At 30.0% G+C, this 57,671-nt stretch carries 49 protein-coding genes (2 of these 49 only partly in view); 43 read left to right on the forward strand and 6 right to left on the reverse strand.

Going from position 1 to position 57,671, the window contains the following annotated elements:
- Positions 1 to 407: the end of a PRK06851 family protein gene (locus ACFWTK_RS00850; RefSeq protein WP_415874266.1), read on the forward strand. It extends 700 nt beyond the left edge of the window; the window shows 407 of its 1,107 coding nt (coding positions 701-1,107); its start codon lies off the left edge, out of view; its stop codon occupies positions 405 to 407.
- A gap of 61 nt (positions 408 to 468) precedes the next feature.
- On the opposite strand, the gene ACFWTK_RS00855 is transcribed toward ACFWTK_RS00850, so the two are convergent.
- The 4 genes from ACFWTK_RS00855 to ACFWTK_RS00870 all read right to left on the reverse strand — a co-directional run bounded on the left by ACFWTK_RS00855 (position 469) and on the right by ACFWTK_RS00870 (position 7,839).
- Positions 469 to 1,845: an MATE family efflux transporter gene (locus tag ACFWTK_RS00855; protein WP_415874267.1), complete on the reverse strand. Its 1,377-nt coding sequence runs from the start codon at positions 1,843 to 1,845 to the stop codon at positions 469 to 471.
- Positions 1,846 to 2,144: 299 nt separating this feature from the next.
- Entirely contained in the window at positions 2,145 to 4,262 is a 2,118-nt protein-coding gene (locus tag ACFWTK_RS00860; RefSeq protein ID WP_415874268.1) for a HelD family protein, read from the reverse strand.
- Positions 4,263 to 4,355: 93 nt separating this feature from the next.
- Positions 4,356 to 6,278 carry an ATP-dependent zinc metalloprotease FtsH gene (gene ftsH / locus ACFWTK_RS00865; protein ID WP_415874269.1) on the reverse strand — a complete coding sequence of 641 codons (1,923 nt, stop codon included), beginning with the start codon at positions 6,276 to 6,278 and terminating at the stop codon, positions 4,356 to 4,358.
- A gap of 334 nt (positions 6,279 to 6,612) precedes the next feature.
- Positions 6,613 to 7,839, reverse strand: coding sequence for a transposase (locus ACFWTK_RS00870; RefSeq protein ID WP_415874270.1), 1,227 nt, complete (start codon positions 7,837 to 7,839; stop codon positions 6,613 to 6,615).
- Between the two features lie 101 nt (positions 7,840 to 7,940).
- On the opposite strand from ACFWTK_RS00870, the gene ACFWTK_RS00875 reads away from it, so the two are divergent.
- Both ACFWTK_RS00875 and ACFWTK_RS00880 read left to right on the forward strand, forming a co-directional pair.
- A complete protein-coding gene (locus tag ACFWTK_RS00875; protein WP_415874271.1) occupies positions 7,941 to 8,699 on the forward strand; it encodes a glycosyltransferase in 759 nt (252 codons plus the stop codon).
- A gap of 87 nt (positions 8,700 to 8,786) precedes the next feature.
- On the forward strand, positions 8,787 to 9,548 hold the full coding sequence (locus ACFWTK_RS00880) for an exodeoxyribonuclease III (RefSeq protein WP_415874272.1): 762 nt from the start codon (positions 8,787 to 8,789) through the stop codon (positions 9,546 to 9,548).
- 225 nt (positions 9,549 to 9,773) lie between these two features.
- On the opposite strand, the gene ACFWTK_RS00885 is transcribed toward ACFWTK_RS00880, so the two are convergent.
- Positions 9,774 to 10,337 (reverse strand): superoxide dismutase family protein, encoded by a 564-nt coding sequence (locus ACFWTK_RS00885; protein ID WP_415874273.1) that lies wholly within the window; start codon positions 10,335 to 10,337, stop codon positions 9,774 to 9,776.
- A 334-nt stretch (positions 10,338 to 10,671) separates the two neighbouring features.
- On the opposite strand from ACFWTK_RS00885, the gene ACFWTK_RS00890 reads away from it, so the two are divergent.
- From ACFWTK_RS00890 to spoVAE, 40 genes are all read left to right on the forward strand, one after another.
- A complete protein-coding gene (locus ACFWTK_RS00890; protein ID WP_415874274.1) occupies positions 10,672 to 12,696 on the forward strand; it encodes a methyl-accepting chemotaxis protein in 2,025 nt (674 codons plus the stop codon).
- 333 nt (positions 12,697 to 13,029) lie between these two features.
- The gene (locus ACFWTK_RS00895; RefSeq protein WP_415874275.1) at positions 13,030 to 15,399 is read left to right on the forward strand and encodes a U32 family peptidase; all 2,370 of its coding nucleotides are present in this window, start codon (positions 13,030 to 13,032) and stop codon (positions 15,397 to 15,399) included.
- Positions 15,400 to 17,757 (forward strand): endonuclease MutS2, encoded by a 2,358-nt coding sequence (locus ACFWTK_RS00900; RefSeq protein ID WP_415874276.1) that lies wholly within the window; start codon positions 15,400 to 15,402, stop codon positions 17,755 to 17,757.
- 14 nt (positions 17,758 to 17,771) lie between these two features.
- Positions 17,772 to 18,221, forward strand: coding sequence for a DUF523 domain-containing protein (locus ACFWTK_RS00905; RefSeq protein WP_415874277.1), 450 nt, complete (start codon positions 17,772 to 17,774; stop codon positions 18,219 to 18,221).
- 120 nt (positions 18,222 to 18,341) lie between these two features.
- Positions 18,342 to 19,355, forward strand: coding sequence for an alpha-hydroxy-acid oxidizing protein (locus tag ACFWTK_RS00910; RefSeq protein ID WP_415874278.1), 1,014 nt, complete (start codon positions 18,342 to 18,344; stop codon positions 19,353 to 19,355).
- Between the two features lie 80 nt (positions 19,356 to 19,435).
- On the forward strand, positions 19,436 to 20,251 hold the full coding sequence (locus ACFWTK_RS00915; protein WP_415874279.1) for a hypothetical protein: 816 nt from the start codon (positions 19,436 to 19,438) through the stop codon (positions 20,249 to 20,251).
- Between the two features lie 80 nt (positions 20,252 to 20,331).
- Positions 20,332 to 20,955 carry a 50S ribosomal protein L25 gene (locus ACFWTK_RS00920; RefSeq protein WP_415874280.1) on the forward strand — a complete coding sequence of 208 codons (624 nt, stop codon included), beginning with the start codon at positions 20,332 to 20,334 and terminating at the stop codon, positions 20,953 to 20,955.
- A 113-nt stretch (positions 20,956 to 21,068) separates the two neighbouring features.
- Positions 21,069 to 22,805: a phospho-sugar mutase gene (locus tag ACFWTK_RS00925; RefSeq protein WP_415874281.1), complete on the forward strand. Its 1,737-nt coding sequence runs from the start codon at positions 21,069 to 21,071 to the stop codon at positions 22,803 to 22,805.
- A 126-nt stretch (positions 22,806 to 22,931) separates the two neighbouring features.
- The gene (locus tag ACFWTK_RS00930; RefSeq protein WP_415874282.1) at positions 22,932 to 24,011 is read left to right on the forward strand and encodes a tetratricopeptide repeat protein; all 1,080 of its coding nucleotides are present in this window, start codon (positions 22,932 to 22,934) and stop codon (positions 24,009 to 24,011) included.
- Positions 24,012 to 24,312: 301 nt separating this feature from the next.
- Positions 24,313 to 26,157 carry a polysaccharide biosynthesis protein gene (locus ACFWTK_RS00935; protein ID WP_415874283.1) on the forward strand — a complete coding sequence of 615 codons (1,845 nt, stop codon included), beginning with the start codon at positions 24,313 to 24,315 and terminating at the stop codon, positions 26,155 to 26,157.
- A gap of 118 nt (positions 26,158 to 26,275) precedes the next feature.
- Positions 26,276 to 27,592: a nucleotide sugar dehydrogenase gene (locus tag ACFWTK_RS00940; protein ID WP_415874284.1), complete on the forward strand. Its 1,317-nt coding sequence runs from the start codon at positions 26,276 to 26,278 to the stop codon at positions 27,590 to 27,592.
- Positions 27,593 to 27,664: 72 nt separating this feature from the next.
- Positions 27,665 to 28,768, forward strand: coding sequence for a Gfo/Idh/MocA family protein (locus tag ACFWTK_RS00945; protein WP_415874285.1), 1,104 nt, complete (start codon positions 27,665 to 27,667; stop codon positions 28,766 to 28,768).
- Positions 28,769 to 28,843: 75 nt separating this feature from the next.
- Complete coding sequence (locus tag ACFWTK_RS00950; RefSeq protein WP_415874286.1) at positions 28,844 to 29,584, forward strand: DapH/DapD/GlmU-related protein; 741 nt, start codon at positions 28,844 to 28,846, stop codon at positions 29,582 to 29,584.
- Between the two features lie 105 nt (positions 29,585 to 29,689).
- The gene (locus ACFWTK_RS00955) at positions 29,690 to 30,394 is read left to right on the forward strand and encodes an acylneuraminate cytidylyltransferase family protein (protein ID WP_415874287.1); all 705 of its coding nucleotides are present in this window, start codon (positions 29,690 to 29,692) and stop codon (positions 30,392 to 30,394) included.
- Positions 30,387 to 31,433, forward strand: coding sequence for an N-acetylneuraminate synthase (neuB, locus tag ACFWTK_RS00960; RefSeq protein ID WP_415874288.1), 1,047 nt, complete (start codon positions 30,387 to 30,389; stop codon positions 31,431 to 31,433). The genes ACFWTK_RS00955 and neuB overlap by 8 nt, the downstream gene beginning before the upstream one ends.
- 18 nt (positions 31,434 to 31,451) lie before the next feature.
- Positions 31,452 to 32,600, forward strand: a complete 1,149-nt coding sequence (neuC, locus tag ACFWTK_RS00965; RefSeq protein ID WP_415874289.1) for a UDP-N-acetylglucosamine 2-epimerase — start codon at positions 31,452 to 31,454, stop codon at positions 32,598 to 32,600.
- 14 nt (positions 32,601 to 32,614) lie between these two features.
- Positions 32,615 to 33,253 carry an acetyltransferase gene (locus ACFWTK_RS00970; RefSeq protein WP_415874290.1) on the forward strand — a complete coding sequence of 213 codons (639 nt, stop codon included), beginning with the start codon at positions 32,615 to 32,617 and terminating at the stop codon, positions 33,251 to 33,253.
- 4 nt (positions 33,254 to 33,257) lie between these two features.
- Positions 33,258 to 34,307 carry a nucleotidyltransferase family protein gene (locus ACFWTK_RS00975; RefSeq protein WP_415874291.1) on the forward strand — a complete coding sequence of 350 codons (1,050 nt, stop codon included), beginning with the start codon at positions 33,258 to 33,260 and terminating at the stop codon, positions 34,305 to 34,307.
- A gap of 40 nt (positions 34,308 to 34,347) precedes the next feature.
- Positions 34,348 to 35,343, forward strand: a complete 996-nt coding sequence (locus ACFWTK_RS00980; protein ID WP_415874292.1) for an NAD-dependent 4,6-dehydratase LegB — start codon at positions 34,348 to 34,350, stop codon at positions 35,341 to 35,343.
- 281 nt (positions 35,344 to 35,624) lie between these two features.
- Positions 35,625 to 36,722 (forward strand): LegC family aminotransferase, encoded by a 1,098-nt coding sequence (locus tag ACFWTK_RS00985; RefSeq protein WP_415874293.1) that lies wholly within the window; start codon positions 35,625 to 35,627, stop codon positions 36,720 to 36,722.
- Positions 36,723 to 36,824: 102 nt separating this feature from the next.
- Positions 36,825 to 38,309, forward strand: coding sequence for a capsule biosynthesis protein (locus ACFWTK_RS00990; RefSeq protein WP_415874294.1), 1,485 nt, complete (start codon positions 36,825 to 36,827; stop codon positions 38,307 to 38,309).
- Between the two features lie 96 nt (positions 38,310 to 38,405).
- The gene (gene murJ / locus ACFWTK_RS00995; protein ID WP_415874295.1) at positions 38,406 to 39,956 is read left to right on the forward strand and encodes a murein biosynthesis integral membrane protein MurJ; all 1,551 of its coding nucleotides are present in this window, start codon (positions 38,406 to 38,408) and stop codon (positions 39,954 to 39,956) included.
- Positions 39,957 to 39,970: 14 nt separating this feature from the next.
- The gene (locus tag ACFWTK_RS01000) at positions 39,971 to 40,711 is read left to right on the forward strand and encodes a leucine-rich repeat domain-containing protein (RefSeq protein WP_415874296.1); all 741 of its coding nucleotides are present in this window, start codon (positions 39,971 to 39,973) and stop codon (positions 40,709 to 40,711) included.
- Positions 40,712 to 41,277: 566 nt separating this feature from the next.
- Positions 41,278 to 42,075: an O-antigen polysaccharide polymerase Wzy gene (wzy, locus tag ACFWTK_RS01005; RefSeq protein WP_415874297.1), complete on the forward strand. Its 798-nt coding sequence runs from the start codon at positions 41,278 to 41,280 to the stop codon at positions 42,073 to 42,075.
- Positions 42,076 to 42,100: 25 nt separating this feature from the next.
- Positions 42,101 to 43,216 (forward strand): glycosyltransferase family 4 protein, encoded by a 1,116-nt coding sequence (locus ACFWTK_RS01010; protein ID WP_415874298.1) that lies wholly within the window; start codon positions 42,101 to 42,103, stop codon positions 43,214 to 43,216.
- A gap of 24 nt (positions 43,217 to 43,240) precedes the next feature.
- Positions 43,241 to 44,275 (forward strand): glycosyltransferase family 2 protein, encoded by a 1,035-nt coding sequence (locus tag ACFWTK_RS01015; protein WP_415874299.1) that lies wholly within the window; start codon positions 43,241 to 43,243, stop codon positions 44,273 to 44,275.
- A gap of 136 nt (positions 44,276 to 44,411) precedes the next feature.
- Positions 44,412 to 45,665: an O-antigen ligase family protein gene (locus ACFWTK_RS01020; RefSeq protein ID WP_415874300.1), complete on the forward strand. Its 1,254-nt coding sequence runs from the start codon at positions 44,412 to 44,414 to the stop codon at positions 45,663 to 45,665.
- 53 nt (positions 45,666 to 45,718) lie between these two features.
- Positions 45,719 to 46,372, forward strand: a complete 654-nt coding sequence (locus ACFWTK_RS01025; RefSeq protein WP_415874301.1) for a sugar transferase — start codon at positions 45,719 to 45,721, stop codon at positions 46,370 to 46,372.
- Positions 46,373 to 46,403: 31 nt separating this feature from the next.
- Positions 46,404 to 47,114: a WecB/TagA/CpsF family glycosyltransferase gene (locus ACFWTK_RS01030; protein ID WP_415874671.1), complete on the forward strand. Its 711-nt coding sequence runs from the start codon at positions 46,404 to 46,406 to the stop codon at positions 47,112 to 47,114.
- Between the two features lie 65 nt (positions 47,115 to 47,179).
- Positions 47,180 to 48,601: a flippase gene (locus ACFWTK_RS01035; protein ID WP_415874302.1), complete on the forward strand. Its 1,422-nt coding sequence runs from the start codon at positions 47,180 to 47,182 to the stop codon at positions 48,599 to 48,601.
- A 35-nt stretch (positions 48,602 to 48,636) separates the two neighbouring features.
- Complete coding sequence (locus tag ACFWTK_RS01040) at positions 48,637 to 49,761, forward strand: glycosyltransferase family 4 protein (protein ID WP_415874303.1); 1,125 nt, start codon at positions 48,637 to 48,639, stop codon at positions 49,759 to 49,761.
- A gap of 71 nt (positions 49,762 to 49,832) precedes the next feature.
- Positions 49,833 to 50,411: a nitroreductase family protein gene (locus ACFWTK_RS01045; RefSeq protein WP_415874304.1), complete on the forward strand. Its 579-nt coding sequence runs from the start codon at positions 49,833 to 49,835 to the stop codon at positions 50,409 to 50,411.
- A gap of 113 nt (positions 50,412 to 50,524) precedes the next feature.
- Positions 50,525 to 51,163 carry a cyclodeaminase/cyclohydrolase family protein gene (locus ACFWTK_RS01050; RefSeq protein WP_415874305.1) on the forward strand — a complete coding sequence of 213 codons (639 nt, stop codon included), beginning with the start codon at positions 50,525 to 50,527 and terminating at the stop codon, positions 51,161 to 51,163.
- Between the two features lie 50 nt (positions 51,164 to 51,213).
- The gene (locus tag ACFWTK_RS01055; RefSeq protein ID WP_415874306.1) at positions 51,214 to 52,974 is read left to right on the forward strand and encodes an Eco57I restriction-modification methylase domain-containing protein; all 1,761 of its coding nucleotides are present in this window, start codon (positions 51,214 to 51,216) and stop codon (positions 52,972 to 52,974) included.
- Positions 52,975 to 53,139: 165 nt separating this feature from the next.
- Positions 53,140 to 53,475 carry an anti-sigma F factor antagonist gene (gene spoIIAA / locus ACFWTK_RS01060; RefSeq protein WP_415874307.1) on the forward strand — a complete coding sequence of 112 codons (336 nt, stop codon included), beginning with the start codon at positions 53,140 to 53,142 and terminating at the stop codon, positions 53,473 to 53,475.
- 14 nt (positions 53,476 to 53,489) lie between these two features.
- Positions 53,490 to 53,918 carry an anti-sigma F factor gene (gene spoIIAB / locus ACFWTK_RS01065; protein ID WP_415874308.1) on the forward strand — a complete coding sequence of 143 codons (429 nt, stop codon included), beginning with the start codon at positions 53,490 to 53,492 and terminating at the stop codon, positions 53,916 to 53,918.
- Positions 53,919 to 53,967: 49 nt separating this feature from the next.
- Complete coding sequence (sigF, locus tag ACFWTK_RS01070; RefSeq protein WP_415874309.1) at positions 53,968 to 54,723, forward strand: RNA polymerase sporulation sigma factor SigF; 756 nt, start codon at positions 53,968 to 53,970, stop codon at positions 54,721 to 54,723.
- 103 nt (positions 54,724 to 54,826) lie between these two features.
- Positions 54,827 to 55,282, forward strand: coding sequence for a stage V sporulation protein AC (spoVAC, locus tag ACFWTK_RS01075; RefSeq protein WP_415874310.1), 456 nt, complete (start codon positions 54,827 to 54,829; stop codon positions 55,280 to 55,282).
- A gap of 106 nt (positions 55,283 to 55,388) precedes the next feature.
- Positions 55,389 to 56,405 carry a stage V sporulation protein AD gene (gene spoVAD, locus ACFWTK_RS01080; protein ID WP_415874311.1) on the forward strand — a complete coding sequence of 339 codons (1,017 nt, stop codon included), beginning with the start codon at positions 55,389 to 55,391 and terminating at the stop codon, positions 56,403 to 56,405.
- Between the two features lies 1 nt (position 56,406).
- Positions 56,407 to 56,766, forward strand: coding sequence for a stage V sporulation protein AE (spoVAE, locus tag ACFWTK_RS01085; RefSeq protein ID WP_415874312.1), 360 nt, complete (start codon positions 56,407 to 56,409; stop codon positions 56,764 to 56,766).
- A gap of 48 nt (positions 56,767 to 56,814) precedes the next feature.
- Here the strand turns inward: spoVAE and ACFWTK_RS01090 are convergent, their stop codons facing one another.
- Positions 56,815 to 57,671, reverse strand: partial view of a transglycosylase domain-containing protein gene (locus tag ACFWTK_RS01090; RefSeq protein WP_415874313.1) — the 3' end only. The gene runs 1,723 nt beyond the window's last position; only the last 857 of its 2,580 coding nucleotides appear in the window; its start codon lies beyond the right edge, outside the window; the stop codon is at positions 56,815 to 56,817.

The following is a 57,671-nucleotide window of genomic DNA, read 5'->3' on the forward strand; positions in this document are numbered from 1 at the left end:
ATATATGCGATGAAGCTTTAAAAAGAGACCTTTCAGTAGAAGTATATCACGATCCTCTAATTCCTGAGAGGATAGAGCACTTGCTTATTCCTAACTTAAGCATAGCCTTACTTACTTCTAACGAAATAAACAATAGAAATTTTGTCGGCAGCCAAATTGATATGAAAGACTTTTTAAACAAAAGACTTCTTGACAAGTCCTCTGAGGAAATTACAGAAGCTAGAGATACATTCTATTTATTATTAAATAAAGGCTTATCTATAATTTCTAAAGCCAAAGCTCTTCACGATGAACTTGAAAAATGTTATATTCCAAATATGGATTTTGATAAGGTTGATAATAAATTTAATGAAATTATAACTAGACTTTTAAAATACGAAAAGGAATATAAATCTAATAAATTATGAAACTTAAATAAAAAATATTTTTAAAATAGTAAAAAGGAGTTCCACCATAGGGAACTCCTTTTTACATAACTACCTCTGCCTCTTTAACTGGTTGATTTTCTTCTTTTCCTAAACTTTTAATTCCTCTATATAAGAATATTGCAGTAATAATAGAAGAAATCGTATCTGCAACCGGTCCAGATATCCACACCCCATTTATTCCAAAAATTGTTGGCAAAATTAATAACATAGGTATTAATATTAGCACCTGTCTAGATAAAGATAAAAGCATAGATACTTTAGCTCTTCCTATAGCTTGGAAATAGTTAGCTCCAACTATTTGAAAGCCTATTAATGGAAGCATGCATAAAAATCTTCTTATGCCACTAACACCTATCTTTAGAAGTTCCTTATCATTACTATTAAATATTCCAATTATAGCTGCTGGGAACACTTCTACAGATATAAATCCTAAAATTCCAATCAAAACACCACCAATTATAGCTAATTTAAGTGTCTCCTTTATTCTGTCATATTGCTTAGCTCCATAGTTATATCCAATTATAGGCTGAGCTGCTTGGTTTACAGATATCATAGACATTATAATAACCATACTAACACTATTTATTATTCCCATGGCTCCAATGGCTAAATCTCCACCATAGTTTATTAATTGTTTATTTAACAATATATTTATAGCACTAGAAGCTATTTGTATAGCAAAAGGTGACATACCAATTGAAACAATTCCTATAACAATCTCTTTTTCTATTTTAAAATTTTCCTTTTTCAATTTTACCACACTATTTTTTCCTGTAAAATGAGAAATAACCCATATTGCACTTACAAACTGAGATATAATTGTAGCTAAAGCAGCTCCTTTAACTCCCATATGGAATACAAAAATAAAAACTGGGTCTAATATTATATTAAGCCCTGCTCCAATAAGCATTGTACACATAGCAATTTTAGGATTTCCCTCTGAACGAATTGTATTATTTAACCCAAAACCTGTATTTTGAAATACTGTTCCAAATAAAATTATTTCTAGATAATCATTAGCAAACTTTATTGTATTTCCACTGGCTCCAAAAGATCTAAGAAGTGGTCCTTTTATTATAAAGCATAATATACTTACAAATATAGATATGAGTATTAACATTATAAAAGCATTTCCAAGAACCTTATCTGCTTTATGCTTATCTTTTTTCCCCAAATTTATAGAAACAAGCACTGCTGTCCCCATTCCTATAAGCATACCAAATCCTTGCGCTATAATCATAATTGGGAAAGTAACACTTAATGCTGCTAGTGCTAAGGAACCAACTCCTCTTCCTATATATATTCTATCTACTATGTTATATAATGCACCAACCATTGTTCCAACTATAGCAGGAATGAAAAACTTTATCAAAAGTTTTAAAATCTTTTCTTGTCCCAATTCATTAGTTTTGTCCATACACATTTCCCCCTTTATAATATTATTTCAAACTAATATTTATCAACAAATCTATATTAAAATATAAATTTCATTTAATTCAGCCACATCCGCAACTGTATAATTATACACTATTTTTACTTTTATTTCAAGATTAAAGCTCTAAACATCAAGTTGCAAAGTTTAGCTCCTTTGCTTAATTTACGTACATTGGTGAGATACTAGAAATATTAGAACTTTTTTGGAAAAGTGAAGCTTTTATAAATGAAAATTCCATAGGTGATTTGAATATAAGAAAAATGCCAAGCATTTTTCTTATATTATATTCTGTAGACATAAAGCTGATGGAGTGCTCTCGTTGACATAACATACATTGCTTTATCTTCTGTTATGTTATTATTTTTTTCTCCTATTGCTATTACAGCATCAAACTCCAATCCTTTTGCAAAATATGAAGGTATTATTACTTCTCCTTTATTGTATACTATATCTTCCCTATCTATAATCTTTATTTTAGTATTCTTATTAATAATTGAAGCTATTGTTTTTGTCATATCAATATTTCTGCATATTATAGCTATACTTTCTAATCCTTCTTGTCTTAGATTGTGGATAGTTTTATCTATCTCATCACATAATGCATCTAAGCTAGAAAAATCCTTTTCTACAACCTCTTTTCCACTTCTAACTATAGGTAGGATTTTGTCCTCTTTTAAATACTTATTTGCATATTCCATTATTTCTTTAGTAGATCTATAACTTTTATTCAATGGGAAATATTCTACATTATCTAAGATCTCTTTAAGTCTCATCATAGGAACTTCCCCTAAGAAAGGTATAAGCCTTTGATTTCTATCTCCAACTATAGTATATCCTTTGCAATTTGTAAGTTCTTTAATTACCTTAAATTGAAGAAGGCTGTAGTCTTGAGCTTCATCTATTACAACATGCTTTATCTCATCATGTAGCTTTAATCCTTCTAATTTTATTTTTAAATATAAAATTGGAGCTAAATCATCTGCAGTTAAATCTTTATTTCTATTCAATCCATTATAAAGTTCTATACAGCTTTCATTGTTAAGCCATTCTAATGATTGCTTAGCCTTCATTACCTTCTGTATAACTTCACGTATCTTTATTTTTCTCTTAAAAATAATATTGCTTTCCTCCAAATTTCTCTGTTCTGCATTTAATTCGGATATGGCATTCCTATACCACTTTTCTATTTCTCTTATCTTTTCATCTCTTACATCTTTAATCTTAGAAAATAGTATTCTTTTTATCTTAGCACTTCTCCTAAATAAAGGCATATCCTTATAATATGCAAAAAGCTCCTCTATTGCTTCCTTTGGTACTATAATTTTCTCATCAAAGTATAAATCTTGAATTTTAAAATATTGATTATTTAAAAGACTTATAAACTTATCCAGTTCATTTATAAACTCATCTGATATTTTAAAGAGCATATCTTTTATAAATTCTTCATCCTTATTTATTATTCTTTCCATATACTCTCTAATGCTCATTACATTATCCAAATCCAATATGTCCAAAGCAAACTCTGTGAAGGTCTGTTGTTTTACTCCTATTTCTCCAAGGCTAGGTAGTACTGTTGAAATATACTCCATAAATATATCATTAGGTCCTAATATAAGAACTTTATCTTGAAGAGCCTTTCTATAATTATATAAAAGATAAGCTACTCTATGAAGAGCTATAGTTGTTTTACCACTTCCTGCAGTTCCATCTACTACAACTGTCTTATCTTTAGGCTGCCTTATTATATTGTCCTGCTCTGCCTGTATTGTCATTACTATATCTTTTAGCTTCTCTCCAGCGTTCTTGCTTAAAACTATTTGAAGGATTTCATCCTTTACCTCTAACTCTGAATCGAACATTCCAACAAGCTTTTCTTTTTTTATTATAAATTGCCTCTTTTCTTTAATGTCCACTGGAACTCTTCCAACAGGTGCTTCATAATATGCATCTCCTAGTTTCCCAGCATAAAACAAAGCTGCTACTGGTGCTCTCCAGTCTACCACCACTGGTTCATAAGAATTCTCTGGAGTAAGTCCAAATCTACCTATGTAAATTTTATCTTCTTCATCAAATTCTTTCTCCTTAAAATCAACTTTTCCAAAATACGGAGATGATTGGAGTACCGTCAACTCCTTAAATTTTCTATCTATAGTCTTAAAAGCTTCCTCTGTTACAAACCTTTCATGGTCAAAATAATCTATTAGCTTATCTTCATCATCTCTATATTCTTCCAAGGCTTTCTTTCTAGCTTCTACTAAGTATTCACTTAAACTTGTTCTCTTATCTATGTAATTTCTAATCTCTCTTTTTATTAAATCAACAGTTTCCTCTACCCTTTGTCTTTCCATTTCAAATTCAATTTCTTTTTTCACTTCAATTTCTAATTCTTTATTTTCCACTTAAATCATTCCTTTATATAAGTTTTAGATATATTATAAAATAGTACAATGCAATTTACACTGTACTATCTTATAGCCGCTAATATTTAATAATTATTCTATCTTATCTTCAGCATCATCTAAAGCAACAATTTCTTTAGCTTCTTCATCAATTTCTTCTTTAATAGTTTCTTCATTCTGTTCTTCAACAGTTTCTTCTTTACCGAAATTGTTAATCATATCCATAAACTCTTCTCCCATAAGGGTTTCTTTATCAATAAGTCTTTCCGATATAGCTGTTAATAATTCCTTATTTTCCTCTAATATTTTTATAGCCTTATCATGAGCCTCTTTTATAATCTTTAATGTTTCTTCATCAGCAAGGGCTGCTGTGTTATCACTGCAGTTTCTAATAGGTCTTCCATCAAGATATCTACTTGAAACTGATTCTAAGGCCATCATATCAAATCTATCTGTCATTCCATATATTGTAACCATGTTTCTAGCAGTTTGGGTTGCTTTTTCAATATCATTTGAAGCACCTGTAGAAATAGAATTAAACTCTACTTCCTCTGCGGCTCTTCCTCCAAGCATTACAGTTATTTGATCTATCATTTCTTCTTTGCTTACCAAATATTTTTCTTCTTCTGGAAGCTGCATAGTATACCCTAATGCTCCCATAGTTCTAGGAATTATAGTTATCTTGTGTACAGGATCTGTATGTTTTAGCAAAGCTGCAACCAAAGCATGACCTACTTCATGGAAAGCTACTATTCTCTTTTCTTTATCAGACATTATTCTGTCCTTCTTTTCTTTACCAGCAATAATTACTTCTACTGCTTCCTCTAAATCATGTTGAATTACTGCCTTTCTGCCATTTTTAACAGCAATAAGAGCAGCTTCATTTACTATGTTAGCAAGGTCAGCTCCTACTGCACCTGGTGTGGACTTTGCAATAGCATGCAAGTTTACATCATCAGACATTTTCACTTCTTTAGAGTGAACCTTTAATATGGCTTCTCTACCCTTTAAATCTGGAGTATCTACAATTACTCTTCTATCAAATCTACCTGGTCTTAAAAGAGCCTTGTCTAAAACCTCTGGTCTATTTGTTGCAGCAAGGATTACAACTCCTTTTGATGAGTCAAAGCCATCCATTTCTGCTAAAAGCTGATTTAAGGTTTGCTCTCTCTCATCATTTCCTCCACCGCTTATAGCACCATCTCTACTCTTTCCTATAGCATCAATTTCATCTATAAAAACTATACATGGAGCTTTTTCCTCTGCCTGCTTAAATAAATCTCTAACCCTAGCTGCTCCCATACCTACAAACATCTCTACAAAGCTCGAACCAGACAAAGAGAAAAATGCTACCTTTGCTTCCCCTGCTACTGCTTTTGCAAGCAAAGTTTTACCTGTTCCTGGAGGTCCTACTAAAAGTGCTCCCTTTGGAAGCTTTGCTCCTATCTCTACATATTTATCTGGATTGTGAAGAAAATCTACAATTTCAACTAATGACTCCTTAGCTTCATCTTGTCCTGCAACATCATTAAATGTTACTCCTGTTTCATTTTCTCCATAAATCTTAGCATTATTCTTTCCGAAGGACATTACTCCGCTGCCCATTCTTTTTTCCACAGAACCAAATATTATTCTTCCAATAAGCATAAACATAAATATAGGTAATATCCAGTTAATAAAGAAATTCTTTAATGGATCATTATTGCTTACAGGTCCATCATATTTTACGCCAGCGGCTTTTAATTTATCTATTAAAGGTCTTATATTAGTTTTTTCGATATTACTAGTATATTTTATTTTTTGATTAACTCCTTTTTTATCCTTTGGAACAATTATTATTTGATTATCACTTATTTGAACTTCTTCTATAGTCTTTTGCTCAACCATTTTTTCAAATTCACTATATTTTATATGCTCAGTTCTAGCACTTCTAAGCACTGAGTTTAATATAAGCAATAATATCATAACTCCAGTAATATAATATACAAGGTACTTAAATTTCTTGTTTTGGAACATTGCATGACCTCCTATCAAATCGGATGTTTCAACTAACTATATTATTATCATAAGTTGATCAATTGTTTCATTTACTGCATTTACTACTAATTCATAATGACTATTATACCTTTAATCATTGTACTCCACAAGGGTTTTATATTTATTAAAAGTCTTAACATTTAATGAATTAACTTGGCATAGATTAAATATGAGGAAATTGCACAATTAAACTTCCTCAATTATATTTAAAAATCATTACTTTTTGTTAATAATTAACTATTTTGTTCAGAAAAAGATAATAGCAAAGCTAAGGTGCTATTGCACCTGTGGATAACTTTTAAAACTAATAAATTTATCCTGCTTGCTTTAAATTTAAGTCGTTAGACTTCTGATTAACAGCAATAGTGCCTGCTACTAAAGCCATACAGTTTAGTAGAGCTACAACTTTTGCTTTTCTAATACCTGCTGAACGCAGATTATTAACATTTAGGTACTCTTTCAATCTTGAGTTACACCTCTCGATAGAGGTGCGTTGATTATAGAGTTTTTGCCAATCTTCACTGCTCCTAAGAGGATAAGAGTAATACCTATTATTCTCTTTATAGTTTACCTTTAGGCAAAATCCATAGTTTGAATTGCTACAATGCTTTGTTCCAAATGGACAATTAACCTTACCGGTTGCTTGGGGACATCTAAATTTAAGGTAGTCACCATCTTTTCCCCAGTAAGTTAATGGATATCCCATTGAGCATATGGGTTCAAACTTCTCATTAAATCCTTCTGGTGGAGCATACTGTGCCCTAGGATTGTAAGCTATAATTGGTTGTGCTTTAACATCGTGAGTAACATAATCATAAATCTTTTGAAAATCATAACCTTTATCCATAATAAAATGCTTAGGACTCAAAACTCCAGAGTACTTGGTGATGAACTTTTTTATCAGCGGAATAGCTAAATCTCCATCACTATAACTAGCGGGAGATAGCAATATGCTTAAGGGTAGTTCACTCTTGCAATCTGCCAGTATGTGAAGCTTAAATCCGAACCAACGTATTTTATTACCATCAGTATCGTTCTTAGCTCCCCAGTTTGGAGAAACAGCATCATTCTTAAGTTTGGATTTAGGTCTAGCTTTTTCAAAAGAATCAATTTTAGTAGAATCGATTGCTACATTTGAACCATCAACAATTCCTATACTAATGGCCTTTTTAACTAAACACTCGAAGTCATATTCCAATGAAGGTATTTTGGATAGCTTAGTTAAAAATCTACTAAAGGTTGATGCTGAAGGTGTTTTCTCTAAAATGTTAAAACCACAATTATACCTAAATATAGGATCAGTCTTAAGTCTATCGACTAACTTATTAAAATATTTAATTTTTTCAACTTGCATAGCAACTAAAGCATACAATAGTGCTAGCTCATTATGCCCTTTCGGGCCACGCGTAGCGTGTAGCTGGGCTAAACCATTTAATACATTTGAAAAATCTAGTTGGGCTAGAATTAATTCAAGCCTAGTTTTAGGTTGTAATTTTATTATTTCTTCAAAGGAAAATAGGCATTCTTGTCGAATATACATAAGTATTCACTCCTCTTTGTTGTGTATTTTTGGTGGTACTTAAATATTCGACATTTTGGGGTGAATTTCCTTTTTGAATAATAAAAAAGTTAGTAAAATCAATGATTATAAAATATGAAATTTACAAGTATTTAAAATACAAAAACAATATTGAAAAATTAAAACTGTGGGAAAGAAGCAACGTATATAGAAGGGAAATTCTTAAAGGAAGCAGTATTATTATAACAAATAGCCATATAGAAAGTGAAAGTATAAAGAAGGACTTTAATATAAATAAGATGTGTGAGGTCATTTATAATGGGGTAGAGGTAGAAGATGAAAACGTTCCTCTATATGGCATTAGGGAGAGATATAATTTAAATTCCTATGTTTTATGTGTAGGAAAGATACATCCTAAAAAGAATCAACTTACATTGGCAAAGGTATGCAGCAATTTAGGAATACAACTAGTTCTTATTGGAAGGATAAAAGATAAAGAATATTATAAAGAATGTATAAAGTATAAAAATGTTTTGTATCTAGGATTTATAGACAGCTATAATATTTATAATGCTTATAGATTTGCCAAACTTCATGCGCTTCCAAGTTATGTAGAAACCCCAGGATTTTCTTCGCTGGAAGCAGCAGCTAGTGGATGTAATATCATGTCAACTATGGAAGGAAGCGCAAAAGAATATTTTAAAGATATGGCCTTGTACTGTGACCCATATGATGAAGAAAGCATATATAAGGCTGTAGAAGAAGGAATTAGAAAACCTAAAAGCAAAGAATTAAAAAATTTTGTAAAAGAAAATTATTCTTGGGAAAACTATATAAATAAGCTCTACGAATGTTATGAAAAGATAATTTCTAATCATTAGTGTATAACCTATCTTATATAGGGTTGAATAAATATTATAAAAGGATACAATATAATTAACAAAAGCTGAAATAAAGGGGAGAGACATGTGCGGATTTATTCTTGGAATGTTAATGGACTTAGAGCCATAGAAAAAAAGGGATTTATAGATTGGATTAAAGAAGAACAGCCAGATATTTTATGCATACAAGAGACTAAAATTCAAAAGGAACAGATAAATGATAAGTTAAATAATATAGAAGGCTACAAATCTTATTTTTCATGTGCTGAGAGAAAAGGATATAGTGGAGTTGCAATATATACAAAAGAAGAACCTATTTCCGTTTCTTATGGCATTGGCATAGAAAAGTTCGACAGTGAAGGCAGAATATTAATATGTGAATATGATAATTTTATGTTATTTAATATATACTTTCCTAATGGACAAAGCAGTGAAGAAAGACTTAGTTATAAATTAGAGTTTTATGATGCTCTGTTCAAATACTGCGATAATCTAAAAGATAAGGGCAAAAAGCTTATAATATGTGGAGATTATAATACTGCCCATAAAGAAATAGACTTAAAAAACCCTAAAGCTAACAGCAAGACATCAGGTTTCTTACCTATTGAAAGAGAATGGATAGATAATATTATAAAGAGAGGATATATAGACACATTTAGGTACTTTCACCCAGATGAAGTTAAGTATTCTTGGTGGAGTTATCGATTTAATGCAAGGAAAAACAATGCAGGATGGAGGATTGATTACCACTTTGTATCTGACAATATGAAAGATGACATCATAGATGCTGAAATTCTGAATGAAGTTACAGGCTCGGATCATTGTCCTGTAGTATTAATTCTAAAATAACTAGTGGATAATCTATAGTTACTAATCACTAGGATGTAACTTCTAAATAAAGAGCTTTAATGCCTAAGGTTCTAGGGAATGAAATAACTAAGCTTGAATTATTTCATTCCTAGAACCTTTTAACACGTTTTTTGACTTTTTGTTCTACTTTCTTCGCTTTAAATTATTCTTCTAAACTCAGCGCAGCGCCTAAACTTTTCCACCTTCTCACTGCTCTTGTTGGTTCTACACTGCTCTTATTACTCCGCATGCAAGTCTTTTTCCAGCATTTCCTGAAGGCTGACTTCTATAATCATCTGGATTTTCATGTATGATAATGGATTTTCCTATTATATCATTTACTTTAAACTTATTAGTAAAAAAGCTCATTCTAGCCACTCCATTATTAGAAAATAAAACTGGGAAATCTCCGGCATGGTTTCCATGAGGCTGATTTGTAGGATTCCAATGACCGCCAGCCGCTTTAAAAGGATCTTTTGAATTACCTACTTCGCAAGAACCATTCTCGTGAATGTGAAATCCGTGAGGCCCTACAGGTGGCTTATCTCCTTTTCCTGGTTTATATTCTGGAAGACCAGTTACATAAGCGTAAACTTCTGTTCCATTAGAAACTTCCCTGAAGTAAACTGTACCGTTAATATTAGGTGCAAGAGGTCCTCCTTTTATAATTGCAACTGCCCAGTTTTCTTGAATAGAGCTATCTTGTGAGTTTCTGAAGTATACATTATTATAGTAAGGATTAGGATGACCATAAGAGTAATAAGATGGCATTCCATAATCATAAAACATTGTTGTACCTCCATTAAATTTATAACTATAATATTTTATGTTTTATTTATATATAAGGTAACATTAACTTTCAAAGATTAAGATAAAGATTTAAGCAGAAAGTTGAGTAAATTAAGGAGGTTTACATAATAATATAAAGTATGAAAATGCACTATTTATATGTATTATCGGAAAATTTAGGATATAAGGTCATGTTATTGCTGACAAATTTAATAATTATGTGTAGTAAATTTGCAATTTTACTAAAAAAAGTGATATTATGATAACGTACCTATATTAAACCATCAAGAGTTTGCGATAATAATTAGATAATATTACAAAAGGAGAGATCATAATGAAGCGCAAATTACAATCAAAACAAGGATCTATTAAATTTAAAATATTTGTGGTTCCACTAATTACGATACTTGCAATAGTGGCATTTATATCTGTAGCTGCAATAAATTTAATTAAAGTGAGATTAACAAATCAAGTACATGAAAGTGGAATTAATCTTGCTAATCAGATAACTCAGCAAGTTGAGAAGAGCAGTAGCGCAGTAAGCGCGTTAAATGAAGTTATAGAGACTCGAATAAAGACTTTAGGAAACTTTTTGGTTAATGGTAGCAAATGGGATAATAATTACTTAGCAGCATTAGCAAAACAATTTGAGGTAGATGAAATAAATGTAACAGATCCACAGGGGAAAGTAATTTACTCTAATTTACCTACAAGTCTAGGCGCAGTTTTTGATAGTAATCATATTTCATATTCAGTCTTAAAGGGTGAAAAGTCCATATTTATGGAGAATATAAGAAAGAGTAGAGAGACTAATGATTATTATAAGTATGGATATGTAAGAAAAAAAGATGGTGGAATGGTGCAAATAGGAATACTCTCAAATAAGATTCAAGAGCTAAGTGAGAGCTTAGATATTCAAGCCTTACTTCAAGAATTAACAGAAGATAAAAGTGTAGTTTATGCAAATTTTTTAGATAAAAATTTGAGTATAACAGCTAGCACTAATAAGGAATCAATAGGAAAGACTATTGATAATGACAATATAAGGCAGTGTATATTAAATAAAAAAGTTCATTCACAGGAATTATTATTAGAAAACGGTAAAAAGGTACATAACGTAATAGTCCCGATTTATAAAGATAATACTAACATAGGAGTAATAGATATAGGACTTGATATTGATAATGTTTCAAAGACTATTACAAATATGGTATGGATGATTGTGTGTATAGGTATAATAGCATTTGTAGTAGCTTCATTTATCATGGTAAGAGTAGCTGCAAATATAATAAATCCTCTTAAGCAGCTAGTGGTAGTTTCTGAAAATATAGCGAATGGTGAATTTAATAATGAAATAAACATTAAAAACAATGATGAAATAGGATTATTAGCATCAAGTTTTAATCATATGACAAATAGCTTAAGACAAATAATTGGAGTAATAAAAGATGAAGCAACTAAAGTAAGTGATATGGCAGCACAATTAGCTGGTGATGCAGAACAAATGAATGGAATATCTAATGAAGTTGCAAGTGCAATTCAAGATGTAGCACAAGGTTCATCACAACAATCAAATGATTTAACAGAAGCAGTGGATAATATGTCCAATTTAGCTAAGGAACTTGAAAATATAAATAATAAAATTTTAAATGTTAAAAAGAGTTCAGATAAAACAAAAGAAAAGGCTATTGTAGGAAAAGAGCAAATAGATATTCTTTTAAAATCTATTGATAATATAAAAGATTCGTTTAAAATTGTAAATGAAAAAACTAACAGCTTAAATTTAAGTGTATCACAAATTGGAAGTATAGCTGATGTTATAAATAGTATATCAGAGCAGACCAATCTTTTAGCATTAAATGCAGCTATAGAAGCATCAAGAGCTGGAGAAGCAGGAAGAGGATTTGGAGTAGTTGCAGAAGAAATAAGAATTCTTGCTGAACAATCAAAAGAGTCTACACAAGAAATACAAAGATTGATTAAGACCATTAGTGATGAGACTTCTGATGTAATAACTACATCTGATAGTGTAAACAGTCTTATAGAGGAACAGGTTAATACAGTAGAAAATACAATAACATCTTTTAATAATATGTTAGAAGCTGTATCTAACATAAAACCTTTAGTAGATGATACTTATATATCATTGGAAAATACAATAAAATCTAAAGACATAGTTATGGGTAAGATAGAATCTGTAACTACTATTGCTGAAGACACCACATCTTCTTCAGAGGAAATTTCAGCATCTTCAGAAGAAATGACTGTAGCTACAGATGAAGTTGCTAGGTTTGCAGAAAAATTAAATGAGGTAGTAAAGGAACTTAATGAAGAAACAAGTAAGTTTAAGCTATCTTAATATAGTATAAAGATATTTTTATAATTATAAAATGCTAATGACAGTACTTTCTTAAAATTATGATATATAAGAATGTAGTATAACATAAAGATTTCTAAACTTAAGTCGAATTGAAAAATCGACTTAAGTTTAGAAATCTATTTATTTTATTGTGAATACAGAATTTTTATACATATATTTTTCTCATGACATCTTTATATTGTAAAGTGGCTATTTTACGCTAATACTATATATAGAGCTTATAAGTGCTAAGAGATAGACATTGTTTAAGATGATGTTTTTTTGTTATAATGTATATTTAGATGTAAAAAAAGGTCGAGGAGATGTAAATATATGAGCAAAATTGAGCTATTGGCTCCAGCAGGCAGCATGGAGAGTCTTTATGCTGCAGTGCAGAATGGCGCAGATGCAGTATATCTTGGAGGAACTAAGTTTTCAGCAAGAGCGTACGCTTCAAACTTTGATGAAGAGAATATGATTAAGGCAGTGGAATACTGTCATTTATATAATGTTAAAATATATGTTACTGTTAATATCTTATTAAAAGAGAGTGAAATTGTTGAAGCCTTAGAATATATAAAATTTTTATATGAGATAGGAGTAGATGCTTTAATAATTCAAGATACAGGTATAGCTGAGTTAGTGAAAAGAAACTTTCCAGATTTTGAGATCCATGCATCTACTCAAATGACTATACACAATGGAGAAGGAGCAATTTTGTTAAAAAAATTAGGCTTTTCAAGAATTGTTCTTTCAAGAGAATTATCTTTGGATGAAGTAAAGTATATATCTAAGGATTTAGGAATTGAAACAGAAATTTTTGTTCATGGAGCTTTATGTATATGTTATTCCGGGCAATGTCTTATGAGCAGTATGATTGGTGGAAGAAGTGGAAACAGAGGAAGATGCGCTCAACCATGTAGACTACCTTATGATATAATCAATAAGAAAACAGGAAAATCACATAAAGGATATATCTTAAGTCCAAAAGATGTTTGTACCATAGAAAATGTAAAAGAAATAATAGAAAGTGGAACAAGTTCTTTGAAAATAGAAGGAAGAATGAAAAGATCAGAGTATGTAGCAGGAGTAGTATCATCTTATAGAAAAGCAATAGATGGAGCTTATAAAGAATTAGGAATTGATGATGGGCATTTAGATAATGTTTCTATAAAAGATGAAAAGAAAAAACTTCTTCAACTGTTTAACAGAGAGGGATTTTCAAAGGCATATATGTTTGGAAATATAGGACGTGATATGATGTCTTATAATTTTCCTAAAAATACAGGAGTTTTTTTAGGAAAGGTGAATAAAGATTTAACTATTAGGTTAGAAGAAGATATAAGGCTTCAGGATGGGGTAAGATTTGGTAATGAAGGTTTTACTGTTTTTAAGATAGTTAAAAATTCTAAAGACGTAGAAGAGGCCTATAGAGGAGATGTTGTTAAATTAAAGCCTACTAAATATAAAGCAGGAGATATGCTTTATAAAACTTCTGATACTAAGATGCTCAGTGTTTTAGCTAAATCCTATGAAAATGTATATGGAAGGAAAACAGATATAGAATTAGAAGTGAAATTTAAGGTAGGAGAACCTATAGTTTTAAATACTTGTTGTAATAATAAGAAATACAAAGTTATTGGGGACGAAGTACAAAAGGCTTTGAATAAGCCTATGGACAAAGAAAAATTAAGCAAAAATCTAAGAAAAACAGGAGATACGCCTTTTGAAATTGTAAATATTGACTTTGATGAATTTGAAGAGGGATTTTTACCTGTATCATCTATAAATGCAGTTCGTAGAGAACTAATAGAAAAAATAATGGAGGATTTAAAAAAAGTAGGAAAAAGAAGCTTTGAAAAAGGCTTAGATTTTAATATAAGATTCGATAAAGAAAATATAAGCAATATAGAAGGAAATTTAGTTGTAGTTACTACAAGGGAGCAGCTTAAAGCAGCTGAGGAATGTGAAGTTGAAAACATTGCAGTAGAATTCTTTATGAGAAGTTGTGATATAAAATTAGAAGAAGTAAAATGTAAAAATCTTTATATAAAAACCTCAAGCATTGTAAAGGATGAGTTTGAAATTGTATGTAAAGTTATAGAAAAAAACTTATCTAATATAAAGGGAATAATAACTTCAAATTTAGGACTAATAAATAGATTTAGAGGAAAAACTGAAATAATTGGAGATTATAAATTAAACATTTTTAATAGCTATAGTTTAGAATTTTTCGAGAAGATGATAGATGCAGCTACTATAAGCCTAGAGTTAAACAAAAAAGAAATACAGGAATTTATAAAAAGAGCAGCTGTGCCTTGTGTTTTCTTTTTATATGGAAAGCCAGAACTTATGGTTAGTGAATATTGTCCTATAGGGAGTGTTTTTGCAAGGAAGGATAGCAGTAATGAATGCAAAGGTGAATGTGAGAAGGGCAGATTCCTGTTGAAAGACAGAAAGGGAGAAGAAATGGTAATAAACACAGATAAGTTCTGCAGAAGCCATATATATAATTCTTCTTCAATCAATTTAATACCTAATTTAGATGAAATTAAAAATATGAATATTTCTTTATTTAGGCTGGACTTTGTAGATGAGGATTATGAAAATACTATAAATATACTTAAAAGTTTTAAAAAAGGAAAATTTGAAGGAGACTTTAGAGATTACACAAGAGGTCATTTTAAAAGGGGAGTAGAATAGATGAATGATAAAGCTTTAAAGGTTTTAGAATTTGGTAAGATAAAAGAACAATTAAAAAAGCATACTACAACTTCAGCAGCAAAGGATTTGATAAATAAGCTAGAGCCTTATTCCAGTGCTTATGAAGTCAGAGAACATTTAGAGGAAACAAAAGAAGCCTTTCAGTTATTGATAAAAAAGGGGAACCCTCCTTTTGAGGGAATGTATGATGTAAGAGAAGGTATTACAAAAGCTGAAAAAGGTTTTTCTCTTCTTCCAGTACAGCTTTTAAGAATTGCTAATCTTTTAAGATGTGCTAGAAGATTTAAAGCATATATAAGTCATAAAGAAGAAGAGGAATCCTTTAGAGTTATAGAAGACATATGTGAAGGATTAATTCCTATAAAAAAACTAGAAGATGATATATATAACGCTATTTTGGGAGAAGATGAGATTTCAGATAGGGCAAGTGCAGCTTTATATAATATAAGAAGGAGTTTAAACGATAAGACTTCATCTATAAAGTCAAAGGTAAACTCTTTAGTTAGGAATTATGCCCAGTATCTCCAGGAGAGCATATATACCATAAGAGGAGAAAGATATGTACTTCCTGTGAAGGTGGAATATAAAGGAGCTGTTCCGGGACTTGTACATGATCAGAGTTCTTCAGGAGCTACTCTTTTTATAGAACCTATGAGTCTAGTTGATCTAAATAACGAAATCAAAGAATTAAGACTTAAGGAAAAGGCGGAAATAGAAAGGATACTGCAAGAATTATCAGGAAAAGTTTACGACAATATAGATATAGTAAAAAATAATGCTAACATACTTTGGGAACTAGATTTTATATTTGCAAAAGCAAAATATGCTGGAAGTATAAATGGAATTTGCCCTAAAGTCAATGAAAATGGACATTTCAATATTTTTAGAGCAAAACACCCATTAATAGACCCTAAAGTAGTAGTTGCTAATGATATTTATTTAAGAGAAGGTATAACTTCTTTGGTTATTACTGGACCTAATACAGGTGGAAAAACCGTTACTTTAAAAACTGTTGGTCTTCTTCATATAATGGCTATGAGCGGACTTATGATTCCAGCAGGTGAAGGTTCTGAAATAAGTTTCTTTAAAGAAATTTTTGCAGATATTGGAGATGAGCAAAGTATAGAGCAGAGTTTATCCACATTCTCTTCCCATATGACAAATATAGTAAGAATCATAAATAATGCAGATGAAAAATCCTTAGTTTTATTTGACGAATTGGGGGCAGGAACAGATCCAACAGAAGGAGCAGCTCTTGCAGTTTCTATATTAGAAAATTTGAGAAAAAGGGAAACAAAACTTATAGCTACCACACACTATAGTGAGCTTAAAGCTTATGCTTTAAAAACAGATGGGGTAGAAAATGCTTCTGTAGAGTTTGATGTAGAAACATTAAGGCCAACTTATAGACTTTTAATCGGAGTTCCAGGAAAATCCAATGCCTTTGAAATATCTAAAAGGCTTGGACTTCCAGATTATATTATAGATGATGCAAGGAAGGGTATATCAGAAGAAACCCTTAAGTTTGAAGATCTAATTCAATCTCTTCAGGATAAAAACATAAAAGCACAAAAGTATCAAAGAGAAGCGGAAAATGCGAGAGAAGAAGCAATAAAGCTTAAGGAAAAGTACGAGGAAAAGTTAGACAAATTTCAAAATATAAGAGAAAAAGCTATCTTGGAAGCCCAAAGAGAAGCTAAAAGAATTGTTAAAGAATCCAAAGAAGAAGCAGATAAAATTTTAAAGGATATTAGAGAACTGGAAAGAATGGGTTATTCTTCTGATGTACGCCAAAAACTAGAGGAAAATAGAAAAAAATTAAAAGAGAAACTAGAAAATGTAGAAGAAGCTATGTATAAAAGAGAAGATGAAGGACAGGGACTCGATAAAGTATATGAAGGGCAGGAAGTTTACCTTACCAAGTTTAATACTAAAGCTGTAGTTCTTACATTGCCAGACAATAAAGGTGATGTTCAAGTTCAAGCTGGAATTATGAAAATAACTGTAAATATAAAGGATTTAAGAGCATCAGGCACTAATAAGGATGAGAAGAAAAAGAATAAGAAGAAAGAAATGAATTTAAATTTAAGACAGGTATCTTCCTCTGTGGACTTAAGAGGTATGGATTCTGAAGAAGCTTTATATACAGCAGATAAATATTTAGATGATGCTTATTTAGGAGGCCTTGGAGAAGTGACTATAATTCATGGTAAAGGTTCAGGAATTTTGAGAAAGGCCATTAACGATATGTTGAAAAGACATCCTCATGTTAAGAGCTATAGACTTGGAGAATACGGAGAAGGCGGAAGTGGAGTTACGGTAGTGGAGCTTAAATAGAAAGGAAAGAAAAAATGATAGTGATCAGTGCATGTCTTTGTGGAGTTGATTGTAAATACAACGGAAAAAATAATTTTAATGAAAAGGCTGTTAAGCTTTTTAAGGAAGGAAAAGCTATATTAATATGTCCAGAGCAGCTTGGTGGGCTTACCACCCCAAGGGTTCCTCATGAGATTTATAGAGGAACTGGAGCTGATGTATTAGACAGCAAAGCAAAGGTTATAAGCAGAGATGGAAAAGATTCTACAGATAAGTTTGTAAAAGGGGCTTATGAAGCTTTAAAAATTGCAAAGAGTGTAGGTGCTAAAAAGGCTATTTTAAAATCAAAAAGCCCTTCTTGCGGCTGCGGTATAATTTATGATGGAAGCTTTAGTGGAATTTTAACAAAAGGAAATGGTGTTACTGCAGAGCTATTTCTTAGAAATGGAATAGAGGTTATTACAGAAGAAACTTTGGAAAAATAATTCGCATAGACTATTTTTATTGTTCAGTTTTGTAGTATAATAATATAGTAAAATTTATACTATTACCTAAACTTATATAAGTTTAGGTAATAAATTTATCTCGGAAAGGAAGTAGCTTATATGGATTACAAGGAAGTTTTAAAGAACGCAAGGATTAATCTTAATGGAAGCTGTAGAGTATGCCCTTCATGCAACGGAGTTGCCTGTGCAGGAGAAGTGCCTGGTATGGGAGGAAAAGGAACTGGTGAGGCGTTTAAGGCAAATTATGAGTCTTTAAATTCTTACAAGTTAAATATGAGGGTTATACACGATGCTAAAGATCCTGATACTTCAATTGAGATTTTTGGGAAAAAGATGGATATACCTGTTTTTGCGGCTCCAGTTTCAGGTACTACTTTAAACATGGGCGGAAAGTTTACAGAAGAGGAATATATATCTTGGGTAATAGGTGGATGCTTAGATGCAGGAATATATCCTATGGTAGGAGATACTGCTGTTGATTCATTCTTAATTACAAATCTTGAACAACTAGGGAAGTTTAGAGGAGAAGGAATAGTATTCATTAAGCCTTGGGAAAATGCAAACGTAATCAAGAAAATAAAAATGGCTGAAGAAGCAGGAGCCTTTGCAGTAGGAATGGATATAGATGCCTGTGGATTAATTACTCTAGCTCTTCATGGAAAACCTGTAATGCCAAAAACTGTAGAAGAAATAAGAGAAATAGTAAAAAGTACAAAACTTCCATTCATATTAAAGGGAATAATGACTCCAGATGAAGCTGAACTAGCAGTGGAAGCAGGGGTAGATGCTATAGTAGTTTCAAATCATGGAGGAAGAGTTCTTGATCAAACTCCAGGAGTAGCCGAGGTTCTTCCAGAAATAGCTGAAAGGGTTAAAGGTAAAATTACAATATTAGCTGATGGAGGAATTAGAAGTGGTGTAGATGTACTAAAAATGATAGGTCTTGGTGCAGATGCAGTTTTAATAGGAAGACCATTTGTAACAGCTTCTTTTGGTGGACAAAGGGAAGGTGTTAAGACCTATGTAGAAAGCTTAAAGGCAGAATTAAAGTCAGCTATGGTTCTTACAGGTTGTAAAGATATTAAGAGTGTGGATAAGAGAATAATATACTAGATATAATATAAATGTGTAGAATTCTAACAATGAATTTTACACATTATTTTAAAAGTGTACTTTTAGAGTAGGAGGAAAAAATGAGTATATACACACCAGCATCGGAAAATATATTAAAAAAAGTAGAAAAATATCTAGAAAGAGGAGAATCTGTAAGCGTATCAGAGGAATTTCTGTGTAAGGGAGAGAGCTATAGACAAGTTTTGATGGTTAAAAAAACTTTGAAAAAAATAGAGACGAGATTTTTATATGTAAATAAAGATGATAATGTAGTAGAAGATGAAACACTTCAAAGAGAGCTTTCTAAATTATCTTATTATTTAAATGTATTTTTTAATGATGAAAGTGAGCTAAGCATAAAGAAAGCTTTAAAAAGTGATGAAGTTAGAGAAAGAGAGATAAATGACTTAAAAGATGTGAGTGAAAGTCTGAAAGTGCTTCAACATGATGGATTAAAAGAAGCAGGTCAGGTTAGAGACATTACTGATAAACTTCAAGATATTATTAAAAAGTACAACGATAAAGTTGATGAAATAAATTTAGCAGTTGATGAGTATAAAAAAGAAGGCGTAAAATTTAGTGAAGAAATTTTATCAAAATTATATCCAATGTATGAAGAAGGATTGTTGATAAAATATGAGAAAGCTAAGCTTATATCAAAAGGTAAAGAAAGCTATGAGATAATAAAAAAATTTTGTGGTAAAAGAAAAGCTTCTAATCTTTTTAATAGAAAGAGAGTTAGAGCATATACAAAAATAATATATACTATGGAGTATTATAAAAGATTTGTTGATAATTATGAAAAAATAATCGATATGAATAAAAGAGAATATCTAAACTATATAAAAGAAAGTGAAAATGACTATATTGAAAAAAGATTTCAATTAATAAAATAAACTAAATTATAATATTTCTACTGAAATATGTATAATATTATTCCTTCTGTTAATAATAGAAAAAGATAGGAGGGATAATAATGGAAACCTTAAAAGGTATAGAAAGGACAAAAACTTCACTGCATTCTGCAAAAAGAGACAGAAGAAAAGGATTAGTTCCTGGAGTGCTTTACGGTTCAAAAACGAGGAATATGCTATTTGAAATAGGAGAATTAGAATTAAACAAGAAGATTTCTAAAATAGGAGAACATGGGGCAGTTAATTTAAAAATCAATAATGAAAATTATAACGCTTTAATAAAAGAGATACAAAAGGATGCTGTTACACAAAAGATAATTCATATTGATTTACAAGAATTAAATGAAGATAATGTTATTCAAACTGAAGTGCCTTTAGTCTTTTTAGGAGAAGGTTTGTCGAAAGATGGAGGTATAATTCAAAAAGAAAAAAGCAGCATAAAGGTTCAGGGAAAATATAATAGAATCCCTAAATCTATTCATGTAGATGTTTCTAGTATGCATATAGGTGACGTATATAGAATATCAGATTTAGAAATTTCAAATGAAATATCCTTTATGGAAGAACCTAATACCGTATTAGCTGTAGTAAGTCGCGCTAGTACAAGCGGAGATGGCAGTGATAATAATATAAATGGTAGTATTAATTCAACTACAGATAAAAAGCCGCCTGTAGAAAAAAAATAAATCTTTTGTAGGACTGGTTAAGTCAGTCCTTTTACTTTTTTTGTAAAAAATATATTGCCAATTTATTATTTTATTGTATAATTACTTTAGTAGTTGGTACAAGGAGGTATAAAATGAATTACTTAGAAAAGTATAATATGTGGTTGGATTCAGAAATAATTAATGAAAAAACCAAAGAAGAATTGAGAAATATAAATGAAGAAAAAGAATTAGAAGATAGATTTTATAAGGATTTAGAGTTCGGTACTGGAGGACTTAGAGGAATTATAGGTGCAGGTTCTAATAGAATGAACGTTTATACTGTAGGAAAAGCAACTCAAGGGTTAGCAGAATATTTACTAAATAAGTACCGTGGAGAGGATATATCTGTAAGTATTGCCTATGATTCTAGAAATATGTCCAAAGAATTTGCAGAATCTGCGGCGTTAACCTTGTGTGCAAATGGAATAAAAGTCAATTTGTTCGAATCCTTGAGACCTACGCCAGTTTTATCTTATACAGTAGGCTATTTAAAAAGTAAGGCAGGGATTGTTATAACAGCATCTCACAATCCAAAGCAATATAATGGATATAAGGTATATGGAGAAGATGGAGGACAAGTAACTGATAAGGCGGCTAAAGAAATTTTATCATTTATAAATAATATTGATGATTTTTCTAAAATTAAATCTATAGATATAGACGAAGCTAAAAAAAGTGGTCTTTTAAGGATTATAGGAGATGAAGTTGATAATACATATATAGATAAGGTAAAGAATTTAAGCATAAGAAAAGACTTGATAAAGGAAAAAGCTAAGGAATTAAAGATAATATACACTCCTCTTCATGGTACCGGAAATATACCTGTTAGGAGAGTGTTAAAAGAATTAGGTTATGAAAATGTTTTTGTTGTAAAAGAACAGGAAATGCCAAATGGGAACTTTCCTACAGCAGAGTACCCTAATCCAGAAGAACCAAAGGTATTTAATTTGGCATTAAAGATGGCAAAAGAGATTGAGCCAGATATTATATTTGGAACAGATCCTGACTGTGATAGGATAGGAGCAGTTGTTAAGGATAATAAAGGAGAATATAGAGTTTTAACAGGTAATATGATGGGAGCTCTATTAACTGAGTATATATTATCCTCTTTAAAAGAAAAAGGAAGCCTTCCTAAAAACGGGGTGTTAATAAAGACCATTGTTACTACTGATATGGCAGCTGAGATTGCAAAATCTTTTAATGTAGAAGTCATGGATGTATTGACTGGATTTAAATATATAGGTGAAAAGATAAAAGAATTCGAAAAGACTGGAGATAAGTCCTACATATTTGGATTTGAAGAAAGTTATGGATATTTAGCAGGAACCTTCGTAAGAGATAAGGATGCAGTAATAGCATCAATGCTTATATGCGAAATGGCATTATATTATAAACAAAAGGGAATGAGCCTTTATGACGGTCTTATGAATTTATATGAAAAGTACGGCTTCTTTAAAGAAGAATTAGTATCCATAAAGTTAGAAGGAAAGGATGGACAAGAAAAGATATCAAAAATACTAGAGCACCTAAGACATTCTATGAAGTCAGATTTAAATGGTATAAGAATAGTAAGAAAGCTAGATTACAAAAAAGGAATAGAAAAGGATTTAATAACACTAACAGAACATGTTATAGATTTGCCAGAATCTAACGTTCTTAAGTTTATTTTAGAAGACGGTTCATCTTTTGTAGTAAGACCTTCAGGAACAGAACCAAAGATGAAAATATATTTGTCGGTTAAAGGTAATAGCATAACAGATGCTGAAGGAAAAATGAACAATTTAAAGGAGTCTGTTATGGAGATAATTAACAACTCATGTAATGCATAAGCTTAATTAACTGCGATATTTTTCGCAGTTAATCTATTTTTATGACCTTTTGCAAATAAAGCTATTTAATATTATAATGGTACTGATAAAATACATATCATAACTAGACGAGGTTGGTGAAAAAAGATGGATGCAAAAGCTCACTTTAAGGATAAACTCTCAAATCTATTATTCTTAGAAATGAAAAAAGAAAGAGTTGAAGCTATATTTAATGCTAAATTTGAAGAAAATGAAGAAATTTATATACCAATAGCAACAGAGGATATAATAAATAAAGTAAAGGAAGGAAAAAACGTAGAAAGTATACCAATAGGATTTTTTATTGAAGGTATGATATATGTATTAGGAGCTGACGAAGATTTTAGATTTAATAATATTTATAAAAAGCTCATAAATAGTGTGCCAAAATCTTCGGAATTTATAAAGGGAAAGATAGCAGAGAAGGTAAAAAGCAAAAAATATGAAGAAGCCTATATTATGCTAAAAGGATTTCTTCAAATCAATAAAAGCAAGGAAGTTTTTGATAAGTTAATAATACTTTCAGATAACTTAAGGGCCTCTAACGATATGTATATAGAAGAGGAATTAGAGATAATTCATAAGGCTAAATCTATAGAAGATTATGCACTTCCATATTTATATGAAGCTATGTTAGAGAGAGATAAAGGAGACTATTATGGAGCTTTATTTTCTATAAATAATTATATTTCTAAAGGAGGAGAAGAAACAGCGGAAATCATCGAGTTTAAAGAATCCTTAAAGATAATAAATGAATATGATAGAGCTAAAAAGATTGTGTATGAAGAACCAAAAGAGGCACTTCAGATACTGCTTCCTATGCTGGATCAGTTAGGCGATAGTTCGGAAATCTATTATTATATAGCTATTGCATATAGAATATTAGAGAATTTTGAAAAGGCTATTTATTATCTACAAAGTTCTATTGAAATAGATAGTTCCTATCCTGAAGTTTTTAATGAAATGGGAATTAATTATGCTTCTCTTGGAGATTTTGAAACGGCAGTAAAATATTTAAGGAAAGTATTTGAAGCTACTAAGTCTATTGAGGTATGCACTAATTTAATAATGTGTTATATAAATATGGGAGATTATAAACAGGCAAGACTTCATCTTGAAATTGCAAAGAAAATAAATAAAGAAGATGAAATAGTTAAAGAACTAGAAATTATGTTGAAAAATGTATAAATATATTGAAAATGAAAGATTTAAGAAGTGAATTTAGGAAATATACTATGTTAATAAAGTATAATCTGAAATTTGTACAATTATATAAAGAAATAGATAGAAATAGATAAAAATTAACATATTTTAAAGCTCTATTTATGATATAATAAACATGTCTTACGCATAATATTATATTTTTGCGTAAAACATGTTTTTTTAATACACATAACCTAAATATTATATAAAAAACATTGAATAATTTTAAAAATGATGTAAAATGATTTAGGGTAGATAAAATAAAGAGCGTTAAGGAAGTGGTAACTTGAAGGACAATAAAAAGTTCGTAGTTTATGACATTATGCTAGTGACTATATTTTTATACTTTGCTCTGTTATTGAGATTTGACTTTAATATACCTAAAGAATATATAGTATTTTTTAAAGTGTCTATTGTCCCTGTTATTTTAATAACTTTGCTTTGTAATAGAATATTTCATCTATACGATTATATATGGAAGTATGCTTCTGTAGACGAATTAATCTCTATTGTATATTCAGTGTCTCTGTCTAATGTTATTTTTATAGTATATAGCTATTTTGTAAATTATAAATTAATAGAAAATATGTACTATAGGTTTCCAGCTACTGTGCATATTATCTTTTGGCTTTTATCTATAGGATCTTTAGGTGGAACTAGATTTATATACAGAATTGTTGGAAGAAATACCAATGGTATAGATGATAGTGATAAAAAGTCTAGGGTTTTAATAGTAGGGGCAGGAGATGCTGGCTCTATGCTTATAAAAGAAATTAAAAAGCATAAAACTTTAAATTACGATATAATAGGACTTATTGACGATGACTTGTCAAAGATAGGTCAGGTTATAAATGGAATTAGAATAATAGGAACAAGAGATGATATTCTTAGAATATGTAAAGATAGTAAAGTAGAAGAAATATTTATAGCTCTTCCTTCTGTTAGTTTTCAAGAAAGAAAAGAGATATATAATATATGCAAAAAAACAGGATGTAAGTTAAAAACTCTTCCAGGGATTTATGAAATAATCAATGGAAATGTAAATATAAGTCAACTAAGAGATGTGGATATTAACGACTTGCTAGGAAGAGCTCCAATAAAACTCAATAATGAAAATATAAATAAGTATATAAATGATAAGGTTGTATTGGTTACAGGTGGAGGAGGCTCTATCGGTTCTGAACTTTGTAGGCAAATAGTTAAATTCAATCCAAAAAAATTGATAATATTAGATATATATGAAAACAACGCATATGAGCTGGAAATGGAGCTAAAGTCTAAATATCCAGATTTAGATTTAGAGGTGGTTATAGCATCTATTAGAGATTTTAATAGATTAAAAGAGATATTTAGTAAATATAATCCTTATGTAGTATTTCATGCAGCAGCTCATAAACACGTGCCTCTTATGGAGGGTAATCCAGCAGAGGCCATAAAAAATAATATAATTGGAACCTATAATGTAGTGAAATGCAGTGACATGTATAAAGTTAAGAGATTTGTACAAATAAGTACAGATAAGGCTGTAAATCCTACAAATGTCATGGGAGCTACAAAAAGATTTTGTGAAAAAATCATTCAAGCTTTTGACAAGGAAAGTGAGACAGAATATGTAGCAGTTAGATTTGGAAATGTTCTCGGAAGCAATGGTTCTGTAATCCCTCTTTTCAAAAAGCAAATAAAAGAAGGAGGACCAGTAACTGTCACTCATCCTGAGATAAACAGATTTTTTATGACTATTCCTGAAGCAGCACAGCTTGTAATTCAAGCAGGAGCTATGGCTAAAGGAGGAGAAATATTTGTTCTTGATATGGGTGAACCAGTTAAAATAGTGGACTTAGCAAGAGATTTAATAAGATTATCAGGACTAAAGCCTGATGAGGATATAAAAATACAATATACTGGGCTAAGACCGGGAGAAAAATTATATGAGGAGCTTTTAATGGATGAAGTAGCTTTAACATCTACAGAACATGAAAAGATATTTGTAGAAAAGCCTATGGAATTTGATGTAGATTATGTAGAAAAGTCTATAAACGAGTTTAAAGAGGTTATTTATAAAGAAAAGGAAGATATAATTAAACTTCTTCAAGAAAAAGTTCCTACGTATAAAAGAAAGCAATATATGTAGGCTTAAGGAATTATAGTTTATGCATATACCTGTTAGGTATGGAAAAGACTATAAATAAAGTTATATAGATACACTGAAAGAGTAAACTTAGAAAACCTTAATATTAGGAGGAATTATAATGGCAACATTAAAAGAAGAATTATTATTAAAACTAAAAAACAAAACTGCAAAACTAGGAGTTGTAGGACTTGGATATGTAGGATTACCTCTTGCGGTAGAAAAGGCTAAAGCAGGGTATGATGTAATAGGATTTGATGTTCAGGAGAAAAAAGTACAACTAGTTAATGAAGGACATAATTATATTGGAGATATATTAGATGAAGATCTAGCTAATCTAGTAAAGGAAGGTAAGTTAAAGGCAACTACTGATTTTGCTTTTGTAAAAGATGTAGATGCAGTAGCAATAGCTGTTCCAACTCCACTTGATAAATTTAAACAGCCAGATGTATCTTATGTTGTAAATTCAACTAAAGATGTCGCAAAGTATGTCCATAGAGGAATGCTTGTAGTTTTAGAGAGTACAACTTATCCAGGAACTACAGAAGAAATAGTTAAACCTATCTTAGAAGAATCAGGTTTAAAATGTGGAGAAGATTTCTTCTTAGCTTTCTCACCAGAAAGAGTTGATCCAGGTAATAAGCAGTTTAAAACTAAGAATACTCCAAAGGTTGTTGGAGGGGTGACTCCAGACTGTACAGAAGTTGCAGCAGCTCTATACAGCAGTGTATTAGAAGGTGACATTCACAAGGTTTCATCACCAGCTGTAGCTGAAATGGAAAAAATACTTGAGAATACTTTTAGACATATAAATATAGGACTTGTAAATGAAATGGCTATACTATGCAAAAAAATGGGTATAGATATTTGGGAAGTTATAGATGCAGCAAAAACAAAACCATATGGATATATGGCATTTTATCCAGGTCCAGGTCTTGGTGGACACTGCATACCTCTAGATCCTTTCTATCTAACATACAAGGCTAGAGAATTTGATTATCATACAAGACTTATTGAAACCGCTGGAGAAATCAATGATTTTATGCCTGAGTTTGTTGTAGAAAATGCTATGAAGCTTTTAAATAAAGATAAGAAATCATTAAATGGTTCTAAGGTTCTTTTAATGGGAGTTGCTTATAAAAAGGATATTGACGATATGAGAGAATCTCCAGCATTAAAAGTTATTGAACATCTAGAAAAAAATGGAGCAGAAGTAATGTATAACGACCCATATGTTCCAACATTTAAGCATAATGGCAAGGAATATGTATCTGTAGAGTGGGAGAAAGCAATTGATGAAGCAGACATAGTTATAATAACAACTGACCACAGCTCTTATGATTATCAAGCTATAGTTGATAGAGCTAAAATATTCTATGATACAAGAAATGCTTCAAAAGAAGTTAAAAATAATAGAAAGAAAATACACAAATTATAAAAATTTACAGGATAGACCCTAAAATGAAGACTTTAGGGTTTATCCTTTATTAAAATTAAGGAGTGATAAAGCATGAAAAAATTAAAGTTTGCTATAATAGGATGTGGAAGAATATCATATAAACACGTTGAAGGACTTGTAAATAATAAAGAAGAAGCCGTTTTGGTGGCTACTTGTGATGTAAATATAAATAAAGCCATTGATAAGAAAAATGAATATATAGAAAAGATGGGAGAAAATCTTACAGTAAATACATACAGTGATTACAAGGAAATGTTAGAAAAAGAAGATATAGATGTAGTAACAATAGCTACAGAAAGTGGATATCATCCAGAAATAGCTATTTATTGCATGAAAAAAGGAAAGCATGCAGTGGTTGAAAAGCCTATGGCTTTATCAATTAAAGATGCTGACGAAATGATAAAGGTTGCTAAAGAAAATAATGTAAAATTATCAATCTGCCATCAAAATAGATTCAATAAGCCTATACAACAATTAAGAAAGGCTATAGACGAAAACAGATTTGGAAAACTTGTAAATGGTACTGCAAGAATACTATGGAATAGAAATATGGGATACTATGAACAGGCACCATGGAGAGGTACTTGGAGACAAGATGGTGGTACTTTAATGAATCAATGTATCCATAATATAGATTTGCTTCAATGGATGATGGGTGGAGAAATAGATACTGTATATGCACAGTGCGATACTTTTTTAAGAGATATAGAAGCAGAAGATTTTGGTGCAGTACTAATAAGATTCAAAAATGGTGCGATAGGGATAATTGAAGGAACTGCTTGCGTATATCCTAAAAATCTAGAAGAAACTTTAAGTATTTTTGGAGAAAATGGAACTGCTTGCATAGGAGGTCTTGCTGTAAATAGAATTGAGACTTGGAGATTTGCAGACAATAAGGATAATGAAGATGAGATATTAAAAGCTCAAGAAGAAGATCCAGATTCAGTATACGGTAAAGGACATACTCCTTTATTTAAAAATATTATAGATGCTATAAATAGTAATAGTGAGCCGCTTATAAATGGAGAAGAAGGTAAAAAGGCAATGTCAATAATTCTTGCAGCATATAAGTCAAGATTAACAGGAATGCCAGTGAAGTTCCCTATGGATGATTTTTCAACTTTAGATATGGAAAAATATTATTTAAAAAAATAAATACATTGTGTAAATTAAATATTTGAATTTACTTTGTCAAAGCTTAATCAAATAAGTACAAGAGAGGATAAACTTATGAATTATATTTCTGATAGTGCGAAGTTAGGAAGTAATGTAAAGATTGGATGCTTTGCAGTTATAGAAGATAATGTACAAATAGGAGATAACTGCATAATAGGTCATAATGTAGTCATACATGAAGGAAGCATAATTGGAAGCAATGTAAGAATAGACGACAACAGCGTAATTGGAAAAACTCCTATGAGATCTGTAAACAGCATATTTAAAGATGATAAAGAATATAAACCTTGCAGCATAGCTAATGAATGCTTAATAGGGGCAGGAGCAATTATATATTGTGGATGTGAGATTGGAGAAAAAACCCTTATTGCAGATTTAGCTACTATAAGAGAGGATGTAACTATAGGAAGTGCAACTATAATTGGAAGAGGAGCTACTATTGAAAACTTCTGTAAAGTAGGATCTAATTGTAAGATTCAAACTAATGTATATCTTACAGCTTACTCTAATGTGGAGGATAATGTATTCATTGCTCCATGTGTTGTAACTTCTAATGATAATTATGCTGCTCGTTCTAAAGAACGTTTTGGCAAGTTTAAAGGTGTGACTATAAAAAAAGGTGGCAGACTAGGAGCAGGAGTGGTAGTTCTTCCTGGAAAAACCATAAATGAAGATGGCTTTGCAGCAGCAGGCAGCGTTGTAACAAAAGATGTAGAAAAAGCTGTAATAGTTGCAGGAAATCCAGCGAAAATATTTAGAAGCGTTCCAGAAGATCAGCTTTTAAAAAATCAATAACTCAGAAAGATTATCACTTTTTTTAATTTAAAACTTTATACTTTAAACCAAGTTTTAAAAAATAATCTGATACTGGTTACTAAAATAAGAGGTGTATTGATAAGCATGTATAAAGATAAGCGGATTTTAGGTGTAATTCCTGCAAGAGGTGGTTCTAAGGGCATACCACATAAAAATATAATAAACTTTTGTGGAAAGCCGCTTATAGCACATTCTATAGAAGCAGCGAAAAAATCAAAATATATAGATTATATACTAGTATCAACAGATGATAGAGAAATAAAAGAGGTTTCCTTAAAATATGGAGCAAAAGCTCCATTTTTAAGGCCAAAAGAAATATCTGATGATAAGTCTAAATCTATAGATGTAGTTGTTCACGCTATAAATTATCTTAGAGATAATGATGAGACTTTTGATTATGTGATACTTCTTCAACCAACATCCCCTCTTAGGACAGAGAAGGATGTTGATTCTGCTATAAAAACCATAATAGAAAAGAAAGGAAGATCATTAGTAAGCCTTTGTAAGGTAGATGAAAATCCAATTTTAATGAGGACCATTGAAGGTGGAAAACTTAAGCCTATCTTAGAATTTGGTGGAGACAATCTAAGGAGGCAGGATCTTCCTCAGTTTTATATATTTAATGGAGCTATATATATAAATACAGTAGATATGTTATTAGAAGATAGAACTTTTGTAGATGAACACACTATACCTTATATTATGGAAAAATGTAAGTCTGTGGATATTGATAATATATTGGATGTAAAAATAGCAGAATATATATTAGAGGAGAATATGGATGATTAAGATAAAAGGAAAAGTCTTAGGTAGTGGCAAACCTTGCTTTATAATTGCAGAGGGCGGAGTAAATCATAATGGAGATATAAATCTTGCGAAAAAAATGGTGGATAAAGCTATTGAAGCAGGTGTAGATGCTATAAAATTTCAGACTTTTAAAAGTGAAAAATTAGTTACAAAATATGCAGCAATGGCAAGATATCAAAAGGACAATATGGGAATAGAAGACAGTCAGTTTAGTATGCTAAAAAAGCTTGAATTATCTTATGATGAATTTGCTGACCTAAAAGAGTATTGTGACATGAAAGGTATAATATTCATGTCAACTCCATTTGATTTTGAAAGCGCTGATTTTTTAAATTCTATAGGAATGGAAGCATTTAAGATAAGCTCTGGAGATTTGACTAATATACCTATGCTAGAACACATAGCTAAGTTTAATAAGCCTATTATATTATCCTCTGGAATGGCAGTTTTAGGAGAAATTGAAGACGCTGTTATGGCCTTAAGAAATTTAGGATTAGAAGATATAGCTGTACTTCACTGTACATCTAATTATCCTGCAGCTTTAGACTCAGTAAACTTAAAAGCCATGAATACTATTAAAAATACTTTTAAAGTAGTAGGAGGATATTCTGATCATACCAATGGTATAACTATTCCCATAGCTGCTGCAGCTCTAGGAGCCGATATAATAGAAAAGCATTTTACATTAGATAAGAACATGGAAGGACCAGATCATAAGGCTTCATTAGATCCTTTGGATCTAAAAAAAATGGTAGAAGAAGTTAGAAAAGTTGAAATCTCTATGGGTACTGGAATAAAGATGTTTACTAAAAGTGAAATGGATACTATGAAGGCAGCTAGAAAAAGTATAGTAGCATCAAGAGACATAAGAAGAGGACAAATAATAGACATTAAGGATTTGGATTATAAAAGACCTGGTACCGGTCTATCTCCAAAATACTATAAAGAACTTCTAGGAAAACGAGCAAGGGTAGATATAAAAAGAGACGAACAGATAAATTTAACCTTAGTAGAAGATTAGTGGAAGGATTGAATAGTTTTGAAAAGAAAAATTGCTGTAATTACAGGAACTAGAGCAGACTATGGAATATATTATTCAGTACTTAGAGCCATAGAAAATCATCCTGATTTAGATTTGAGTTTAATAGTTTGTGGAATGCATCTTTGTCCAGAGTTTGGTATGACAGTGAAGGAAATTGAAAAAGATGGATTTCATATTGAAGACAAGTTAGACACTATACTAGCCTCAGATACAGGAGCTTCTATGGCAAAATCTATAGGTATAACTCTTATAAGTTTAACTCAGAGCCTAGAAAGAATAAAACCAGACATATTGGTAGTTTTAGGAGACAGAGGAGAGATGATAGCAGGTGCTCTTGCAGCTATACATATGAATATTCCAGTGGCTCATATTCATGGTGGAGAGGTTACTGGAACTGTAGATGAATCAATAAGACATGCTATAACTAAGCTTTCCCACATACATTTCCCAGCTACAGAGGACAGTAAAGAAAGAATAGCAAAAATGGGTGAAAGAGAAGAAAACATTTATGTAGTAGGGGCACCCGGAATTGACTATATAAAAAATACTAAGTATTTGTCTAGAGAAGAAGTATTAAATAGATTTAATCTAAAAGATGATAAAATTTTCATAATGACTCAGCATCCAGTAACTACAGAGAGAGACTTAGTAGAGTGGCAGGTACGTCAGACTTTAGAAGCTGTTGTACAAACAGGAGTTCAAACAGTTATTTCTTATCCTAATAGCGATAATGGAGGAAGAGAAATAATTAAAGTTATAGAAGAGTATAGAAATAAGTATGATTTCCTTAAGGTGTTTAAAAATTTAAGTCAGGTTGAATATCTGAGCCTTTTAAATGAGGCAGATGCTATGATCGGAAACTCATCTTCAGGTATAATAGAAGCTCCTAGCTTTAAACTGCCTGTTATAAATATAGGTACTAGACAGGAAGGTAGGCTTAGAGCTGTAAATGTAATAGATGTAGGATATGAAAAGAAAGAAATACTTAAAGGTATTAAAATAGCATTATATGATGAGGAATACAGAGAAAAGCTGAAAAAATGCATTAATCCATACGGAGATGGAAGAGCAGGAGAAAGAATAGCCAATGTTCTAAGTAAAGTAGAAATTAATAGAGAACTTATTCAAAAGAGAATAACCTACTAAAAGAAGGTGTTTTAGTGGAAAGGATTGTACTTATAGGCGGCGGAGGTCACTGCAGAGTTATAATAGATATATTAAATAGCATGAAAAAATATGAAATTGTAGGGGTTACGGACAAAGGAGGGGCAGAGAAAAAAATTCTAGATATACCTGTTATAGGAGATGACAGTATATTAGAAAGTCTATATGATAGCGGAGTAAAAAATGCTTTTGTATGTATAGGAGCATTAAATAATATAGACATTAGAGATAAAATTTATTTTAAATTAAAAAATATTGGATTTAATATTCCTAAACTAATACATAATAAAGCAATAGTATCACCATATGCAGAGATTAAAGATGGAACCTGTGTTATGGCAGGAGCAGTTGTAAATCCAGGATCAGTTATTGGTGAAAATTGCATAATAAATACATCAAGTGTAATAGAACATGATTGTATAATAGGAAGAAATACTCATATTTCTCCAAGAAGCTCTATAGCAGGGGGAGTTAAAATAGGAGATAATTGTCACATAGGTATGGGAAGCTCAGTTATTCAAGGAATAACTATAGGAAATAACACAATTATAGGAGCAGGATCTGTTATTTTAAATGATATAGAAAGCAATGTAACGGTAGTAGGAGTTCCTGGAGAAATAATAAAACGTAGGTGATTTGATGAAGTTTTCATTAGATAAATACTGTATAAGTGAAAATGAAACTATTAAAGAGACAATGCAAACCATAGACAGAAATTTAATAGGTGGAGCCTTTGTTGTTGATGAAAATACCAAAGTCAAAGGAGTCGTAACAGATGGAAACATAAGAAGGGCTCTGCTAAAAGGTTATAATTTAAATGATAGCATTTATGGAATATATAGTGAAAATTATAAATATGTTAATAAATTTGTAAGTAAGAAAAAAGTAAAGGAAATGATGTTAAAATACAAAATAAGACAGGTGCCTGTTTTAGATGATTATGGACGAATTATAGATTTATACTTTTTAGATGATATATTATCTTACGATGAAAAAGATAATTATGTATTTATTCTTGCTGGTGGGCTTGGAACTAGATTAAGACCGCTTACAGAAAATATGCCTAAGCCAATGCTAAAGTTAGGAGAAAAACCTATATTAGAAAATATAATAGAGCAATTTAAAGAGTATGGATATAGGAAGTTCATTATTTCCTTAAATTATAAGGGCAACATCATAGAAGATTATTTTGGAGATGGAAAAGAGTTTGATGTGAAAATTGAATATGTAAAAGAAACCAAGAAACTAGGTACTGCAGGTTCTATTGCCCTTGCTAAGGATAAATTAACTAAGCCTTTTATTGTGATAAATGGTGATATACTTACAAGTATAGATTTTGATGCTCTTTTAAGTCATCACGTAACCAATAATTTTGATATTACTGTAGGTGCAAGGAACTACGAGATAAAGGTACCTTATGGAGTTATGGTTATAAAAGAAAATCTTATAACTTCTTTGGAGGAGAAGCCTACATATAGTTTCCATATAAATAGCGGAGTTTATGTACTAAGTGAAAGTGTTACTAAATATATTCCAGAAAATCAAATGTATAATATGACAGATCTTATAGAAGATGTTATACAAAACAATGGAAGAGCAGGGATTTATAAGATTACGGAATATTGGTCAGATATAGGACAAATAGATGACTTTAAAAAAGCAAACGAAGATATAAAGAAATTTTTCTAAATATACTATAAGACTAAGTTAACATAAGGAGTGTAAAAGCATGGCTTGGAAAGGAAAAAAAGTTTTGGTCACAGGAGCAGAAGGATTTATAGGAAGCCATTTAACTGAAAGATTAGTAGAGTTAGGTGCTAATGTTACAGCTCTTGTACAGTATAATTCTTTTAATAATTGGGGATGGATTGATACTTTTGATAAAAATGTTAAGGATAGTATAAATGTTATAACAGGAGATATAAGGGAATATGACAATGTTAAGAGAATGGTTAAAGGGCAACAAGTTGTAATGCACTTAGCTGCTTTAATAGCAATACCTTATTCATACTTATCTCCAATGGCATATGTAAGAACTAATGTAGAGGGAACTACAAATATATTAGAAGCTTGTAGAGAAGAAGATAATATTGAAAGAATAGTACATACTTCTACTAGTGAAACTTATGGAACTGCTCTTTATGTTCCAATAGATGAAAAACATCCAATGCAGGGTCAATCACCTTATTCTGCGTCAAAAATAGGTGCTGATAAGATGGCAGAAAGTTTTTATAGATCTTTTAATTTACCAATTGTAACATTAAGACCTTTTAATACTTATGGACCTAGACAATCTGCAAGAGCAGTAATTCCAACAATAATTTCTCAAGTGCTTGCTGGGAAAAAAGAAATCAAATTAGGCAGTTTAACTCCAACAAGAGATTTTAACTATGTCAAAGATACAGCTGAAGCTTTTATAAAGGTTGCAGAAAGCGATAAAACTATAGGAGAAGTTATAAATGCAGGTTCAAATTATGAAATAAGTATAGGAGACACAGTCCAAAAAATAATAGATATTATAGGGGCAGATGTTAAAATAGTCTGTGATGAAGAAAGAATAAGGCCAGAAAAGAGCGAAGTTAATAGATTATGGGCTGATAATACGAAAATTAAGCAGTTGACGAACTGGGTACCTAGGTATACTCTTGATGAGGGACTAAAGGAAACAATTGAATGGATTAAAAATAATATGCAGTACTTTAAAACAGATATTTATAATGTGTAATATAATAAAAATGCGCAGCATTTTTATTAAGTGGAGAAGTGGAAGCGCCAGTGGAGAGAAAAGCAGTTTAGAAAGTGGAGAGTGTAGGAAGTTTAGCCGCTGCGCTTAGTTTAGAAAGTTTAGAGCTTAGATCTTTTCTAAACTAAGCGCAGCGACTAAACTTAGTGCCTTGGCGCCTCCACTCTCCACTGCTGCACTGTGCCTTTAGCGCCTCCACTTTGAAATATTTTACTACGTAAAATATTTCTATTACTTTAGAAAATCTAATGGGAGTGAGTTTTATGATACCTTTATGTATACCCCAAATGGGTGGAAACGAGTGGAATTATGTTAAGGAATGTATAGATACAAACTGGGTTTCTTCTGTTGGAAGCTATGTAGATTTATTTGAAAAAAAATTTGCTGAATATGTTAAGGCAAATTCAGCGGTTGTAACAATGAATGGTACAGCAGCAATTCAATTAGCACTTATAACTTTAGGAATTGGACCCGGAGATGAAGTTATTGTACCTTCCATGACTTTTATATCTCCTGTGAATACCATAAAATATGTAGGAGCAGAACCTGTATTCTGTGATGTGTGCAGAGATACTTTTGTTATGGATGCAGATAAAGTAGAGGAACTAATAACTCCAAAAACTAAGGCTATAATGCCTGTACACATTTATGGTCATCCTGTAGATATGGATAAAATAATGGATATAGCAAAAAAGTATAATCTATATGTTATAGAAGATGCAACTGAAGCTTTAGGTTCTAAGTATAATGGAAAAATGTCAGGAACCATTGGACATATAGGAGCTTTTAGTTTTAATGGGAATAAACTTATAACAACTGGAGCTGGCGGAATGCTTGTAACTAACGATAAAAAATTTGGAGAAAGAGCTAAATTTTTATCAACTCAGACTAAGATTATTCTAGAGAATAAGGGATTTTACCATCCAGAGATAGGATATAATTTTAGAATGCCTAATCTTTTAGCAGCATTTGGAGTTGCACAACTTGAGAAGGTAGAAGAATTTTTAAAAATAAAAAGAGAAAATGCAAAATATTATAATGAACTTCTAAAAGATGTAAAAGGAATAACCCTTCCAACGGAAAAAGAATGGGCGGAAAATTCCTATTGGTTATATTCTATATTAGTTGAGGATGATTATGGAATAACAAGAGATGAACTCATAAATGTGCTTAAAGAAAAAGGAGTAGAGTCTAGACCATTCTTTATGGCTGTACATAAAATGCCTCCATATAAAGATTGTAAACATGGAGATATGAGTGTGACAGAAGAAGTAGCAGCTAAGGGATTAAATCTACCAAGCTCTGTGTCACTTACTAAAGAAAATATAGATTATATATGTTCTATAATAAAGAATTTATAGTCAAAGAACTGTTATAAGTTAATATTAAGCTTTAGTGTATAATTAGAATTAGGCAATATGAGATTATAATTTTATACTTTTATGATAAAAGGAGTATTAGTTTTGAAAATAGAAGATCCAATAAACATAATGTTAGATTTAGAAAAGAAATTTAACTTATTTAATATAAAAGTTAGGGACTTGAAAATTTGGTATTTCTGTAGGCAAGAGGTTAACTATAGAATAAGTTCTTCTATAAATTCTTCTGTGAACGGTTCTAAGAAAATTAAAAAGGGTGAAAGGCAAATTAAAGCAAATATTAAGAATAACCTCAAAAAGATTTTGCTATATATAAAGAGTTTAAGATGGGGAACTAATGATTATGAAGAGACAGATATTTTATGCTTGTCAAATAATAATATGAGAAGAGAAATTGAAGACGGTAAAGAATTCGATATTATATTTGACTATATAGGAAAGTACTTAAAAGGAACGAGTTATTCTATATTAAATACCTTTAGTGGTAAACAGTTCACAAAGAATTTCTATACTGAAAAATGCTATAATTTAACTAACTATTGTTTAAATATATACCTATATAAAAGTTACTATAATATTGTCCTTAGAAAAGAAGAAATACAGTATATTAGAGAATTTTTTCATGAGGTAGAGAAATATATTCTTGAAAAGTATAAGTTACATGTAAATATAACAGAAACAGTTTTAAGAAATACAGCTGCATTAATTAAGAGCTATAAATATGCCTATTCGGTATTAGAAAAAATAAAGCCAAAAGTGTTATATGTAGAATGTGCTTATAGTAATTTGCATTTGCCTTTTATATATGGAGCTAAAAGTATAGGTATAAAGGTTGTAGAATTTCAACATGGAGTTATAAGTAATAAGCATTTAGGTTATCTATTCAATGATGCAACTCCACAAAAGGACCCTATACCTGACTATATATGCGTATACGGAAGCTATTCAAGAAGGCTATTGGAAGATATGAATTCTAATTTAAAAATAAAACTAATAGAATATGGTTATCCATATTTAAATGAAAAAAGTATAGAGGTTCAAAATACCAGCATAAATAAGAAATATAAGTATCTAATTACTACACAAGGAAGTGTTAATTATAGATACTGGAGAAGGTTTATAAAGGATTTATTAGAAGAAGATAAAAATGCAAGGATTTTAGTCAAGCTTCATCCAAATGAGATAAATCAGTATAAAGATTATTATAGCAATTTATTAAATAATAGCAGAGTTGAATTTGCTACAGATAAAAATGTATATGAATGCTTAAAACTTAGTGAAATTCATTTATCAAGTTTTTCAACATGTCATTATGAGGCTATTTGCTGCAATATAGATACTATAGTTGTTATGTTTCCAGGTTGGGAGCATGTTAATGTCTTAAAAAAGTATGGAGTTAAGTTTGTAAATACACCATTGGAACTAATTAATTATTTAAAAAATGAAAAATGTGGCATTTTATTTAATAAGTTTAAAAAAGACTTCTTTAATATCGAAAATAGTGAATTAAACACAAATGACATTGGCAAGAAGATTTCTAATATAAATAATTACTTTTTACAAAGTTAATCTACATATAATAAGCAATACCTATAGGTCAGAGCAATATATAAAATTATAAACACTTAAAATCTATAGTGTGAATGATACAATTAGGAGGAATACATGAGTAAAGTAAAGCTTGCTAGAGCAGCAGGTCAAATTATGTTTATAACTATAATCAGTAAAATATTAGGCTTTTTAAGAGATACAATGACTGCTAGTGCTTTTGGCGCTAATATTGAGTCAGATGCGTATATGACAGCGTTAATTATACCTACTATACTGTTTGGATTATTTGGTATGGCAATTTCAACTACATTCATACCTTTTTTAAGTGAAGGGTTAGAAAAAAATGGAAAAAAGGATATGTTCAGCTTTGCAAATTCAGTTATCAATATAATTATGCTAATATCTATTGTTTTATGTCTGTTAGGATGGACATTTACCGGGGATTTAGTAAGATTCATTGCACCTAAGTTTGATGGATCAAAATTTAGTCTTACAGTAAAATTAACTAGATTAAGCATAATCAATATATTATTTATGTCTTTAAATAGCGGATATATGGCAGTACTTCAAACCTTAGATGATTTTGCTGCACCATCTGCAGTCGGAATTGCCATGGATTTACCTATAATAATATATTTACTTATAGGAAAAAATCATACAATAATGGGGTTGACTATTGTTACCATTATAGGATATGGAGGACAGATTTTAATACAGATACCTTGGTTGATTAAACATGGATATAAATATAGTTTTAAAATTAATTTTAAGGATCCAAGATTAAAAGAAATGCTAATGTTAATTTTACCTGTTATAATGGGAGTGGGAATTAATCAAATTAATACCTTTGTAGACCGTGTTATGGCATCAGGACTTCCAGATGGCAGTATTTCCGCGCTTCAATATGCTAACAGAATTAATTCCATTGTATATAATATATTTGCAGCTGCAATAGTTACGGTAATGTATCCAACCTTATCTAAAAGCATTGACAAGAATGATTTTACTCAATTTAAAAAATATATGAGCAAATCAATAACTAATATTAATATGATTATGATTCCATCTACAGTTGGAATTATGATATTAAGAACTACTGTTATTAGTGTTTTGCTTAAACATGGAGTTTTTGATGATAAATCAGTATATATGACATCAGATGCACTCTTATTTTTGTCTATTGGGATAGGTGTTTTGGGTATAAGAGATATCTATAATAGAGCTTTTTATTCTATGCAAGATACAAAAACACCTATGCGAAATACTGCAATTGGGGTTGGAGTTAATATAATTCTAAACATATTTTTAACAAAGTATTTAGGAATAAAAGGACTCACTTTGGCTACTACAAGCTCTATAGTAGTTTGTACAGTTTTGTTAATTCTTAATTTAAAGAAAAGAATAGGAAATATTGAAGGAAGAAGTTTGAAAATATCAACTTTAAAAATAACATTAGCATCTATTTTAATGGGTATAGTGGTGTACTTTACCAATGAGTATTTCATAAATAATTTCGCAGGCTTTAGGGGTGATCTTTTAGCATTATCGATTTCAGTTGCCTTAGGAGTTATAGTTTATGCTATACTGTTAAATATATTTAAGGTAGAAGAATATGAAGTTTTAAAACGCGGATTAGTAAATAGAATTAAAAGAAAATTAAGTTAGGAGAGAAAATTGATATGAGCCATATAATAGACGAGTTGATAGCTAATATTCAAAACGGAAAATATAAAAAAGCTTACAACATTTTTTTAATAATCTTTATATCAGTATTTACAGTAAGAACAGCTATAATCTTATCATCTCCTAAGCCATATTTGTTGGTTAAAAATGTGAATGTCAATAATGTATTAGAAGAACAAATTGATTCTGCAGAAGAAGAAATCTCTAAACCAGTTAAATTTAAAGATGATAATTTTGAATATAAAATCAGGAGTATTCTAGGTGTATTTGATAGAGACATATTAGATAAAGACCTAAAAAAGATAACCTCAATGGATTTAAATCATAATAATATCGAAGATTTAGAAGGCATACAGTATTGTGTCAATTTAAAAAAGATAAATTTATCATACAATAAAATAAGCAATATTGATAATCTTAGGAATCTGAAGAAGCTAGAGGAGATAAACTTATTTAATAATAATATAGAAGATATAAGTGCTTTAAGCAATCTGTCAAAATTAAAGAAAATCGATTTAGCTAAAAATAGAATTAAAGATGTAACTCCATTAGGTAGTCTCAAAAATCTCCAGGAACTAGATTTATATAGTAACCATATAGAAAATATAGAAGTTCTAAGTCAACTTAAAAAACTTACTTTTTTAGATGTTTCACGCAATAAAATAAAGGATTTAAACCCTATAAAAGGTATGAATCTAAAATCTAAAGAACTACTATATTGGGGAAATGATAATTAAATTTAGGAAGGAAAATAGTATTTATGAAAAAAAAATATTTTATAAATATATCAGTATTATTTGCACTCTTAAGCTATTCTTATTACTATTTTTTTTACTTTATACAAAACTTCAGCAATAAGACTGGGTTTCCACTTCACCCAAATGGAGTAAAATTGATAGAAAGTATAGTTTTGATAGGGATAGTCACTTCTTTTTATGTTATTTATGATATAAATGAGAGTATATATTTAACTTTTAGCTATGTATTGCATATATTTGTATTTCTTCCAATGGGAGTTTTTTATTGGATGTCAAATTCGTCAAGAGCATATTTTTATATGCAATTTATATCCTTTTTAATATTAAACCTTTTTTACTATGTTTTTGTACATAAAAAACATAAAAGTTTTGAGTATGTTTCCTCTAAGATTAATTTTTTAAAGATAAAAAACAGTAAGTTTTATACTATATTTAACTCAAGTAAACTTTTCAATATAATATTTTTGGGCATTATTGGATTGTTTATAATTGCGGATATACTAGCATATAAACTATATGGAAATTCAATTTATTATCTGTTTCACATGAAAGAAGTTTATTCTATAAGACTTGCAGCAAGAGCAAAGGTTCCTGCAAAAATGAGTTATATTATTTCATGGTCAGCCCTAGTTATAATACCATCATGCATAGCATGGTGCGTAAAGCATAAAAAGTACTTTTTTATAGCAGTTCCTGTGATAATACAAGTCCTTCTATTCACTATTGGAGGAAATAAAAGTCATTTATTTGGATTAGCATTAACTATATTTATATTTATTTTGTTTAAAAATAAGTTTATGTATTTTTTTACAACTTTCTTGAATTTTGTAATCGCCACATCATTGATTATAAATAATAAATTTATAATGGCAATTGTAATAAGAAGAACATTCTTTGTGCCTGCATCTACTAGTAATGCATATTATGATTTTTTTAGTATAAATCCTAAAATTAAGTTAGCTAATAGTATATTTAGAGTATTCTTTGAGGATCCTTATAAATTAGATCCATCATTTATAATATCTAGATATATATATAGACTACCAGATATGTCTTCTAATGCAAACTATATCGCAAATGCTTATGCTAATTTTGGCCTTTTAGGAATATTAGTATTTTCTATAATTTTATCTTTAGTATTCCTATTTATAGAATACTTTAGCTTAAATAAAAAATATAAAGAATATATAATTTTAATTTCATTTAGTGCAGTGTTTGTTTTGACTAATTCTGCATTGCTTACTACTTTATCAAACCATGGGTTGGCTTTTTCAATAATTATGTCCTACGTATTTATTAAAGCAGTAAACAACAAAGAAAATTTAAAAAAACCTAACATATAAAAGTATATATTTAGAGGTGAAACTAATGAAAGTATGTATTATAACTTCTGGACATGACGTTTATGACAGCAGGATATATTATAAAGAAATATTATCTCTAAAAAAGATATATAATGAAATCTATATGGTAGCTCCAGGAGAAGAAGACTTTATCACTAAAGAAGGAATAAAGGTAAAGTGTTTTAAAAAGAGAAAGTCTCAAATAGACAGGCTTCGAGTGATGGATGATATGTATTCTATAGCAAAGAGTATAAATGCAGATCTCTATCACGCTCATGAGCCAGACTCTCTTCAAGTTGGTATTAAACTAAAAAAAGCATTAAATTGTAAAGTGATTTATGATTCACATGAATATCATCCAGAAGCATTTGCAGAACATTTTAAATATGGTAAGAGTTTAGTAACAAAGTCAGTATATTTATATGAGAAGAGATTAGCAAAACAAGCAGATTACATAATAACCGTAAATGATTTATTAGTAAGTAAATTTAAAGAATATAATAATAATGTAGTTTTGTTACCTAATTATCCTGTGCTAGACAAAGTAGAAGTGCATAAACAATATGATATGAAACCTATGTTTGTTTATGTAGGTGGACTTACTAAAGATAGAGGAATATTAGAAATTTTAAAGGCAATAAATCTAATAAATGAGGATTACAAATATGTATTCATCGGTGGTTTTTCTGAGGAAAGTTTCGAAAAACAGATTAAAGATTATGTAGATTCAAATTTAAGTAAAAAGGATATAGTCTTTACAGGAAAAATTCCTCATACAGAAGTATTTAAGCACTTAGAGAAAGCCCTAGCTGGTTTTGTGCTACTTCAACCTAATAATTGGAGATATGTAAATGCAGAACCTATAAAATTATTTGAATATATGATGAGCAAAACTGCAGTTATAGGTGCAGATTATCCAATGATAAGAAATATTGTTGAAAAGGCACAATGCGGAGTGCTTGCAAAAGCAGATGATCCAAAGTCTATAGCTGAATCTATAATAAAGCTTGGTAATAATATTGAAATGGCAAAAAAAATGGGCGAAAGAGGATATTCTCAGGTTGAAAAACAATACAATTGGAATATAATAAAAGAGAATTTAATATCAACTTATAAAGAAATAGAAAAAAATTTAAGATAAAATTATTAAGATGGAAGGTAAAAAATGAGTACTAACGATATAAAAAGGACTGTTTCTGTTATAATTCCTTGTAGAAATGAGGAAGAATATATTGGTGAATGTTTAGATGGTTTTATAAACCAAACTTATCCAAAGGAGTATTTTGAAGTTCTCGTATGCGATGGATTGTCTACTGATAAAACTCGAGACATAGTAAAAAGTTATAATAGAAAGTATAATAATATAAAACTTTTGGATAATAAAGGATTATCAGCACCTAAAGGTATGAATGTAGGGATAAGAAGCAGTAAGGCAGATGTAATAATAATATTTGGAGCTCATGCTTGTCCGGATAAAGAATTTATAGAAAATAATGTAAAAGCTCTAGAAAATGAGGAAGCAGGCTGTGTAGGTGGACCGATTACTACTATCAGTAAAAATGATACTGGCAAAGCTATAGCCCTTGCAATGAGCTCACCTTTTGGAGTAGGAAATGCATTCTTTAGATTTGCTAAAGAAGAAATGTTTGTTGACACTGTTGCTTTTGGTGCTTATAAAAGGGATGTTCTAGATTCAGTAGGCTATTTTGATGAAGAACTTGTTAGAAATCAAGATGATGAATTAAATTATAGGGTTATTAAAGGAGGATATAAGATATTACTTTCTCCTAAAATAAAATCTACTTATTATAGTAGAGGTTCCTTAAGAAAGCTATGGAGACAATACTATCAATATGGTTTTTGGAAAGTAAGAGTTATGCAAAAACATGGTAAAACTGCGTCTATAAGGCATTTAGTACCTATGGCATTTGTTCTTGCTAATATATTTGGTATTATACTTGGTATATTTTTTAAGCCTATATTAATATTATGGCTTATACAATTAGGATTATATTTAGCCTGCGATTTATTTTGTTCTTTCAAATTAGGAAAAGAGGATGTTAAGCTGTTAAAGTATTTACCTTTGATTTTCCCAATATTACATATAAGCTATGGCTTAGGTTTTATAAATGGTATCTTGGGATTTTATTTACTAAAATCAAATAAGATGATAGATAAAAATACAAGGACATCGAGATAGATAAAATACTTTATAAGTAATTTGTCTACGATAAATAATATTAAATAAATACAATATAAAATTAGCACTATGTGCTAATTTTATATTGTATTTTAAAATGAGAAATTACCTTATATAGGAAGGTGATGGTTTTACCATGAAAAATAAACTTTTATGCTGTCTGCTGTATTTATATTTAATATGCCAAGCAGTAATTCCTACAAAATTTAAGTTAAATGGAACTATATTTTATGGAGATATTGTTTTGTTTGCAATAATTCTTGTATATTTAATCAGCATTCTTATCTATAGTGATACAAGAAAAAGGTTTATAACTGGACTTATAGACTTTTTTACAAGTTATTGGAGTATAGAGATGGTTCTATTGGCTGTTATAATGGGAATATCTACTGTTTACGCTGTTGATAAGATGCTATCAATAAGTGAAACTATAAGATTTACTTTATACATAATAATCTATTTTATAATTAAATATGAAGTGAATTCAAAAATGGTTATAGATAATATGTTAAAATTGTATATTAGTGTTTGTGTTATGGTTAGTGCTTTTGGAATATTACAATATTTCACAAAGATTGGACTTGACAAGAAGTTCATATACTATGGGAAAGGTTTATCTGTAGATTTTAGAATAACATCAACTATGGATAATCCTAATAGCTTAGGAGCATTTCTAGCATTATCACTATTCCCTCTTATAGCTTTAACTATTTATGAAGAGGTAAGAATTAAAAAGTTATTATATGCAGGAGCAACGTTAATAATATTATCAAGTATAATTCTAAGTATGTCACGTAATACATGGCTTGGAGTTTTAATAGGTATGGTACTTATAATTATAATGTATAATTGGAGAGGTATAATATTGTTGATTTTAGGAATAGGAAGTTCTTTAATAATACCTCAAGTAAGACATAGAATTAAAGACTTTAGCTCATTACTAGATGATCCAAGAATAAAGATGTGGAAAATAGCTGTAAAAATGATTAAAGATCATCCTATTTTAGGTGTTGGCAATGGTAATTACACTGTGTTATATGGAGATTATATAAAAAAGTATCCACAATTAAAATATGGTATATATAATGAATTTCCAAGTCATAATTCTTATTTAAAAATACAGAGTGAACTTGGTATACCAGGAATAAGTATTTTTATATTAATGCTATTATCAATTTTAATTAGAATAAAAAAAATGATAAATGTTATAAATGATAAATTCTATAAAGAGTTCTATAGAGGATTCTTCGTATCTGTAATAGTATTCTTTATAATGAATATTTCTGATAATTTATTTTTCGTACCAAAAATAAGTATGTACTTTTGGATTTTAGTAGCTATTTTTGAAAGAATTATATATAATAGTAACTGTCAAAATAGCGCGTATTAGAGATATTTTATGGCGTAAAATATTTCTAAGTATAAGAGTGGGAGAGGATTTTAATGAATGCAAAGAATATAATAATAGATGTAGAAAAGGATATAGAAGCAAAAAAACTTCAGTTTGCTGTAAAAAGACTTATGGACATAGTTTTATCTCTTATTGGAATTATTATTCTTATTCCATTTTACATAATAATTGCTATAGCTATTAAGTTAGATTCCAAAGGTCCAGTTATATTTAAACAAATAAGAGTTGGTAAAGACAATGTTCCTTTTAAAATATATAAGTTTAGAACCATGGTTCCAGATGCTGAGAAGAAAAGAGAGCTTGCTATTGATTGCAATAACATTGAGAATTTTGTATTTCAAAGCAAAAGCGATAATAGAATAACGAAGGTTGGAGATTTCCTTAGAAAGACAAGTTTAGATGAAATACCACAGCTGTTTAATGTTCTTATTGGAAATATGAGTCTAGTAGGACCAAGACCTGAAATTCCTGATGTGGTAAAATTCTACCCAGAAGAATATAAACAAAGGCTGTTAGTCTTGCCGGGAATCACTGGCCTTGCTCAGGTGAGTGGAAGAGGAGAAATAGAGCTTGGTAAAACTATATATTATGATTTAACCTATATTAAGAACTTTTCTATTTTATATGACATAAAGATATTATTTAAAACAGTACTAAGTGTATTTAAAAGAGAAGGAGCATTCTAAAAGTATTGTTTTAGGAATAGTAGGTGGAAACATGTTTACAAAGATACTAAAGTATAATGTTTTTAATAAGTCAAAATCGGAATTTATGAGTTATATACAGAACTTTGAAAAGATTAACATTATCTCTGGAAATCCAGAGATTTTATATAGTGGGCTTAAAGATGATGCTTTATTTCAATTGTATACTCATCCAAATTCGGTAATAATACCTGATGGTATAGGTACTGTTATAGCTTCAAAGATAGTAAAAAATCCAGTAAAAGAGAAAATACCAGGAATTGAGATAATGGAAGAGATAATTAAAAAATGCGAAAGAGAAAATAAAAGCATATACTTGGTAGGAGCAAAGGAAGAGATTTTAAAGGGATGCATTGTAAATATAATATCAAAATATCCTAGATTAAAGATTGCAGGAAGTCATAATGGTTATTTTGATTTAGATAATTGCAGTGATTTAATACAAGATATACAGGAAAAAAGTCCTTTTGCTTTATTTGTAGCAATGGGGTGTCCAAGGCAAGAAAGATTTATACAAAAGTATTTTAATGTTCTTCCATGTAGAGTATTCATGGGAGTAGGAGGAAGTTTTGATGTTTTTGCTGGGAAAGTAAATAGGGCTCCGAAATGGATGATTAATTTAGGGTTAGAATGGCTTTACAGAGTTGTAAAGGAACCTTTTAGAATTAAAAGATTGATGGTTATACCTAAATTCCTAGTAAAAGTTATTCGGTCAACAAATTAATACAAGAAGGAAAATAAGACAGTAAATATAAAAATTTAGTGAAATACATAAATCAGTTTAGGGTGGTGAAAGAGATAAAGAATATAGCTAAGAACTTTTTATCCATAGGCGCGGCTAACATAGTATCACAATTCCTAACTTTTTTAGTTATAGCTTACTATGCAAGGATTCTAGGCGTAGATAAATTCGGGCAGATAAGTTTAGCACAATCTATATTAACTTATTTTACCATGTTTACCTTGTTTGGATTTCAAACCCTAGGAATTAAAGAAGTATCTAAAAGTGAAGTATCTAAGGAAAACTTAGCTGGAAATATAATATTTCTCAGATTAGTATGTGCTTTAATAGGTTTTTTAATTATGGTATTAATAGGGAGCTTTACTAATAAGGGAACAGATTTTAAGGGACTTATGACTATATACGGATTAACCCTTTTTCCTTTGGCTTTTAATATTGACTGGTTTTATTTTGGTACAAAGGAAATGCAGTATAATGCAATATACAATGTATTAAAGTCAGCCCTTCCTTTTATTTTGACAATAATATTTTTGAAGGATAAGAATCAAATACATTTAATTCCTGCATTTATGGTTATAGGTATGACAGCGGCTTCAGCTTTTCATGCTTATGTATTTTATAAAATAAAAAAGCTAAAATATAAACCTGTAATAACTGCAGACAAAATAAAATTTCTTATATTAAATTCATTACCATTTTTACTTTCTGCATTATTATCTCTTATAAATGGAAACATTGATTCAATTATAATAGGATTTATGAGAACTGATGGGGAACTAGGTTTGTATTCCTCAGCTTATAAAGTTATATACTTTTTAATTAATCTAATAGCTATAATATTTACTCCATTTTTTCCTATACTTATAGAGCTATTTCATAATAATAAATTAAGAGAGTTAAAAGATACTATTGACAACCTGTGGAAGATAATAGTAATGATAGCATATCCTATGTTGATAGGAGGAATACTTTTATCTCAGCAAATTATTGTACTGCTTTTTGGTGAAGAATTTAAAGAAGGATATATGGTCTTTTCTATACTATTAATATATGCTTTTATATTATTTTTAAGGGAAAACTATGGATACAGCTTAAATGCTTGGAATAGAGAAAAATCATATTTAAAAACGGTTACTATTTCAGCTGTAACAAATGCTGTACTTAATTTAATGTTAATTCCTGCTTATGGAATTAATGCAGCAGCTATTACCACAGTTTTATCTGAAATAATTAATTTTGCTTTAATGAAAAAGGAAGCTGAAAAGGTTATAAAGGTGCCTTATCTTAAGTACTTTTTAAAGCTTTCACCTTCAATAATAGTAATGGGCAGTCAAATACTTATATTTAAATATATTCATGTTAATGTAATAATAAATATAGTCACTGCAGTCATTATATATTTTATATCATTGATAGGTTTTAAATATATATCTAAGGATGAAATAAAAGAATTGATAAAAAGGAAATAACTAATGCATTAAGCAGCATAAGGAGGGTGGGATATATGAGATATTGCGTTTTGTATCCCAATACTAAGAATGTAAACTTGGTAAAAGAGATGGGAATGATCCCTTATAAACTATATAAAAATTTTGGATATGACTCAAAGATTGCTTGTTATAATCTAGATAAATATACATATTTAAATGAAGAAGTTAAAGGACTAAAAATAGATTTTATTGAGAGAAAGTATAATAACTATAGTTTGGATGGACTTAGATATTTAAATAGAGAAGCAAAAAATATTGATATTCTTCAAATATTTCATGTAACATTATATTCTCTTTTATATGCTTTTAGGTTCAAAAGGCTAAATCCAAGAGGAAAGATTTATCTTAAACTAGATTGCAGCCACAAACTAATAGAAAGAATAGAATCTTTAAATAAGGTACAATATATGTTATTAAATAAATACTTAGATAAAGTAGACTTAATAAGTGCAGAACAAAAAGTGCTGTTTGAAAAATTAAAAGAACTTTTACCAAGACAAAAACATAAAATTATCAATATACCTAATGGAATTGACTATACCTACTTAATTAGCAAAAATATAAACTATGATTATAGTAAGAAAAAAAACATAATCCTTAGTGTGGCTAGAGTAGGTGCAGAAGAAAAAAATACGCAGATGCTATTAAATGCATTTGCTAAGGTAAAAAATATACAAAACTTAGGATGGAAACTTAGGATAGTTGGACCTATAGAAGTTGGATTTAAAGAATATATAAATAAATTCTTTAAAGAATATCCTAATATGAGAGAATTGGTAGAGTTTACAGGGGAAATAAGCAGCAGAGAAGAGTTGTTTAAAGAATATGAAAAGGCTAAGATATTTTCTCTTACTTCAAAGTTTGAAAGTTTTGGTATAGCTTTTATTGAAGCAGCAGCTTTAGGAGATGTTATTGTATCCACCGATGTAGGAATTGCAAGAGAGCTTGTAATAGATGGAAATGGAGCGGTAGTTAACATAGATGACACAGAAGATTTATCTTTGCAGCTAGAAAAATTTATGACTAGCAATCATATGGAAGAATATTCCTCAAATACTTGTAAACTATGTAAAGAAAATTTTGACTGGGACAAAATAATAAAATATTTAAATGATAATTTAAATAGGATTTCTCAATAATAAGATTCATTACACCACTCGTATAATAAAGCCTTCTACTAGGAACAATAAGGTAGAAGGAGAGTGATATGATGGAATTTTACGATGTAGTTAAAAAGAGAAAAAGTATAAAAAAGTTTAAGACTGGCGAATTAGATAGAGATAAGTTATTAAAGATAATAGATGCAGCCATGAGGGCACCATCATGGAAAAATTCAACTCCGTATAAATTTATTATTGTAGATAAGGATAATTTAAAGGATATTATAGCAGGAGCTATAATAAACAAGTCTTATGAAACAGCAGAGGCTGTATCCAATGCTCCAGCTGCCATTGTAATAGTTGCAGATCCTAATGATTCTGGTTTCGTTGAAGAAAAAGACTTATACTTGGTTGACAGTGCTATAGCAATGGAACATTTGATACTTGCAGCTACAGAAGAAGGATATGGAACATGCTGGATAGCATCCTTTGATGAGAAAAAAATAAAAGAAGCTTTAGAAATACCTGATAACTATAGAGTAGTAGCTTTAACTCCAATAGGAGAAAGTGCTGAAGAAGAGGAAGAAAAGCCTCATAAACCTAAGAAGGATGTAAGAGATTATCTTTATGCAAACAAGTGGAATGAATCTTATATGGACCAGAATGTGAAGGTTTTAGTACATCATTAAGAGAATAATACTTTTTATGCCATGGAAGAATCGCTCTGACATGGCTTTTTTCTTGACATAGACAATATGTATATTTAGAATAAATTTATGTGCAGTTGGAAAGGAGATAATATATGGAGAAAAGTATTTCTATAGAAGGCTACATTAATGATTTGTCTTCAAGTAAACCTACTCCAGGAGGAGGCAGCGCAGCAGCTTTAAGCGGAGCTTTATCAAGTGCATTAGCATCTATGGTTTTCAACCTAACCATAGGAAAAAAGGCATATGAAAGCTATGATGATGAAATAAAAAACAAAATTACACATGCTCTAAAAGCATGTGAGGAATATAATAAAATATTGTTACAATTTATGAAAAGAGATGAGGAGGCTTTTGGAAGCTTTATGGAGGCTTTTAAGCTCCCTAAAAATACAGATGAAGAAAAATCAATAAGAAATGAAGAAATGCAGAAAGGATATAAAAAGGCTTTAGAGGTTCCTTTTAGTCTAGCAAAGTCATGTATAGAACTTTATGAATATATATATATAGCAGCGGAGTATGGAAGTAGTAATGTAATATCTGATGCAGGGGTAGGAGCTGCACTTTTATATGCTGCTATTGAAAGTTCCATTCTAAACGTAAATATAAACTTAACTGGAATTGAAGATGAAAAGTATAAAGATGACATAATAAAGAACTGCGAAAAAATAAAAAAAGAAGCATCAGATTATAGATCAAAAATACTAGACATAGTGTATTCAAAAATCAAATAATGTTTAAATTGTAATTTATTACAGGCCTTATTGTAATTGGAGAGATGAAAATGCTTGAACTTTTTTTAAAAGAAATAGATGAACTATACAACATAATAAATGCGCCTATAGACGATGTATTCAAAATAATGGCCATAGAAAAGCAAAAAAAATTTTTTAATATATGTAATGATAATTTTTCAACTATGTATATAAAGCTTACAGAAAAGGAAAGAGGAAAATCTGAAGGAGTTGTGTACACACCAAAAGAAATAGCCGATTATATGGCAAAGGAAGTAATATTAAAAGAAGATTTAATAAATAATCCTTTTATCAAGGTCATAGACCCAGCTTGTGGGTGCGGAGATATTTTACTAGCATGCTATAAAAGATTAAATTACCTATATGAGGATAATTTAGGGGAAATAAATAAAAAAAATAATATTGCACTGACAAAAGAGAATATACCTAAGCATATTATTGATAATAATTTGTTTGGTCTTGATATAGATGAAAAAGCTCTTAAAATTTTGGCTATAGATCTGTTTTCAATTAGCAGACACTATAATAGCAGCAATTTTAAAAATTCAGATTTTTTAATAGATGATATAGAAGATAAGTATGATATTATAATAGGAAATCCACCATATGTAGGGCATAAGTCTATAGATAAAGACTATAGTAAGAAATTAAAAAGAAAATTTAAAGAAATTTATAAGGATAAAGGAGACATATCCTATTGCTTTTTTAAAGAGGCCTTAGATAGGCTTAATAGAAAGGGAAGATTGGCTTTTATAACTTCAAGATATTTTATAGAAGCTCCAAGTGGAGAAGAACTTAGAAAGGTATTAAAAGAAGTTTGTTCCTTATATAAGATAGTTGATTTTTATGGGATAAGACCTTTTAAAAAGGCCGGTGTAGACCCTGTTATCATATTTTTAATCAATGAGCAGGAGAGAGAAGAGAATATAGAAGTAATAAAACCTATAGACAGCAGAAGAAAAAATAAGGATAAATTTTATAAGTCTTTATTTTTGAATGAGGAGAATTATTATAGAAGGTTTTATATAAATAAAAATCTTTTAAACAATAAAGGATGGATATTAAGAGATAAAAAAGAAAGGGATATAATATCCAAAATAGAAGAAAGAAGTTTTACAAACTTATATAATATATGTGAAAGTTATCAGGGGATTATTACAGGATGTGATAAAGCTTTTATAGTAGATAAAAAAACAATAGATGAAGAAGATTTAGAAAAAGATATTATAAAGCCTTGGATAAAAAGCAGCTGCATAAATAGAGGAAATGTAGACAAACAGGATACATATCTAATTTATTCTGATTTAATAGAAAATCCACAAGAATATGAAAATGCCATGAACCATATAGGAAGATTAAAGCACAAGCTTGTAGAAAGAAGAGAGTGTAAAAGAGGAGTACGCAAATGGTATGAGCTTCAGTGGGGAAGAAAAAGAGAAATTTTTGATGAAGAAAAGATAATATTTCCATATAAGTCCAGCAGTAATAGATTTGCCTTAGATAAAGGAAATTATTTTAGTGCTGATGTATATGCCTTAGTATTGCGTGACAATGTTCCATTTACCTATAAATATTTGATTTCATTATTAAATAGCAGAGTATATCAATTTTATTTTCAAAGTTTTGCTAAAAAATTAGGAGATGACTTATACGAGTATTACCCAAATAATCTGATGAAGCTCTGTATACCTACCATGGGTGAAAAAGAATGTTTAGAGGAAGAAGATTTACATACAATATTTAATTTGAGTAAAGAAGAGATAAATATAATCGAAGAATATACAAAATAAAGATATTTAGCAAAGTCTTGCGAATATCTTTATTTTTGTATAATTAATAAAAATATGGAAATAATAGAAATAAGCGTAAAAATATTCATAATAATGAAGGAAATTAGTAAAAAGTATAGAATTAATTATAAAGACAGTTATTTTTATAATTACGGGAGGGGTAAAATGAATCTTAGTTTTGAGAATAAAGGGGATAAGCTAATTGTGCATATGATGGGAGAATTAGATCATCATAGTGCAGAAGAAGTAAGAAATAAAGTAGATGATAGACTAGAAAGGGAAGGATGTAATAAGCTTATAATGGATTTTTCGGGAGTAACATTTATGGACAGCTCAGGCATAGGTGTTGTCATAGGAAGATACAGAAAATTATCATCAAAAAAGGGCAAAGTATATATAACAAGGGTAACTGGTTCTGTTAAGAGAGTATTTGAACTATCAGGGATGTTTAAGATTATTCCTTTATACGACAGTGTAGAACGAGCTTTGGATAATATGTAGTGGGGGGAGAAATAATGAGTCATAATAAAATGAAAATAGAGTTTTTAAGCAAGTCAGAAAATGAAAGCTTTGCCAGAGTAGCAGTAGCAGCTTTTATATCTCAATTAGACCCTACAATAGAGGAGCTTTCAGATGTAAAAACTGCAGTATCAGAAGCTGTTACTAATGCAATAATCCATGGCTATGGACATGAAAATGGAATAGTTACAATTGAATCAGAAATAAATGACGGCGAAATCACTATAAAAGTAGAAGATAAAGGAATAGGAATAAAAGATTTAGAACTTGCCATGCAGCCTTTATACACTTCAAGACCAGACTTGGAGAGATCCGGAATGGGATTTACTGTAATGGAAACATTCATGGATGATTTACAAGTTGAATCGAGTGAAGGAAGTGGGACTAGGATTACTATGAAAAAAAAGTTTAAATCTCTGAATTAAAGGTCTTTAAAGGAAGGAGGAAAAACCTTGAATTTGGTTTGGATAAATTATGAGTGAAGATATAGCTAAAAGTAATATATACAAATATGAGGAAAATTTGGACTTGATACAAAAGGCCAAGTCTGGAGATAAAGAAGCTTTAGATAAGCTCATTGAAAATAATCTTCCTTTGGTTTCTTCCATAAGCAAAAAATTTTTAAACAGAGGATATGAATACGATGATATATTTCAAATAGGATGTATGGGCCTGGTAAAAGCAGTAAATAATTTTGATGAAAATTACAATGTACAATTTTCAACCTATGCAGTACCTATGATTATGGGAGAAATAAAGCGCTTTTTAAGAGATGATGGATTAATTAAGGTTAGTAGAAGTGTAAAATACGCTGCAAGAAAACTGCATTATGATAAGGAAAAACTTACAAAGCAATTAAATAGAGAACCTACTGTAGAAGAATTGGCAAAGTTTTCAGGCATGACTTCGGAAGAAGTTATCTTTTCTATAGAAGCTGTTAACGAACCTAAATATTTATATGATACTATACATCAAGATGATGGTTCACCAGTTTACCTTATTGATAAAATAAAACAAGGTGAAAATGAAGGTACAGAGACTTTGGACAAAATAGCTTTAAAAGAAGCTTTAAACAAATTGGATGCAAGGTCAAGGCAAATTATAGTACTTAGATATTTTAAAGATATAACTCAAGTGAAAGTAGCAAAAATGTTAGGAATAAGTCAAGTACAGGTTTCACGAATAGAAAAAAAAGTGCTTAAAATTATGAAAGAAAAGCTCAGTGGATAGGATACAAAAGATGTATCCTATTTTTTTATATAAATTTTTGTTTAAAAAATTTTTTATTGCAAAAAATAAGTATAAACAAAAATTATAATAGGAAGGTATAGATATGAAGGTTAAAGAAGAACATTTAATAAGAAGATTTAAAGACATAACAAATAAAGAGATGCCTAAATCACACTTAGTAAAAGATTGTATAAAAGCTTTTGTTGTAGGAGGACTTATATGTGATATAGGTCAAGTATTTAATGAAATTTATTCTAATCTCGGTCTTGGCGTTGAGGAAACAGGAGCTTTTGTATCTATTACTATGATTTTTTTAGGTGCATTATTGACTGGAATTGGTATCTATGATAAAATTGGAGATTTTGCAGGAGCAGGATCTGTAGTACCAATAACAGGATTTGCAAACTCTATTGTAGCTCCTGCTATGGAGTTTAAAAAAGAAGGTTTTGTTTTTGGAGTAGCAGCAAAAATGTTTACCATAGCAGGTCCAGTGCTAGTATATGGCATCGGCTCGTCAATTATAGTTGGAATTATTTATTATTTTATGACATTATTTTAATGATTAAAGGACAAAGTTTAAGCACTAAACTTTTTAAACCTAAGTTTGATTTAGGCATTTCTTTTATTTAAAACTAATTTTACACTTAAAAAAGTGGGGTGTTTATATGACAAAAAGGGCAGGAAGTCAAACAATAAGGTTAGATAATAAGCCTAAAATAATTGCTACTACAAGTATTGTAGGTCCTAAAGAGGGTGATGGGCCTTTAAAGGATTATTTTGATATTATATTGGAAGATGATTTAAATGGAGAGGACAGTTTCGAAAAGGCAGAAAGCAGCATAATGTACAAAGCAGTAAAAGAAACAATAAAGAAGGCAGGTTTAAAAGAGCAGGATATTCATTACTTAGTGGCAGGTGATTTATTAAATCAAACCGCTGCATCAAACTTTGCAGCTAGAGATATAGACATACCATTTTTGGGCCTTTATGGAGCATGTTCTACTATGTCAGAGTCTTTAGCTGTTGCATCTTTATTAATAGATGCGGATTATGCTGACTATACAATTGCAGCAACGTCATCACATTTTTCATCTGCAGAAAGACAGTTTAGGTTTCCATTAGAAATGGGAAGTCAGAGAACACCTACAGCTCAATGGACTGTAACTGGTTCTGGGGCAATGCTTTTAGGGAAGAACGGAAACTTTCCTTATGTTACTTATGTGACTTTAGGAAAGATAAAAGACTATGGTCAAACTGATGCCAATGATATGGGTTCAGCCATGGCTCCAGCTGCAGTAGATACATTGAAACAACATTTTTTAGATACAGGTAGAAGTCCTAAGGATTATGATTTAATTGCTACTGGTGATTTAGGAATGTTAGGTAAAAAAATTACAATAGAACTTATAAAAGAATATGGTTACGATTTGAGTGAAAATTATATCGATTGCGGAGATGAAATATTTGATAAAGAAAGACAGAAGGTTCAGTGTGGAGGAAGTGGATGTGGTTGTTCTGCTGTAGTAAGCTGTGGTTATATATATAAGAATATGTTAAAAGGGAACTTTAAAAGAGTATTGCTAGTATCTACAGGAGCATTAATGAGCCCTACAACATCACTTCAAGGTGAAAGTATACCAGGTATTGCTCATGCAATATCCATAGAGTTTGGAGGGAAATAATATGAATGATTATATTATGGCTTTTTTAGTAGGAGGAATAATTTGTGTTATCGCACAAATTCTGATGGATAAGACAAAGCTAAGTCCTGGAAGGATACTAGTGATATTTGTTACAAGTGGTGTAATACTTGGAGCATTAAAAATATATGATCCTATAATAAAATATGGTAAAGCAGGAGCTAGTGTGCCTCTTCCTGGTTTTGGATATAACCTAGCAAAGTCTGTGATAAAGGAAGTAGATGAAAAAGGATTTTTAGGAGCTTTTACAGGAGGAATAAAAGGTACTGCAGCTGGAATAAGTGCAGCAATTCTTTTTGGATATTTGATGGCAATAATTTTTAATCCTAAGTCAAAAATATAAAATTAAGTGGAAACCAAAGTTTTGGTTTCCACTTAATTTATTGAATATTTAATTACTAATTTTGTTTTTAAATTTTGAAATAAAATCATTAGTATTGTTTACAGGGGTATCATCTTTCTCATTATCTGAATTATTTTCAACATTATCTGTACTACCATCTATATTTTTTGCGTCTTCATCATCTGTATCCTCTAAATCTTCATCTATTAAATCATCATCAGGAACTTCATTTTCTAGCTTATCTGTAGAATATTGAGTGCTATTATCTTCTGACCTAGGCAGTACATATTGTTGATCTGCTAATGGAACACTAGGAATATAATCTCTTCTTATAAACACTCTAGATTCAGTTAAGCTTGAAGGTGTAAAAGGAGTAGCTAATTTACCATTAAATTTGTTTACTAGAGCCTCAACGTGAATATTATCTACAGTAGTAGGAACGGTACCTTTTATAAATAATTCAGTATAAACCTGACTTCCTCTAGGATCTCTATAGGATAGTTCAGAAGGGAGCAATCCAGATACTCTATCTACTGCTGAACTTGTTATACCTGAAGGAGGAGTAATATCCTTAACAGGAAGGTCTTTAACTGCTTCGTTCATTATTTTACCAAATAAGTAAGCTGCATGACTGCTGTAAATAGCCTGTTGATATTTATTTTCTATCCATATAGAACCTGAGTAGTAAGGAGTAAGTCCAGAAAACCATACATTCTTAAAATTAGTAGAAGAACCGGTTTTTCCAGCTAGTGGTATATCACTAGTATAACTGTCATTAGCTCGATAAGCAGTACCACCTCTTACAGGTTCTTTTAGTAAGTCATACATTATATAAGCTGCTTGAGGAGATATTACTTTTCGAGTTTCAATTTTAGTTTCCAGTATAGTATTACCTGTTCTATCTA

The sequence above is a fragment of the Clostridium sp. genome, assembly GCF_047777555.1.
GTDB lineage: Bacteria > Bacillota > Clostridia > Clostridiales > Clostridiaceae > Clostridium_H.

Bases quoted from the DNA above. Each gene is read 5' to 3' on its own strand.
- ACFWTK_RS01050 (WP_415874305.1), top strand. From the start codon at position 50,525: ATGGAGAAAAGTATTTCTATAGAAGGCTACATTAATGATTTGTCTTCA.
- ACFWTK_RS01040 (WP_415874303.1), top strand. From the start codon at position 48,637: ATGAGATATTGCGTTTTGTATCCCAATACTAAGAATGTAAACTTGGTA.
- ACFWTK_RS00950 (WP_415874286.1), top strand. From the start codon at position 28,844: ATGAATTATATTTCTGATAGTGCGAAGTTAGGAAGTAATGTAAAGATT.
- ACFWTK_RS00920 (WP_415874280.1), top strand. From the start codon at position 20,332: ATGGAAACCTTAAAAGGTATAGAAAGGACAAAAACTTCACTGCATTCT.
- spoVAD (WP_415874311.1), top strand. From the start codon at position 55,389: ATGACAAAAAGGGCAGGAAGTCAAACAATAAGGTTAGATAATAAGCCT.
- spoVAE (WP_415874312.1), top strand. From the start codon at position 56,407: ATGAATGATTATATTATGGCTTTTTTAGTAGGAGGAATAATTTGTGTT.
- ftsH (WP_415874269.1), bottom strand. From the start codon at position 6,278: ATGTTCCAAAACAAGAAATTTAAGTACCTTGTATATTATATTACTGGA.
- ACFWTK_RS00975 (WP_415874291.1), top strand. From the start codon at position 33,258: ATGAAGTTTTCATTAGATAAATACTGTATAAGTGAAAATGAAACTATT.
- neuB (WP_415874288.1), top strand. From the start codon at position 30,387: ATGATTAAGATAAAAGGAAAAGTCTTAGGTAGTGGCAAACCTTGCTTT.
- ACFWTK_RS01000 (WP_415874296.1), top strand. From the start codon at position 39,971: ATGAGCCATATAATAGACGAGTTGATAGCTAATATTCAAAACGGAAAA.
- ACFWTK_RS00915 (WP_415874279.1), top strand. From the start codon at position 19,436: ATGAGTATATACACACCAGCATCGGAAAATATATTAAAAAAAGTAGAA.
- ACFWTK_RS00875 (WP_415874271.1), top strand. From the start codon at position 7,941: ATGATTATAAAATATGAAATTTACAAGTATTTAAAATACAAAAACAAT.
- ACFWTK_RS00985 (WP_415874293.1), top strand. From the start codon at position 35,625: ATGATACCTTTATGTATACCCCAAATGGGTGGAAACGAGTGGAATTAT.
- murJ (WP_415874295.1), top strand. From the start codon at position 38,406: ATGAGTAAAGTAAAGCTTGCTAGAGCAGCAGGTCAAATTATGTTTATA.
- sigF (WP_415874309.1), top strand. From the start codon at position 53,968: ATGAGTGAAGATATAGCTAAAAGTAATATATACAAATATGAGGAAAAT.
- ACFWTK_RS00890 (WP_415874274.1), top strand. From the start codon at position 10,672: ATGAAGCGCAAATTACAATCAAAACAAGGATCTATTAAATTTAAAATA.
- spoIIAA (WP_415874307.1), top strand. From the start codon at position 53,140: ATGAATCTTAGTTTTGAGAATAAAGGGGATAAGCTAATTGTGCATATG.
- ACFWTK_RS00870 (WP_415874270.1), bottom strand. From the start codon at position 7,839: ATGTATATTCGACAAGAATGCCTATTTTCCTTTGAAGAAATAATAAAA.
- ACFWTK_RS00910 (WP_415874278.1), top strand. From the start codon at position 18,342: ATGGATTACAAGGAAGTTTTAAAGAACGCAAGGATTAATCTTAATGGA.
- ACFWTK_RS00905 (WP_415874277.1), top strand. From the start codon at position 17,772: ATGATAGTGATCAGTGCATGTCTTTGTGGAGTTGATTGTAAATACAAC.
- ACFWTK_RS00895 (WP_415874275.1), top strand. From the start codon at position 13,030: ATGAGCAAAATTGAGCTATTGGCTCCAGCAGGCAGCATGGAGAGTCTT.
- ACFWTK_RS01045 (WP_415874304.1), top strand. From the start codon at position 49,833: ATGGAATTTTACGATGTAGTTAAAAAGAGAAAAAGTATAAAAAAGTTT.
- ACFWTK_RS01015 (WP_415874299.1), top strand. From the start codon at position 43,241: ATGAGTACTAACGATATAAAAAGGACTGTTTCTGTTATAATTCCTTGT.
- ACFWTK_RS00900 (WP_415874276.1), top strand. From the start codon at position 15,400: ATGAATGATAAAGCTTTAAAGGTTTTAGAATTTGGTAAGATAAAAGAA.
- ACFWTK_RS01025 (WP_415874301.1), top strand. From the start codon at position 45,719: ATGAATGCAAAGAATATAATAATAGATGTAGAAAAGGATATAGAAGCA.
- ACFWTK_RS00930 (WP_415874282.1), top strand. From the start codon at position 22,932: ATGGATGCAAAAGCTCACTTTAAGGATAAACTCTCAAATCTATTATTC.
- ACFWTK_RS01020 (WP_415874300.1), top strand. From the start codon at position 44,412: ATGAAAAATAAACTTTTATGCTGTCTGCTGTATTTATATTTAATATGC.
- ACFWTK_RS00885 (WP_415874273.1), bottom strand. From the start codon at position 10,337: ATGTTTTATGATTATGGAATGCCATCTTATTACTCTTATGGTCATCCT.
- spoVAC (WP_415874310.1), top strand. From the start codon at position 54,827: ATGAAGGTTAAAGAAGAACATTTAATAAGAAGATTTAAAGACATAACA.
- spoIIAB (WP_415874308.1), top strand. From the start codon at position 53,490: ATGAGTCATAATAAAATGAAAATAGAGTTTTTAAGCAAGTCAGAAAAT.
- ACFWTK_RS00855 (WP_415874267.1), bottom strand. From the start codon at position 1,845: ATGGACAAAACTAATGAATTGGGACAAGAAAAGATTTTAAAACTTTTG.
- ACFWTK_RS00980 (WP_415874292.1), top strand. From the start codon at position 34,348: ATGGCTTGGAAAGGAAAAAAAGTTTTGGTCACAGGAGCAGAAGGATTT.
- wzy (WP_415874297.1), top strand. From the start codon at position 41,278: ATGAAAGAAGTTTATTCTATAAGACTTGCAGCAAGAGCAAAGGTTCCT.
- ACFWTK_RS00945 (WP_415874285.1), top strand. From the start codon at position 27,665: ATGAAAAAATTAAAGTTTGCTATAATAGGATGTGGAAGAATATCATAT.
- ACFWTK_RS01010 (WP_415874298.1), top strand. From the start codon at position 42,101: ATGAAAGTATGTATTATAACTTCTGGACATGACGTTTATGACAGCAGG.
- ACFWTK_RS00955 (WP_415874287.1), top strand. From the start codon at position 29,690: ATGTATAAAGATAAGCGGATTTTAGGTGTAATTCCTGCAAGAGGTGGT.
- ACFWTK_RS01030 (WP_415874671.1), top strand. From the start codon at position 46,404: ATGTTTACAAAGATACTAAAGTATAATGTTTTTAATAAGTCAAAATCG.
- ACFWTK_RS01055 (WP_415874306.1), top strand. From the start codon at position 51,214: ATGCTTGAACTTTTTTTAAAAGAAATAGATGAACTATACAACATAATA.
- ACFWTK_RS00925 (WP_415874281.1), top strand. From the start codon at position 21,069: ATGAATTACTTAGAAAAGTATAATATGTGGTTGGATTCAGAAATAATT.
- ACFWTK_RS00940 (WP_415874284.1), top strand. From the start codon at position 26,276: ATGGCAACATTAAAAGAAGAATTATTATTAAAACTAAAAAACAAAACT.